We start from the raw sequence: 43640 nt of genomic DNA, 5'->3' as shown, positions 1-43640 counted from the left end.
AGGGATTTTAAGTCCCTTGCGTCTACCAATTCCGCCACGTCCGCGCCGTTGATTTTCATAGTGTTTTTGCCTTTCCGCTGCAAATGTTTTGCAACAAATCCCTCGTGTTTTGCAAATCGATGTTCACGGCTTGTCCTTGAGCCGGCCGAATGCGCGGACGATTGAAACCTCGTCCTCGACATGGCGCGTGTAGTGCGTGCCCATCCGGGGTGACTTATCGCCAATAAGGCGCGCGACCTCATCGTCGCTGGCGCCCATGCGCTTCCACCAGGCGGCGTAGGAAACGCGCAGGCCATGAAGGGTAGTCCCGGCGCCGATCAGACCGTCCCGCTCGCGGTCGCGCAGCCAATGGCTCACGCGGGTCTGCATGTCCTTCTCGGATTCCCACGGCGAGCCATCGTCGCGGATAGCTATCAGCCCGTCCGCTCGGCGGATGTCTCGCGCTGCGAGGAAGGCTTGCAGCTCCGGCAGCACCGGCAGGAAGGTGGTTTTGCCGTTCTTGCGCCGCGTGTATTGGACAGCCTTCCCGGTCAGTGGGTGATCAAGGAACTGCTTGTCGGTGATCCCCACGATAGTCTGGCCAGCCAGCCCCGCATAACGGGCGACCATGCAGGGTATCAGCACCTCCATCGGGGCGTTATCGCGCACGAACTGCCATTCCGGCGCGAACCATTCTCGATTGGAATTAGGGTCGGCAGCGTGCGCCTTATCCATACCCAGGCACGGATTAAAAGGCATCTTGCCGCGCTTCACGGCCTGCCGGAACATCGATGATAGTGCGGCGATCATCTGATCGGCGAACCGCGGCCACTTCTTGTTGGCGCACTTGTCGCGGACGTCATAGAGCTCGGGCTGGGTTATATCCTTCAGAATGGCGTCAAACTCGGGGCGCAGATACTCGAACGCCTCCAAGTAATCCTGCCGCGTGGCCGCCGACAGCTTCGGCCATTTCGGATAACCAGCGGCGATCTTGCCCGGGGCCGGCAGGCATTCTTTGAGGGGCCTGTCAATGTCGCTGTTCGTATACCAGTTAACGAAGCCGCCGAGCGTCTCAATCGGGAACTCGGAGGCCAGCCGCTTGAGCAGTCGCGGCCGGTTGTATGTCTGCAATAGCTCGGGCTCGGCGAGCTTTTTTAGAAGGTCCTTGCGGGAGCCTTCAAAGCCCTTCACGAGCGGTTCGCCGCCGCCTCGCGGATAGACGTACCAGCGTCCCCGCGCCTTGACGATGTTAAGCCCGTCCAGAGGCACTTTTACCACCATCAATCTTCTCCCCAAACCGCCGCACTGGCGCCGGGGATGGTTCCTCAATAACCGGGACAAGGGAAGTGGGATCGACTGGCTTATCTGCAACAATCAGGGTGCCGTCCGGCCGCACCCCGACCACGAAACGACCGGCGAGCTCGACGCCCCTGATGGCGCGGGCCAGGGAGGCGACGGTAAACGGCAATGGCTTCGTCACTCCCGCGCCTCCGTCTCGGTGGGGTGAACGGCCTTGCCACATCCGCAATATCCAGCCTTGACGCAGGCTTTGGCCGAATTGTTTCCGATCACAACCGGATAGGGGCAATACCAGCGATGCCAGATGAGCGGCCAAATATCGCCGATCCAGTCGCCGCGCCAGCACAGCCTATATCCGAAGTCTTCCCAGCAGTCCTTGATCCGCCACAGAACGCCGCTCACTTCTCACCTCCCGCGTTTGCCGGGGAGAGGGGCGGTTCGTCTGCTTTGACGAATTCCATGGCGTCGAGGGCGACCATGTAGACCCTGACGCGGTAATCCTGGTGGGTCACATCAAGGCGTTCATATCCGTCGATGACGAATTGAAGCGCGTCCTTTGCCCTCTCCAACTTCGTCCCCGTATCACCCAGCAGCTTGGCCATGGCGCGGTGGTTGTCGTTCATGGTGGCGAGGTCGGCGCGGAGGCGAGTGATCTCGACGGCGGCTTCTTCGCGCAAGGCGTAAATGTCTTCGTTGATGGTTGAGCTGCGGCGCAACCGCTCCACAATGTCAGCCATGATCCGCCTCCGTCGAAGAGGTGAGGGCGCGAACCTTCTCAGCGAGGTTTCGGATCGTGTTGCGAGCCTGCTCAACATGCGCCCGGCCGGGACGCCATTCCGGCTTGTCGAGCTGTGCGCTCAATCCATCGGCGTGACGAAGTGCGGCGGCGATGTAAGGCTCTAAAGCCACCGCCGCCTTCCCCTCCTCCTGGTGGGGCAGAGCGTGAGAGAGGGCTGTGCGGGCTTTCTTCAGTGCGCGGAGAACGGTTACATGGCAGGGGCCGGCTACGAACTCGCCGCCAACCGGGTCGCCGTCTTCTCCAAGCCGTGCGCGCCATGAGGCTGACGCCGAAGTCATCAACGCGCCGTAGCCAATGCGGTCGCCCAGAGCCGCTACTTCGTCGCCGTGGTCGGGATCAACGCGCGCCGGTCGCTCAACCATCGCCAAGACCGACACGCACTCCTCCAGCGCCCCCCGCAACGCGGCCGTGTCGGGTGCGGGGGAAGTGGGGGCGGATCGCGTGGCTGACTTCTCGACAATTTCCAACCCCTCCGCATCAAGAGCGTCATAGATTGACTGCGGAGATGCGTCGGTGAGCCGCCATATGACGTTGTTGGCCTTCGCCTGAGCCATGCTGTAAGGCCACCCCCTCGGACCCGCCCGCTTCGTCGGTTCTTGGGCAGGATCGCACGCCTCCGGCCCCTCCCCATCCGCTACGGACAGGGAGGCCGGGGCGGGATGGGCGGCAGGCGCTCCGCATCGCACGGAGGTCTCTGGTGCACCAGCGCCTGACTGCTCGGCCACACCTGCCAATTCCTCGATTGCCCTATCAACAAGATCACGCGTGTACCGAGGCATATCAAGAAATGCATCCTGATTGCCGACGCTCACTAAGGCATCCATGACGATGGAGCTTGGCGCATCTTGGGCACGATCGAGCGCCACCGCCCCGCCATCCGTGTGGCCGAGGGTAGCCTCTTCGGACAGCACAAAGCGGGCCATATCGGCGTAATCCGTTGTGTCCCAAATCGCCCCGATGCCGCCGCACTCGCGGCATCCAGCGCCAAGCTTGCAGCCGAACACCTCGCTATGTGGGTAATGGCCGCTGCTGTAGCCGTCTTCGCCTTCATGGCAGCCGGAGCATGTCACCCACATGCCATCGCCTTCGGCCAGCTGCTCCTTGATGCTCGACGATACCAGGCCCCAGATATCCTCTCTCCCGACTAGCGGCGAGCGTGAGGAGAGGCGAGCCCAATTGACGACGATGAAATCATCAAGCGCCTGCTGGTCGGTAGCATTCGCATATTCAGGCCGGCGCTTTTGCGCTGCGATTATATCGCGGGACGACATGCGGCAATGAACTGGTTCAGGGCCTTCACCGAACGGCTCAACCCACTCGTACTCCAACTCCCTGGACTCCGCGCCTACCTCTATAGGGGAAGATTGTTTCACCGCGCCAGTGTGCTCAGTAGCGTCTTTCATCGGTCACCGCCCTCTGCCGATGACGCGGCTGCGCGCTTCTTGATGCCCGGCTCATGGCGCGCAACGATCATATCGACCTTCACGCATCCCTCGTTCCATTCGAGGCCGCCAACAAGCACATTCGTCTTAACCCCCATTTCCTTGCCAACGGCAGCTAACAGCTTCTCCATGTTCGTGATAGAATCGCCAACGGTCCTTGCCGACAGCAACTCGCCGGGGTTCGGATGAATGGTGAAGGACATGCGCGATTGGCTCATAAGCTGTGTCGTCATTTCGACGCCAAGCCGTTCGCCGCAATGCGGGCAGTTCAGGTTATCCGGTATCGTCGTCATGCCGAAGCATCCTCTAATGTCTGATGACCGATGATTGTTGCTGCGCATTCACTGGCGCGGTGATCCACGTTCATTCTCTGGCTGCTCAAAACACCCGCACCGATCCAGGATGTGCATCAGGATGCGGAGCGGCAGCCAAAGCAGAATGACAATCGCGCCGTGATACCAGCGTATGTTTCCGCTTGCGCTGACCGGAAGGCCGATGCGCGTGCCTGTGGGCCAAAGATTGCTCATGACCGCACCATCCATGGCCACGCCACCAGCACCCCGAGCGCCAGCAACCACCCCGGAGAGCCCATGAATCCTCCACGAAGGACGTAGAGAGCCGGGAGAACGCCGGGCAGGAGATAGAGGGCGAGGGCGGCTAGCCAGATCATGGTTTCACCTGCTGGACTCGAATGGACTTCTTCAGGCGCTTGGCGAACATGTGGACTTCCTTGCGGTCGCCATACTTCGCCGTGATCAGCCCCTCTCTGTTGTCCGAGTAGAACAGTTCGCGCGCTGCATGAACGGCGTCCTCGAAATAGTCGGGATCGCACTCGATGATGAATCGTCCGATCATGTCCGGCTCCTGGCTGATGCGAGAGCGGCGAGCGACCGCCTATAACCACGGCGTATGCAGTTCTCTCTATGGGAGACCGCCTCTAAATGATCCGGGTTCACGCAAATGCGATTGTTGCAGAGGTGGTCTACATCCATGTCCCCGGCAATCGGTCCCTTGAAGACGATATAAGACGCCCGATGGCCGCTCATCCGCGGTGCCGTCCTCAGGCGGATCGCGGGATATCCAGCATTCGCTAGTGACCCGGTCCACAACCAGCAGCCACTATTGGGCTCCGGAATGCACCGATCGAGGATATAGTCCGCATTTAATGTTAGTGCAGGATTGGCGATCTGGCGCGCCTTAGTTGTCCGTAGAAGTGCTTTGATGCGCAAACATCCGCAAGAGCGAGTATTTCCGCGCCGAAGCGCATTTGCCGACACCGTGATCGAGCCACCACAATCACAATCGGCGATCCACCTTGACCTGCCGAGCGCGTTATTTGTTGCTCGACCCCTAACAGTCAAATAACCGAATCTCTCTCCGATAAGATCGGGAACATTGTGTGAGACGCGGCTCATTGTCCGCTCTCCAGTTCGCAAACCCTGGCTTTCAGTTGCTCGATATCGAACCATGCGTTGCATGCTCGGACTATGAGTTCTGCGTTGGCTTCTGACTGCGGTCCCGTAGACATGAAGCACACGCGCATGTCCGGATTCTCTTCCAGCACGATGTGGATGTTCCACTCCATGCCTGGACGATGGTCAGGCTCCAGAGCCCACGGCCCCGGCGAGCTCTCTGGCTTCCGCTCGGTGGTGGTCATGCGGACCTCCGCTGCTCGTGCCGCAATCTTCGCCTGATCTCTTCATGCTCGTTCTCCGCCTCGAAGCGCAGCACCTGCTTGAGGTCAGAAATTTCGATGCCTTCGAGGAGGTATCGATCGATCAGAACGGCAAGCTCGTCCTCGAATTGATGGTGAATAGGCTTTTCTTTGCGCCAATTAGCGGTCATAAAGCTGCTCCTCGTCCATGTTCGCGGCATCGCCGTCGAGATATGCTTCGATGTCTTCGTCAGTCTTGCCGATGTCCTTCATCTGGGCGCGGAACTGCGCCAAGCTGATTTCCTTGTTGTGAAGCCAGAACAGAAGATCGAAAACCTCAGGCTGCTTGCGCTTCGTCATCTCTTCCTCTCTCCGATCGTGTGCGAGACGCATTAGCGAGCTCTAACGGACGGGCTCTTTTGATGGACTCTTGTCGCGCGCTTCCTGATAGGTGCCAGCGAGGTCCCACCGCTGACTGCGATTAAGTCGAATTGGGCCCTTGAAGCTGTAGTCCAGAGTTCCATCGGACAGAATCACTGTGCCCCACGGCGTTCTCTGATCAGTCATCGTCGCTCTCATCGTCGTATTCCTTGTTTCAATATTTCGGCGCATAACAATTCACCCCAACCCCGACACGCCACAGGCGAGCGCTAGAGACGTCCCTTAATTATTAGCGGCGCGATCTCCGCAATGACGCGGTTGTTGATGTCGCTTACGTAGCGAGATTTGCGGCTCGCATGCCATGGCAGCGGGGTATGCCCCGGCGCCGCTTCGATCTCCCGGGCGGGATCTGCGCTGGTGGTCATATGAACAACTCCGTTTCGCCAGCCTCAATGCGAGCGATTGTTTCGCGAAGCTGTTCAGACTTCCATGCGGCGGTGCGCTCAGCAGAAAGACTCTGATCTAATCGATACCGAGCCACTTCAAGCATCTTCGCCTTACTGCGGACGGCGCCTTTGCGTAGATAGAAATTTCCGCGCGTCGAATTGGAATGATTAAGGTCTACGATGTCGGCGTCATCGAAATAGTCGGCCATATGCTCGTTGGCCGGCTTCAGGTCGGCGAAATTGCCAACGAACTCGAGATCGAGCGCTCTGATGGCGTCGCCGCTAAACCAGCGGCCGTCTATGCAACCAAGCCCCCAATAGGTATCGCGCAGCAATCCATTGGTGAAAACGGCGATCCGTGAGCAGCAGTGATAGCCGCTGTACACGCCATGGGACGCATTCGGATTGCGATAGCTCCAGCGGAAAATATCGCCTTCGCGCATGGCATCGATCTTCAAATCTGCATCCATTGTCTGTCCTCTCTCCGATCGTGTGCGAGACGCATTAGCGGTGCTAGACGCGCCACCATCTGCTGAATATCGCGCCGGGAATGACGCAAAGCCCCAGCCAACGAACGTCTCCACTCACCAGTGCGCCGCCCAATCCGAAGCTGAAGGCAGCCAACAGCAGGAGGAGGTAGAAGGTGCGAGCGTTCATGTGCGCTCCCTCGGTGCGTGCACGATGTCGCCATTGCAGAGCGCTAGGATGTGCTCAAGGTCCCAATCATCGGCCGCCGTGATCTTGCGACCAGAGAGGTAGCAAACGCCGTTGTGCCGGTTGAAGACGCGAAGCCGGACATAATCCGGCACCTTCGCATCATCGGTCTTGCCAATCCATTCTTGCGTTGATCTCACAGCCGCATCTCCGCGCGCTTCGTCGCGTTGTAGCTAGACCATTCCTGGAACTTCATTCGGATGTATTCGCAGCGGACCTTTGCGAGGTTCGCGGCCTCACGAGCGCGAACCATCTTCTTGACGAAATCCAACCACTCCTCAGACGATTTGACCGAGCGCTCAGCATGGGAAACGGGAACATCGCCGAGCCTGGTCATCATCTGGGACAAAACGGCCGACTTGGTTTCCTCGAGAAGGTTCGCGGCGGAATCCTTCTCAACCCAATCCTTCGCAGCGAGGCGAAATTGTTCTGAGATCGGCTGGTTGGTGTGTGCGTTCATGTCAGTTCCTAGAACGGGATCGAGTCGTCCATCGTCTCAGCGCTGCTGGCGTCAGCCTGCTTTCCTTCCTTCGGCTTGGCAGGGAAGAGCGTCAGCCATGCCTGACCCTCGCTATTGCCGATCGGCAAAGCATCGAGGACAACGCTAATGCGATCATCCTTGACAAAGGCGGCGCCGATCTTGGTGGATCGGAATTTGCCGTCCTTGTCCTTGCGGCTCGAAACTACGTCGTAACGGTTCGTCATCAGGCTGCCTTTCGGTTGGTTAGCTCTACGCGCTTGTTCATGACGGCCTGCTTCAGGGCGTCCACTTGGTGTTGTTCAAGCTGGTGCTTGCGACGCAATTCCTTCTGCTGATCAGACCCCCACCAGGCGAGGAGGCTTTCGGCATCGTCGAACTGAGCGATTGCTTCGCGGCAATCGACCATGTAGTTCACGCGCGCCATGAAATCCTCGGGCATAACTGATTGCTTCTGAGGCTCGGCGGGTGCCTTGGGCGCGGGTTTGACCGGCGGCGCGGCGAGTGCCTTCAGGCCGGCAAGCACCTTTTCAAGCCGGGGATATTCGCTATCCACGATCTTGAATGATCGGCCCATTGGTTCGATCGCAACCCATGTAGCCGGGACATCGTACAGGTAACGACCAATGCCGAACCGCACAGCGCAACGCTTAAAGGCGTCACTTAGCGCACCTTTCTCGGCTTCCACGTCGCTATCGCCAGCGCCATCAGCCTTCCAGATCCACTCAAAGCCTTCGCCTTCTCGGCACACACGAATGCCGATCGCGCAAACCGTCTTGCCATTGGCGTGAGGGTAGGAGCACTGCCAGTTTTCCGGCCCGCACACTTCGTCCAGACGGTCCATGACATCGCGGGCGTCAATGTAGCCGAACGCAAGGCCCTTCTTTTTATCCGCAGTCGTGCTGCCGACGCGCCATGAAATCTTGTTCGGCGGGAATGGTGCTTTCAGCTTGTCGAAAATGCTCATAGCTTCCTCTCGTAGGTCGCACTCACGCCGGGCGGCAGATCGCCATGGAGCTTGCGGTAATCGCGGGCAGCGCTCAGAATGGCATCGCGGATCTTGTCGTTGGGGCCGATCGCCTTGAGCGCGAGGTTGTAACTATCGAGATGAAGCGTCTCGACATCGCGGAGACCGGCAGCCTTGGCGAACCCGCCGCCAATCTTGACGCGTGTGTCGCGCTCAGCACGGGCGGCGAAGCGGGACTGGCGCTCGAACTCCTCAAAGGCAGCGTCCGCCTGTTGAGTGACTTCGGCAACGTCCACCACTTCACCAGCCTTGGCGTTGGCTAGCGCTTCCTGCTCCCGGGCCTCGGCCTCTCGGGCAATCCGCTCTGCCTCTTCTTGAGCGCGGCGGGCCTCTTCAGCCTCACGCTGCCTCCGTTGTTCCTCGCGAAGCATGAAGGCGGCGACGCGGGACTTGAGTTCGAGAACAATCTTGTCGAACCGGCCGGGCTTCTTGGAGTCCGTGTTGTGAACCGCCTTGTATTCGGCATTGATCGCCGAAACCTGTTCGTTGAGCGGGCGAACCTTGCTGTCGCGCTCCTTCTCCACGTCCTCAAGAGCGAACTTGGCGCGGTCGAGGAACGGCTTTGCGGCGCGGGCATCTTCCTCGGTCTCGATCGTCGGATGATCCGAAAGCCAGCCGTTGATCTCGTCAATGACGCTCTGGGCGTACTCGATGGGACCGGGCGGGTTGTTGGAGCCTATGACCTGCAGGGCGACGTTAGCCATGCTTACCTCCCACTTCGTCGATGATGCGGGAAAGGACATCCCGGACGAGCTCGATCTCCTCCAGGCACTTAGGGCGCCCGATCACGGTGCGGCCCTCCGTGTCTCGGCTCAGATCGCGAAGCGTCTTGGTTGCCGAGTAGAGGCCGACAAGTCGCTGCTCTACAGCGACTTCAACGGTGTTCATTGGGTCAGACATCACAATCCTCCCGTGCCATCTCGAAATCGACTTTGTTCATCATCAGTTGAAAGCGAGCGTCTTCGATCCGCTCCATGCGCTCTGCGGGCGGAAGCGCCCAGAGCGCTTGCCAAGCCTGCAGAAGCTCGTCGGCAAGCTCCTGGGAGGACATCGCCGTTACTCCGCCATCTCGATCGCGCGGCGGCGGTCATTCGCCCACGCAGCGGCATCAGCCTTGGAGTAGGGGGTGCGGCAGGAGTCCATTTGCATCTGAGCAGCAGCAATGAACTCGGCAGTCACATCCTTGTCCGTTCCGACTTCGATGATGCTCGAGACGCTGCACCGCTCGCCGGTCAGGATGTTGCCCCACTCGCCGCGGGCCAGATCGCGAATGGTTTCCTCGCGGCCCATGTCATTCAGATCGCGCTCGGCGACGTAAGGCTCCTTAGTTCCGCAGATGACGATGTAGATGCTTGCCATTGCTCTCATCCCCTGATTGGATGAAAAAAGCATACTTCAGGAAATTTGAATTAGCAACACATAAAAACAAGAAATTTGAAATTAGGGCCTGTAGGGGCGGGAACCATACAATTCGAGGAGGTGATGGCCACCCGCGACAAAGCGGCGCGGGATTGCCTAAGAAATAGCCTCCGGGTTTCCTATTTTACCCGAAGCAACACGGCTCGATTGGCCCGAAGCTACGTGGGTACCATGACAGAGCTGAAGCTTTACTATCCTCAATCTCATATCCCGCCTGGCAGGCTCCGGGAAAAGCTAGATGTTTCCCGAATGTATGTCGCGCTCACCCGCGAGATGCTCGACATGGCCTTCCCGGACAGAAGAGATGTGGATCTGGAAACTCTGGTTGTGTTGTTGTGTGTATTTATTGGCGATGCGGAGGGCCGTATTACTACTGCGGCAAAGCTCGCCGCACACAGCGGACAGCCGCGACCGAGTGTAGATCGCCGATTGAAACTACTGTTAAAACTCAAGAAGGTTGAAAGGGTTGGCCGGAATTATCGGCTCGCCCAGGGCGCCGCAACGCCAGACGAGCGGGGCCGTTTGGCTAGAATTTTAGACAGATACCTTCACAAATAGCGTCCATTTTGGACACTTTATAACTTGCAATCACAGTGTGGCGGCCCCGATTGTGATCGCCGGGGTTGAGAAGGGATATTGCCAGGATGTGCTTGGTATGTTCTACTTCGGAAAATCCGAAACGGGGCAGGTAAGAAATGAAATACGCCGAGCATCGCCGTCACGCCATCCAAATCGCTTCAGCTCTCCCTGAGTCCCCGGAAGACGCACTGATTGTTTTGGAGTTGGCCCGCCGGTTGGTGGTGGAGTTCCTTGGAGGCAGTCAGCGACCAGATCCAGTATTGGAGTGCGAGGGGGAGCGCCTACGTGGAACGGTGGTGTCGCTTTCCTCCGCCAGCAAGGGCGCGAGTTTCTGAAGCGTAAAGCCTGTTAGCGCGTCCTCGTCGCCATCCATCAAATAGCTGCGGCTTATCCAGGGCATCTTCGCAACGATGATATCCTGGAGCATGCGCGAGATCGGCAGACCATTCTCTACGTTCGACAGCCGGGTTACGGTAATTCCAAGAAACTCCGCGAAAGCCTTCGGCGTCGGGTAAGCCGACGCGCGCCGAATGGCCCGCATCCTTATGGCAGTAGGGGCAAATCTGCCCGCTTTGTTTGTTCCTGTCATGGAACGGGACATTGCCCTAAATTCAAGTTTTTTCGAAACAAAGCTTTTTGGCGCTTGCTAATTCAAAAAATTTGACGTAATCTAGGCTCTATCATGAGCCTCAAAGCACTCCAGACAGTAGCTGATGTATTCGAAGCCCTCGGCGGCAATGGCGGCCTTGAGAGCATCACAGGCAGTAAACCCAGCACGATTTCGATGTGGAAGAAGGCCGGGAAATTCCCGTCGAAGACGTATGTCACGATGACTGCTGCGCTCCACGCGAACGGCAAGACGGCCCCGGCATCCCTCTGGGGCATGAAGACGAAAGGGCGCGGGGCATGATGAACTTCATCGCATTCGTCGCCGGCATTGAAACCATTGTGTTCGGCTTCTTCATGGTCGTTGGATTCATTGCTCTGCGCAATGAGCGCCGCGCCGCAGATAAGCGCCCGTCCGCTCAGATCCTCAGGTTCGTAAAATGAATAGCCGCCGAGCCGTCCCTGTGGGGGCAATACAAGGCAACGACTCGGCGGCTGACGGCAGACGCAATACTTCTGCCGGTCTAGACCCCGTTCAGTTAGCCGCTCGTGTCTCCTCCCTTCACGATGTTCGGCTCGACTCTCGCGGCTTCGGCCGCGAGCTTTTTATCCCGCTCCGTCAAACGTCGGAGCCGTTCGTTGACGAGCGCGAGCTGGGCTCTCACTGCCTCTTCCTCGCGCTTCTGTGCTTGCCGGTGCTCTGTGTACTCGCGGTCTACTTCCTCTATCAGGCGCTGGTTTCGTAGTCGGTTGAGTATCAGCGCGGCTTGAAAGCCGATCGTTGAGAAAGCCATTTTGTCCCACATGTAGAAGGTGTTGCGTCATGAGAATCTTGTGCGGGAAAAACGTTGGGAGTGCTCCCAATTTTCATGGGAGGAACGGAAATGTCTGATGCTGCTTTGATGTTGCGTGAACTCTCGGAACCCTGGGCTTCGGGAGAGAGAATTAAGAGCGTTCTCGACAGAACGTCGAAACTTTGTCGGCTTACCTACTGGCGCACTTATGACATTTGGTACCGGAAAGCGCGCCGGATCGAGCCTCACGAGATCGACCAGATTGCAGAAGCACTGGCGATCAAGAAGGAGAAGGCGGCCCGGAATGAATTACACGACCTCAAACTCCGGCTCGCCCGGCTCGAGGCCTCCCTTAATGCGGGGGACACGCACTTCAATAGCTCGGCGATTGATCGCACTCGCGAACTGGCTGACCGACGTGGCGGTCTGGATCGCGCCATGGCTCGACGATAACGACAACGACGGCATCACTCACGACTGAAAGAAGAGGGCAGGGAAATGGATACAGCATGGTCAGCCAACGAGGACGCAATTCTTCTCGAGTTGCGGGGGCAGGGGCGATCCTATCTTGAGATCGGCGAGAAGCTGAGCCGATCTCTGAAGTCTTGCGAAAGGCGCTGGTATCGCGTGACCAGGCCGCGGGATCGCAAGTACATCCCGCTGACGGAGAAGCCGGAAGATTTGCGCGATGCCTCGCCGAAGCAGAATGCCAAGGCGACAAACAAGCTCTTGGTGCTGCTCCGCGAACATCACGATTTCAACATCCAGGTGCCGAAGAACTGGAAGCCGAAACCGGCCAAGCCCGTCATGGAAGAAATGCCGAAGCCGCCGCCAGCGCTCTCTGCGGCCTTCCAGAAGTGGCTGGACAAGTTCGAGCCGATGCCAGAGCCGAGCTATCCGCCAGTTCAATCGATCAAGAAGCGCGTCGCCGAGCATTTTGGAATTTCGGTGCTGGACCTGGATTCAGCGCGCCGGCACGCAAAGGTCTGTGTTCCGCGCCAGATCGCAATCTATCTTTCCAAGAACCTCACGCCGCGATCATACCCGGACATTGGCAGCAAGTTCGGCGGTAGGGATCACTGCACGGTAATACATGCGGTCCGCAAGATCGAGCGCCTGGTTAAGGAAGATTGGCGGGTTGCTTTCGATGTGGCTCATATCGAGGCGGCGCTGTCATGAAGCAGACGCCAATCCATGTGGTGGTCGCTCGCCTAAAGCGGCTGCCGCTGCGTCTTCAGATCGAGCATCTGCGGGCGCTCATCTCTCTTGAAAGGCCCTACAGCGTTCGCAGGAACGAACTGGAAAGCCTTTTGCGGGGGAAGGTGACGAAGCAGCTCCGCAAGGAGTGCGCGGCTTGACCGTCATCACCCTTCCATTCCCGGTTAGCGTTAATGGCCTGTTCGCCGATGGCAAGACGCGCCGCCATAAGTCACAACGTTACTGCGATTGGCTGATTGATGCCGGCTATGCTCTCAATTTGCAGCGTCCACCAAAGATCAAGGGCCAAGTGATCCTGCATTACCTTCTGCAGGAGGGCATCGACAACCGCCGCAGGGATCTGGGGAATTACGAGAAATGTGTCACCGACCTTTTGGTGTCTCACGGCGTCATCGAAGCCGACGACGGAAGAATAGTTCGGGAAATAACCCTCCGGTGGTCGAGGGCAGGGCAGGGAATTCAGATCACCATCATTTCAGTTCAGGAGGAGGATTTTGTTCCGCGTACCTCGATAGCATCATAGGGGAGAGCGATGAACGACCACAACGGCCAGCTCAGATCGATTGTTGAGCGCATTGAAAACGTAAACGAACAGATCAAGGGCCTGACCGATGATCGCGGCGATATCTTCGCCGAGGCGAAGGGCAATGGCTTCGACGTGAAGGCGCTCCGTACCATCATCCGTCTGCGGGCGATGAGCCCTGACGACAGGGCCGCTCAGGAAGCCATTCTAGACACGTACAAGCAAGCGTTGGGAATGCTGGCTTGAAAACTCCGAAGCAGCCTTGGATGAAGTTTTACCCGGCCGATTGGCGCGCGGACGCGATGCTGCGTCTGTGCTCGATCGGCGCCCGCGGCCTATGGGCTGAGATGATGTGCATTATGCATGATGCCGAGCCGTATGGGTCTCTGCTCGTCAATGGCCGGAGGATTGACAAAAAGCAGCTCGCCGGCCTTGCCGGGATATCTGAGAAGGAATGCACGGCTCTGTTGCTCGAGCTTGAGGGCAATGGCGTGTTCAGCCGGGATGAGGATGGCACGATCTATTCGAGGCGTATGCGACGCGACCACGAGAAGGCGGTCAAGGATAAGGAAAACGGTAAGGGCGGCGGCAACCCAAGGCTTAAGGGGGGGGTTAACCCCCCGGATAAGGGGGGCGATAAAGCCCAGAAGCCAGAAGCCATATTCCAAAATAAAGATTCAGAAGCTAACGCTTCTGGCGCTGACGCGCCCCGCGACGTTCGATCCGAATTGTTCGGTTGGGGCCTCGAAACCCTTGAACGGCTTTCCGGCCGCGGGAACAACGCTTGTCGTTCGTTTGTCGGCAAGTGCCTCAAGGCCGCGGATGACGACGCTGGCGTAGTGCTTGGCCTGATCGAGGAGGCTGACAGAAACCGCGTGGTTGACCCGTGCGCGTGGATTGCGGCGCGGCTGAAGGGAACGGGGCCGCCGGCCGCCCGCCCACGAACAGCCCATCAACGCGAGCGCGAAATCGGACGGGAAATCCTCAATGACTTCGATCAATTTATCAGCAGCAGAAGCGGCGAGGAAGATCCTCGGGTTCTACGACACAATTCCGGCAATGGACCCGAAAGCCTTCGCGGCGGGGCTGGTGGAAATCTTATCGAACTATCCCCAAGCCGTGCTGGAAAGAGCGGTTAGCCCGTCGCGTGGGCTGGCCGGCGCGGTTTCATATCCGAACCTGGCAAAGTTCAAGGAGCACTTGGACGCATGGCGGGATGAATATTACCTCGACCAGGACCGGATCGAGCGAGCGAACCGGAAGCGCTTGCCGGAACCGGAGCCAGATCCAGAGATGGAGGCGAGGATCGCCAAGGGGCTGCGGGAGTTGGCCGATCAATTGCGGCGCGGCATCGGGCCGTCAACTGTGTAGTTGCGTTGCGTCTTAGCATCACTCATTCGAGGAATGAATCAGATGGAAAGCATTACCGACCGCCTAATGGCGAAGGCCGATGTTGACGAGCGTACTGGGTGCTGGAATTGGACTGGTGGCAGCAACGGCCACGGATACGGCAGGGCGTGGGCGAATGGCCGCATGGTGTCGGCTCACCGCCTTTCCTTCGAGCTTCACTGCGGCCAAATCCCAGACGGCTTGCACGTGCTCCATAGCTGCGACAATCGAGCATGCATTAATCCGGCCCACTTATTTCTTGGTACGCACGCTGAGAACATAGCGGATAGGAACGCGAAGGGGAGGCAGGCGCGAGGCTCTGCGAATGGCAGGGCGAAGATCACCGAGGCTGATGTGATCGCGATCCGTGCAGCGACCGGAGTTGTTCAACGAGAGTTGGCGACGCAGTACGGCATTTGCCGGCAGAAAATCTCGGACATCCGAGCCGGGAAGCGGTGGTCTTGAGGGCGCATTTCTAAAGTTTATCGGGATCTGAGGGGCAAGCATGACTGATCAATCTCACTGGGCTGTCTGCCGAACGTTCTCCAGCCGGGTTCACTGGGTACGGCCGGAGATCGAGAAGACCAACCACGGGACGTTCCTGCCGACCTATGCGCGGGTGTGGGCATCGGATGGCAAGCTATCCTGCCGAGAGCGGGCACTGATGCCTGGCTATCTGTTCTTCATGACCGACCCGGACGGTTGGGGCGATGTTGCGAACGTCGAGGGCGTGCATGCCGTTCTGGCGAACAACGGTCGGGCTAGCAGGGTTACCGACGAGGAGATGCGGCGGTTAGTGCTGGGGCACATCCTGCGCGACTATGACGAGATCAACCTCGATGGGCTCGAGCGTGCGCCGCGGGAGCAGAAGCGGCGCCGGAGGACTCGGACCAAGCCGAGCAAGCGGGCGAGGGCGGCGGCATGAGCGAGGCGGATCTTCAGCGGCGCATTGAGCTTGAAAGGGCTGATGCCGCGCGTAGGGCGCTCGAGGAGGCGGCCAAAAGGGTTGAGACCCTGGAAGGGGGCAGCACCTATCAGAAAGCCTACAAGGCCGCCGCAGCGACTCTCAGGCGATTGAAGGCCGCACTGTGAACCCGAGGTGCACTTTGCGTTCATGCAAATCAGATGGAGGGATGGCATGTGGGGAACAACAGCGACGTGGGTTCATCCCTTCCCGCTGGGCCTGCCAAAATCGGTTCAGGCCAGAGGGCTTTCTATGCCCAAATTCCAATTCACATTTGGCCCGACGTGCCCGAGCACGTTCCTGACGAGGTGAGAGGGGCCGATAAATCTGACTGCGGCGTGGTAGAGAAGTCGCATACACGCGGTCCTTGGCACCATACGCCAAGCCAACTCGGAAATTCCAATAGCCGAGCAATGGGGTTGGGAATCCGGATGTAGCGCCCGGACAGTCAGACACCACGAAAACATGGCCAGCCCCTCTGCCGAAAGGTACGGGTTGGTCTTCAATCGGGCGGCGCGTGTGCGACGACGCTTCACACATCCCCTGCCGCGTTTATCGCGAGAGCGTCACTTCCCGGTGCCGCCCGATACCTGTTTATAGCGAAGTTAGTGCCGACTAGCGAGTTTCACCTAACTTCACTCAAGAGTGACAGATGATCAAGCGCGCCAAGCACTGGCTTTCGATCTACCGCAAACGTGGAGCGGCCAGATTGCCGTTTGGGGTTTGGCTCAAGTGGACCTTGACGGGGCGATGCTGATGACCGCTGACGTGATCTACGGCGTCGATTTCCAGGAGAAGACTTGGAACGCAGCCGTTCAGCGGCACAATGCGTCGGTTCTTGACCGCCTGCAAGGCGTGCCGGCAAACGTAGGCCCAGCAAATCCGAAAGAGCCCGGATGTCCATTCGTCGCAGACTATGCGCCTTCCGAATACTGCGCGCCGGAGAGGGATGGGGCGTGATGCTGTCGATCAGTCATTGGGGCCTGTTCCCCATCCAAGAGCGCCCGTATTCATCGGCCTGGTATCAGCGGTATCGCGATGGGAGCGCTTGGGAGATCAACTTCGGATGAGTGACGAAACAATCTGGCAGCGGCTCAAGTTCGGGCCGGAATTGCCCTAAGTGTCAAAACATTAACAATCCAAATGGCTAACCCAAGCTCTCGAGGACAGCAGCGCGACAAACCGTTCCGAGACGCGCTGAGAATGGAATTAGCGGCTCTGGATCAGAACGATTTCAGGTCGTTGCGCGGACTTGCTCGCAAACTTTTACAATCAGCGGCGGATGGCGAGAACAGCCTTGCTGCCATCAAAGAGGTGGCTGACCGACTGGATGGCAAGCCAGCTCAGGCAGTGGAGATGTCGGGCGGCCTAGCCATTTCGCACGAGGAAGCACTCGATGAGCTTGACGAGCCGGGAACGGACGATCAGGCGCCGACTGAGGGATAATTTCTCCCACTACGCCTCGAAGTGCCTGAAGATCAGGACCAAGGCCGGCAAGATCGAACCGCTGGTTCTTAACCAGGCGCAGCTTTACCTGCATGGTCGCTTAGAGGCGCAACGGCAGCGAACCGGGAAGGTTAGGGCGCTCGTCCTCAAGGGGCGGCAACAGGGCATCTCGACGTATATCGGCGGGCGCTACTACTGGCGCGCAACGCATACAAGGGGTGTTCGGGTTTTCATCCTGACGCATGAGCAGGACGCGACAAACAACCTGTTCGGAATGGTCGATCGCTACCATTCGCACTGCCCGGATCTGGTAAGGCCCGCGACTGGCGCAGCGAATGCGAAGGAGTTGAGTTTCGAGGGCCTTGAGAGCGGCTACGCGGTCGGCACAGCGGGCGCAAAGGCTGTGGGGCGGTCTCAGACCGTTCAGCTTTTCCACGGCTCTGAGGTGGCTTTCTGGCCCAATGCGAAGACGCACTTCGCGGGCGTTGTCCAGGCGATCCCGGACTTGCCGGGAACGGAAATCGTTCTGGAGTCTACGGCGAACGGCGTAGGCGGCGAGTTTCACGAGCGCTGGCAGCAGGCAGAGGCCGGGATTGGGGATTATGAGGCGATCTTCATCCCGTGGTTTTGGCAGGATGAGTACCGCCGCGAAGTGCCCCCGGGCTTTGTGCTGGACGAAGCGGAGCAGGCTTATGCTGACGCCCACAAACTCAGTCTCGAGCAGATGGCCTGGCGCAGGGCCAAGATTGCGGAGCTAAAGGATGAACTCCTGTTCAAGCAGGAATATCCGGCGACGGCTGATGAAGCCTTCCAGCTTACGGGCCATGATAGCTTCATCAAGTCCGAGCGAGTTCTTGCAGCTCGTAAGTTCAGTTGCGAAGGAATCGGACCGCTCGTGCTTGGCGTCGATCCGGCGCGCTTTGGAGACGATCGCTTTTCCATCGCCTGGCGCCGCGGTCGGCAAGTCTCGAAGATAGAGAACAAGACCAAGATCGACACGGTTGCGGGCGCCAACTGGGTCAAGCAGATCATTGACGCCGACAAGCCGGCAAAGGCGTTCGTTGACGTTGGCGGAATTGGCGCTGGCGTTGTGGATATCCTGCACAGTTGGGGCGAGCCGTACCTGTCTATCGTGGTTCCGATCAACTTCGGATCAGAGCCGCAGGAGCCTGTCATTCTTCTGCCGGACGGCACCAAGGCTGCAGGCCCGCGGAATCGGCGCGCTGAAATGTGGAGCCGATCGAAAGACTGGCTTGATGAGCCGGGCGGGGTGGACATCCCCGACTTGGACAGTTTGCAGGCTGACGCCTGCGGTCCTGGCTACTCCTACGACACGAACCAAAGGCTGCTGCTTGAGAGCAAAGAACACATGCGAGCCCGCGGAGTGCGGTCGCCAGATGATTGGGATGCTGTTGTGCTGACATTTGCTGAACCTGTCTTCGAGGCTGTGCAGCGCACTGCGCGCCCGCGTCGTCATGGTAGCTGGTTGGGCGCCTGATGGCTGACAGCGACGACAAGGACGACGCGAAGCCCAAATCGGATTGGGAAGCCGTCCACGAAGAGGCCTTGAAGGAGTACGAGCGCGACTACGAGCGCGAGCGGAACAACATCGACGAGGCTTACGAGGATCTACGTTTCCGCCGCGGTCGGTTAGAAGATCAGTGGGATGCACAAGCACGGGAGGCCAGAAAAGGGCGCCCGATGCATGTCGTCAATAAGCTCCCGCAGTTCATCCGGCAGGTGACGGGCGATATGCGGCAATCACGGCCTGGCATCAAGGTTGTCCCGGTCGATAGCGGCGCGGACATCAAGACGGCTGAGGTTCGGGCCGGCATGATCCGCTATGTCGAGAACCGATCAAAGGCCAAGCATGTTTACACCACTGGCGCTGACAGTCAGGTGACGTGCGGCATAGGCCATTGGGCTGTCACGACCGAATACGCGCACGCCGGGACGTTCAACCAGGAAATCCGCATTGTTGGCATAGAGGACGGCGTGTCCGTGCTCTGGGATGCTGACGCGATCCTGCCGACCAAATCGGACGCCGATCACTGCTTTGTCCCGACCGATATGACGCGGGCGAAGTTCGAGAGGCAATGGCCAAACGCGAAGGCTGACGGGTTTGATACCGCGATCTACGGCATCACGACGGGATGCTTCGATAGCTGGGCCACGGACGATTTCATCCGTGTTCAGCAGTATTGGAAGAAGAAGCCGATTAAGCGCACGCTGGCGCTGATGCCTGATGGCACTATTGACGATCTGACCGAACAGGTCGCGGATTTGCCGAAGGAGGTGCTGCGCGAGGCCTTCAGCTGGCTTGAGACCCAGCGTGGCGCCCGAGTCGAGCAGCGGGACAGCTATCGCATCTGCCGATACTTGCTCACGATGTCTGAAGTCCTCGAAGAGGCCGATTGGCCGGGCATGCATATCCCGGTTATCCCGGTCATCGGCGAGGAGGTGAGGGTCGGCCGCGACGTTTACCGGCATGGCATCGTCCGCTATGCCCGCGATCTTCAGCGTATGGAGAACTACTACGCCTCGGCTGAGACTGAGGTGATTGCGCTGCAGCCCAAGGCGCCTTGGCTCGGCACCAAGAAGCAGTTCCAGGATCACTACGACCTCTGGGAAGTGGCTAACACCGAGAACCTTCCGTTCTTGGAGTACACGCCAGACGAGCGCGCTCCTGGTCCGCCCCAGCGTGTTGCGCCTCCGGTAGCCTCTCAGGCTATCATCGAAGGCAAGGCGCGCAATTCGGAGGACATGAAGGCCGTCATCGGCATCTATGATGCCTCGCTTGGTGCCAAGTCGAACGAGACCAGCGGAATTGCGATTGCTCGCCGTGATGCGCAGGGAGATACCGGAACTTACGTCTATCACGACAATTTCGCGCTTGCGATCGAGCGCACGGCTGAGATTGTCAACGACCTATTCCCGAAGATTTACGACACACAGCGCACGGTCCAGATCCTCGGCGACGACGGCAAGCCGGATATCGTCGATATCAACAAGCCGCAGATCGTGAACGGCGTCGAGCAAGTCCTGCACGACATGACTTCCGGCGCCTATGACGTCGTGATGGAGAGTGGGCCGAACTACGCGACCAAGCGCGAGCTGGCGCAGGACGCAATGACCGAGTTCATCCGCGCGTTCCCGCCCGCGGCGCCTGTCATGGGCGATCTGTACGCCAAGAGCATGGATTGGCCGAACGCTGAGGAGATCGGCGAACGGCTTGAGGAACTATTGCCGCCTCCGATCAAGGCCAAGCTGCAGGCTGACCGGCAGAAGCGCGAGCAGGCTTCAGGACAGCCGCCGTCGCCTGAGCAATTGAAGGAAGAGGCCGACAAGGAACAAGCGCAGCAGCTCGCCCAGCAAGCCCAGGCGCTGCAGATGGCTGAAGCGCAGGCCAAGGTGAGAGAAGCAGAAGCCCGCGCTGTCAAGGCAGAGGCGGACGCCAAGAAGGCCATGGCCGATGCGGCGCGGTCCGAAATCGAGGCAGAGAAGGCCAAGGTAGGTCTTGCGCAGACGCATATGGATAACCTGCGCGATGTTGAGCGGCATGGTGCTGAAATGGCCCGCGATGCTCAGGAGCACGCACAGGACACCGCGCACAAGCAGGACAAGCACGAGGCTGAGTTGGTCATCCTGGGAGTTAACACCCAGCGTGCGGGCGAGAAGCACGACGAGACCATGAAACAGATGCGAGCGCCCAAGCCGGAGCCGGCTGGCGCTGAGTAACAAGTCTGGCGCAGCCGCGCTGGGCATTCCACGGCCGTTCTTCGGAGCGGCCTTTTTCATGAGTGAACAATGAGCGACGAACAGACGGCGGAAACGCTGGCTACCGAACAGACTGCCACTGAAACTCCCGTCAATGACGGAATTATCGACCTTGATGCTGCCGAAGAGGTCAAGGAAGAGACTGAAGAGACCAAGGAAGAGGGTAAAACCGAAGACGCTGGCGAGAAAGAAGCCGGCGACGAGGATAAGCCCAAGAAGCTGAGCGGCGCGCAGCGGGCCAAGATCCGCGAGCAGCGTTTGCTCTCTGAACTGCAAGCGCGAGAGCGCGAAATAGAAGAACTGAAGCGTTCAGCGCCGGCCGCAAAGGCCAGCGAAGACGAACAACCGCCGAAAGAAGAGGACTTCAACGGGGACTGGTTCGCGTATCAGCAAGCGCTGACGGCGTTCAACGCCGGCAAGGCTGTTCGCGATGAAATCCGCAAGGATCGAGAGACCCGAGAAGCCTCCGAACGCGAAACGAAGCATGCGGCTCTTTGGCGAGAACGGTCTCTCGCCCATCAGGAGCGCGAAGAGGATGCCCGCGAGGTCATTACCGACTACGACGAGGCTCTGGCCGCCGCAAAGGTGCCGGTTAGCCCGGAAGTCGGCCGCGAAATCCTCTCATCCGACAAGAGCGCATTGCTCGCTTACTACCTCGCAAAGAACCCCGACAAGCTTACCGCACTCAACAGCATGAGCGGACGCGAGCTGGCCCGAGAGATGGGACGGCTGGAAGCCACTGTGAAGATGCCGGAAGCGAAGAAAGCAACATCCGCTCCCGCTCCGTTAGGCCGCCCCAAGGGTGGTGCGAGCCCATCATCCCCTGAAGCTGATCTTCAGGCGTGGCTCAAGAAGAAATACGGCTAAGTACGCGGGAGCCATTCCACAAGGAATAGGTTTCAATGGCTAACACTACCCTTACCGCTTCGATCGTGGCCAAGGCTGCGGTCGCTATTCTCGAGAACGAACTTGTCATGGCTGGCGCGGTTTACCGCGGCTACGAAGGCGAGTTCGACAAGAAGATCAACGGCTATGAAGTTGGTGACACCATCACCATCCGCAAGCCGACTGACTTCACCGTCCGCCAACAGATTTCCAACTCCGGGTTGGTGCAGGACGTGACCGAAGGCAAAACCAGCCTGCAGATCAACAAGGTGGCTGGCGTTGACTTCAAGTTCACCTCGCAGCAGTTGACCCTGAACATCGGCGATCTGTCTGAGCGCGTGATCCGCCCCGCAATGGTGCAGGTTGCTAACCAGATCGACATTGACGTGATGTCCCTCTACACGGACATTCCGCAGTGGGTCACCACGACTGCCCCGCCCATTTCCACTACGGTGATCGACTCCTTTGCGAAGTTTGCCAAGGGCACGACGAACCTCGACCAGCGTTCGGTTCCCCAGGGTGACCGCTCTGGCGTTCTGGCGCCGGCGGACTACTGGGCCATGGCCGGTTCGCAGACGTCGCTGTTCAACAACTCGATCAACGGCAAGTCCTACCGTCAGGGCCAGATCGGGATGGTCGGCAATGTTGACACCTACATGTCGCAGAATGCGCCGGCCTTCACCACTGGGCCGGGTGGCGGCACACCGCTTGTCAACGGCGCCAACCAGAATACCACCTATGACACGACTGGCGCCAACACCCAGTCGCTGATTACGGACGGCTGGACGGCGGCAGCAGCGGCTCGCGTCGTCAAGGGTGACTCGTTCACCATTGCCGGCGTATTCGATGTCAACCCGGTCACCAAGGCGACGCTGCCGTTTCTCAAGCAGTTCGTCGTGGTGAGCAACGGTTCTTCGGACGCATCGGGCAATCTGACGATGACGATCGCTCCGCAGATCATCACCTCCGGTGCCTTCAAGAACTGTTCGGCGGCTCCGGCGGACAATGCTGCACTGACCTTTAACGTCGGTGTCGCGGCGAACACCACTGTCACCAACAACCTTCTGTTCCATAAGAACGCTTTTGCGCTCGCAATGGTCCCGATGGTGAAGCCCCCGGGCGCGGTGGACGTGTCGCGCCAGAGCAAGAACGGCATCAGCGTTCGCGTCATCCCGTACTATGACGGCGTGAACGACGTTAGCACCTGGCGTCTTGACTGCATCTACGGTGTCAAGACGATCGATCCGCGCCTTGCGGTCCGCGTCTCCGGCTAAACGACTTGGGGCGGCTCTTAATTGGGCCGCCCCTTTCTTGATGGAGCGGAGAAGCCATGACCTCCCGCACTGCTGAACAGCTCATCAACGAGGTTGCCGCGCTCCTCGGTAAGTATGTGCCGGGCGAGGCGTTGGGCGCTGTCGAGCACGACACGATTGATAGCTGCATCGATCAGGTGCTCGAGGAAGTGTCAGGGGTCGTCTACGTCGGCGATCGAGACGATATCCCGCTGAAGTATTTCGAGACCTTGGCGCGGCTCATTGCGGTGCATGCTGCGTCGAAGTTCTCGAATGCGCCGCTAGATTTGACGGCTGTTAACGCACATGAGGACCGCTTGCGGTATCTCTCCGCTCCGTCGAGGACGAGGCGCACGCTTGCCATCGATCCTGCGCTTAGGCCTTATTGGCGCGGCTACTTTAACGGCTATCGCTGATGGTCGCGGTCCCATTCCCGCTTCTGTCAGCTCCGGGCAAGCATCCGCAGGCGGCAGGCGGAAGGCTGATCAACTGCTATCCTGAGAAGCTAGCTGCAACGGCTGGGAAGGAATACGCCTACTGGCGGGCGCCGGGGCTTAAGAGCTGGGGCGCAACGGGCGTGACGAACTTCCGCGGGCGACTGCTCGTCGGCTCGACGCTCTACGCCGTCGTCGGGAACAGGGTGTTCAGCTTCACCTCTGCTGGGGGGGCTGGCACGCAGTTGACGGGCACGGTGAGCGGAACTGTTCCTGTGTTCATGGCGCGGGATAACGCGACGACTCCGAACATCGTGATCGTGTCTCCTGGTGACGGCGCTCAGATCATTTCGGCCGGTGCGGTGACCTCATATCCTGGCACGACCGTAGGCCAACCCAACAGCGTGAAGTACCACAAGGGCGTGTTCAACTTCACTTATGGTGACGGCACGATCCGAAACTCGGACGTTAACGCGCTGAACATCAATTCACTCAGCCAAGCCGCTGCGGAAAGCAAACCGGACACGCTCTATTGCTCGATGCCGCTCGGCAACGGCCAGATCCTTCAGGTTGGCTCGGCTTCGATGGAGGTTTGGGGTGGCCAGAACGACACGGGATACTTCTTCTCCTACATCGCGACGATCGCCCGCGGTGTGGTCGGGCCTTATGCCATTGCCGGCGACGAGGACGGCTGGGGCAAGGGCATCTTCCTTGTCGGGGACGATTATCGTGTCTCTCGGCTCGACGGCTATACGCCTGTTCCGATTTCGACGCCTGAACTTGAGAAGTTGATCAGGCTGGAAGCAGACAAATCCGCGATCACGGTTTCGGTGCATGCGGTCGGCTCCGGCTTTGTTGCTGTGCAGGGCGCTAATTGGTGCTGGGTGTTCGATACCACGATCAACACATGGTTTGAGCGTCAGAGCTATCTTCGCCAGGACTGGCGCGGGCTGTTCCCGGTGCAGGCGTTCGGCAAATGGCTCTGCGGCGATAAGCTGACGGGCAATCTGCTCGAGATCGACGCCGAGACCCAGGACGAGGTTGGCAACCCGCTTCGTATGCGGATCGAGACCGGCCCGATGGGCGCGTTCCCGTCGCCTGTGCGGGTCAATGGGATCGAGCTCTACTGCACCAAGGGCGTCGGCATTGCGACGGGGAATGACCCTGTGCAGACCGATCCATCTGTTGAGATTTCGGTTTCCCGCAATGGCGGGATGAATTGGAGCAATCCGCGGGCGATCAAGGTTGGCCGGCAAGCTTTGACTGACCAGCGGGTGCGATCGGCGATCTGGGGTCAAGCGGAAGTGCAGGGCGTGCGCTGGCGCTTTGATGAGACGAGCAACGTGCCCTTCGCGTTCATGGGTGCCGACATGCAAGTTGACGGGTTGCGATGACGGTTGAGATCCCGGGCTACGACGTTCCGATCATGATCGGAAACGCGATCAATCCGGATTGGTACGAAAAGCTAAAGCTGATTGCGGGCGCGGTTGGCGGCGGGGCTGCATCGAGTGCGGGACTTATCCCGCAGAACAGCCAGACCGGCGACTACACTTGCGTTCTATCGGATGCCGGGAAGCACATCTATCTGGCCAGCGGCAGCCACACATTCACCATCCCGGCGAACAGCAGCGTTGCATATGAGATCGGGACGACGATCACCTTCGTTAATACGGCGCTTGCGGGAAATGTGCTGACGATTGCCTGCGGCGATACCATGATTCTGATGAATGGCGCCGCGTCGCCTTCCTTCGGGAATAGGACTCTTGCGAATTTCGGTTTAGCGACTGCCTTGAAGGTCGGGACCGTAGCTTGGGTGATCTCAGGTGTGGGCCTTACCTGATGCCTGTCCAGGCGCTGATTCTAACCTATCACAACCCCGACGGTGGGCCGGTGGTGGTGCCTGGCTCGGTTTCCTTCACCACGCCGGGGACATTCAGTTTCACTGTTCCGCTCTACAACACGCTGACGGCTGATGTCCCTGGTGCGGGTGGTGGAGGCTGCGGCACGGACCAATACGGTTTCGGCAATTCTGAATTCAGGGCAACCCAAGGACAGAACGGCGGCGCGAGCAGTTTCGGCAGCGTTACCGGCAACGGTGGGCAGGGCGGTCAATTCACTGGGCTTGATAACGGCATCGGCGCGGATGGCGCTGCAGGTACAGCATCAGGTGGCGACACCAATACGACGGGCGGCGGCGCGGCAGGCGGCCTTCATTCGATCGTTACCACGGGCAACGGCGGGAACGGTGGCCGCGCGGTCAAGACATACGCCGCGGGGCAACTCGCAGTAGGCGGCACGGTGACCGTCGTTGTCGGCGCGGGCGGCGCCGGGGGCGAAGGGAATGGACCTCATGGCAACCCGGGAGCCAACGGCTCTGTATCCGTCAGTTGGGCTTAAAGGAATCAATCAATGGCCAGCTTTCTAGATACGTTGTTCGGCGGCGGCGCCGAGAAAGACGCGGCGAACGCAAATCGCGGGCTTTACCAGAACTATTTTGGCTATGGTCAGGATTTCCTCGGTCAAGGCTATCAGACCGGGCAGCAGAACCTCAACAGCGCAACTGATCTCTACAAGAACCTGGCCGGCCAGTACGGAAAGGGGACTTCTCTTTACCTGGATGCGCTTGGTATCAACGGCGCAGACGCGGCCAAGAACGCGCAATCCGCCTTCACGACGAGCCCGGGCTATCAGCAGGGCATTGACGCCGGTCTTGATGCGATCAATCGTCGTCGCGCGGCTGCGGGCATGGCGAACAGCGGCAATGCTGATCTCGATGCGCTGAACTTCGCGCAGAACAACCAGAACCAGCAATACAATAACTGGCTGTCGGCGCTTTCCGGCGTGAACCAGAACAACATCACGGCGACGCAAGGACAAGCCGCGGGCTATGGCAGCTTGGCTGATCTCGCGAGCCAGTATGCGCAGAACCAAACCGGGCTGCTCGGCAATTACACCTCCGGCATGACCTCGGCGAACAATCTCGAGGCCGCAGGCAAGGCAGCCGGCGCCAAGAACCTGCTGGGCGCGGGGCTGTCGCTCGCGTCGCTGGCTGCTGGTGGCGGCTTTGGTGGCCTTGGCTCAGCCCTCAAGAGCGGCACGTCAGCGCTCGGTCTTGGCAATCTCTTCATGGGCGGCGGCTCGCCCTCGGGATATTGATAGATGGCGGTAGCTCCTCTCCAGATCCAGCCAGTCCAGGCGTTCTCGGGCGGGATTGACTTCTCGCCCTTGGCCCAGCTCGGACAGGTCTACCAGCGCTCGCAGGCTGAGAATGCAGTGAAAGAGGCGTTGGGCAGCGGGCTCGATGCGAGCAATCCGCAGAGCCTGGCTGCGTTGGCTACGCGCGTTTTGCCTTACAACAGCACACTGGGCCTGTCGCTTGCTCAACTGGCGAGCACCGCGGCGAACACGCAGTATCAGCGCGGCCGGGATGCGGTTGCTGATGCTCGAGCTGATCGGGAATTTGGTTTCCGGCAAACCGAGGCGCAGCGCGCGCAGAGCAATGCCGATCGAGCGTTCAACAAGGACAAGTTCACTATCAAGGAAATCACCGATCCGAACACTGGGCAGACGACGCTTGTTCGCGTGAACACGGACGGGGCAGAGGGTCCGATCAGCACGGGCGCGCCGACGTCTGCGGGACCAAATAACCCCTATTACGCCGGTCAGACGTTCAAGAATAACGAACAAATGAAGTCTGCTGGGTTCGCTGATCGCCTATCCGAGTCTGAAGGAATATTCAGCGGAGTTGATGGGAAGCCGGGGCTCACAAATGCGAATACCCCGACGCAATACGCTATCGAAAAGGCGCCGATTGGCGACTATGCGAGAAACTACCTTCATTCCAAGGAGTATCTGCAACTAGATCAGGCAAAGAGAAACTTCCTGAACGCAAAGCTTCGCCAAGAGAGCGGCGCGGCTATCTCGCCATCTGAATTTGAGAGCGGCGACAAGCAATACTTCCCGCTTCCGAATGATCCTCCTGAAGTGGTCGCGCAAAAGGCCGCGAACCGGCGCACGGTCATTGAAGGCATGGCGCGCGATGCCGGCGCCGGCTACCGGCCAAAGTACGTTTTCGACGCAAATGGCAAGCTCGCGCCATATCAGAAGCAGACGGAGACTACATCGAAGCCCGCCGTCTCGGCGCCCGCGGCGGCGATTGCAGCCCTGAAGAAAGACCCGCGCCTGTCGGCGCAGTTCGATGCCAAATACGGCAGCGGTGCCGCTAAATCCGCCCTTGGCGGTGGTGGGGAAGAATAATTGGCCAATTTCTTCGACCAGTTCGATAGCGCGGCCTCTGCGCCAGCCTCTTCGCCGTATGCTGACGCGATCTCGTCTATTGAGAGCGGCGGCAACTATCGCGCTGTTGGTCCTGACACCGGCAGCATGGGCCGCGCGCTCGGCAAGTATCAGGTCATGAGCGAAAACGTTCGCCCGTGGTCGAAGGAAGTCCTTGGGCGCGAGGTTTCGCCGCAGGAATTTATCCAAAACCCTCAGCTTCAGGACGCCATCTTTAACGGCAAGTTCGGTCAGTACGTCGATAAATACGGTCCGGACGGCGCCGCTCGGGCTTGGTTTGCTGGCGAGAAGGGGATGAAGAACCCGAACGCTCGGGATGCGTTCGGGACGACTGTTGCGGAGTACAGCCGGCGCTTCAACAAAGCGCTTGGCCCTCAAGATGCTGTCGCTGCGGTCAATCAGTTTGCCCCGGAGGCGCCGCAAGCAATGGCCTTTGCTGCGCAGCCAAACATGAGCCCGGCAGCACCGCAGGCGGCGAACTTCTTCGATCAGTTCGACGAGCAGCCTGCGGCTCCTGCCGAAGCGCGGCCGGCTACTTCTCCCTCTGGCGCTCGCCGGGTTTACATCACTCCTGAAGCCCCACAGGCCGCGCCTGATGCGCCCGCTGGTGCGCCACCTCCTGGTGTCCCCGCTGATCGTGGCGCGCTGGACGCTGCCGCTCGTGGCGCTGCACAGGGCTTCACGGCCAACTTTGGCGATGAAATCCGTGGTCTCGTCGAAGCGTCGGGCGTCAACCCGAACGATCCTGCCAGCCTCTCGGCGCTGATCAGCGGTGCGCTCAAGTATTGGACCGGCGACCCCGAAGCCAAGAAGCGCTATGACGCTGCGGTGGCACGGGAGCGGGCAGCGAACCAGGCGGCTGAGGAACAGCATCCGATTGCCAACACGGTTGGGACCATTGGGGGCGCCCTTGTGCTGCCCGTAGGGGCGGGTGCTGGCGCGTCTACGCTGGCGGGTCGCATGGCGGCAGGCGCCGGTACTGGCGCGGTCCTGGGCGGCGCCGCTGGCGCTGGCGAGGGCCAAGGGGCGGTCGATAGGATTTCCCGCGCTGCCGTGGGCGCTGGCGCTGGCGGCCTTCTGGGAGGCGCTGCGCCGGCCGCTATCGAGGGCGTGGTGCGCGGTGCTCGAGCCGTTGCAACTCCGATCGCCAACACTGTCCGCGGCATTCGCAATCCTGACAGCGAGGCGGCGCGTCGTGTCGTGACTGCGATCGAACGCGATCAGGCCATTGACCCGCAGGCGGCGCAACGTCTCACGCCTGGCGAGTTCGCGGCGAGCGTCCAAGGTGGCGGTCCTGCCGTCATCGGCGACCTCGGGGGCGAGACCACGCGGGCGCTTGCTCGGTCGGCCGCCAACACCTCGCCAGAGGGTAGGGCAGTCCTTAACCGGGCTATCAACGATCGATTTGAGGGCCAGTCTGGCCGCGTTACGGACTGGCTTCGCAACACGTTCCATTATCCAGACGCAGAAGCGCAATCTGAAGCGCTGCTTCAGGCCAGCCGGAACGTCAATCGGCCGGCTTATCAGCGCGCTTACCGCGATGGCGCCGCGGGGCTGTGGGACGATGGCCTAGACCAGCTTTCGCAGGCACCCGTTGTGCAGGATGCCATTCGTAAGGCGACCATCACGGGGGCAAACGACGCCGCTCGCCGTGGCTTCACGCCTGTCCGTAATCCCTTTGTGATGAACCGGCAGACGGGCCGAATGGAGCTCCGCACTGACGCTAACGGGACGGTGGCGCTGCCCAGCCTTCAGTTCTGGGATACGGTAAAGAAAAACCTCGATCAGGTAGGAACGCGGGATGCGCAGGATTTCTCGCGCGTTCTGCGAGACCATCTTGACCAGCTTGTGCCGAGCTATGCACAGGCTCGCGCGGGGGCGGCTCACTTCTTCGGTGCTCGCGATGCCTTGGAGGCCGGCCAGAACTTCGTCGGCCGCAACATGAGCGCAGCGGAGGCGCGGCGGGCACTGGCCCAGATGTCCCCGACTGAGCGCCAGCTATTCCAAGATGGCTTCGTGTCTCGCTACGTGGAGACGTTGAACCAGATCGGCGACCGCCGTTCGGTACTCAACAAGATCGCGGAATCCCCCGCCGCCCGGGAAAAGCTCAACATCGCCCTTGGCCCACAGCGCGCGGCCGAACTCGAGGCCGGCTTGCGGGTCGAAGGCATCATGGATCTGGCCCGTAACGCCGTGCAGGGCAATTCGACCACAGCGCGGCAATTGGCTGAGCTTGGTCTTGCCGGCGGCGCCTATGGCTTTTCAGGCGGCGGGATCAATCCGTTTACTGATCCCGGAGCGGTCGTGAATGCTGCTCTCGTGTACGGGGCGGCGCGCGGACGCAATGCGATCAACGAGCGCCTTTCGCGCCGGGTGGCTGAAATGCTCGTCTCGAATGATCCGCGCACTATCACCCGCGGTATCCAGACGATTGCCCGCAATCAGAACCTCTTCAACTCGCTGCGGACCTTCGATCGGAGTTTCGCGCGTGTCGGCGGCGAGCAGTCTCCTGGCATTCCCGCCCTTCAAGCGGCAGGCGTAGGCCGCGCCGATGACCAGCCAAATGTTCAGGGGCCAAGGCCCTAGCATCAACGCCGCAACGCACCATAACAGCAGCCCCCATCGCGGGGCTTTTTTCATGGGTACGTCAATGCTCAAACGCTTCTTCCTGACCCTGGCTCTCGCGCTGGGAATTGCCTCGCCGGCAATGTCGGCGGGCACCATTTCCTTCTCATTATCGCAGCAGTTCGATTCCCTCGGCAAGCCGCTTTCGGAGTGCAAGCTCTACTTCTACCAGGCAGGCACGGTCGCAACGCCGCAAAACGCCTACCAAGACACCAATTTAACCATTCCGCAGCCCAACCCGATGACCTGCGATTCCGCGGGGCGTCTCGGGCAGTTCTTCCTTGCCGATGGCCAGATCAAGGTCCGCCTCACCAATGCGGCCGGCGTCGATCAGGTCGTTGCAGACAATATCCTGGTTATCGGCCCGAGCTCGGGCGGGGGCGGGGGTGGCTCCGTCGATCCGACGACGGTCCTTTCCACCGGGGACATGAAGGTCGTTTACGGCACCGGGACGCTTGCGGGCTTCGTCCGCGCCAACGGCCGCACGATTGGCTCGGCAACGAGTGGCGCTACTGAGCGCGCGAATGCCGATACGCAGGCTTTATTCGTCTATCTCTGCGCCAATGATCCAAACTTGGTCATGACGCCAGCCCGAAGCGGCAATTGCGCAAATGATTTCGCAGCAAATAAAGTCATAGCTACCCCCGACCTTCGTGGCCGTGTCATCGCTGGCCTTGACGATATGGGGAACACGGCCGCAGGGCGCTTGAGCTCGCCGGGCTTTGGCGCTGCGGCCACTACGCTTGGTCAGGTGAATAGCGGAAACAATGGGCAGACCGTTACGCTTACGCCAAGCCTGATCCCGACGATTACGTCAGTCGTTAGCGTCACTGGCAGCATTTCCGGCACGACCAGTTCGGTGTTTCAGGCTGGCGGCGCACCGCTAGCTTCGGGGCCAGGTACTGGTGTGGTCAATGCCCCGGCGAGCGTGTCCGGAACGTTTGCCGGCGGCGGCTCTGCCACATCAAACAACACAGGCGGCTCCTCCACCACCATCCCGAACGTTCAGCCGACGATGGTGATGTCAATCTTCATTAAGCTCTGAGGCGCGCCGATGTTTACTGGCCAAGTCGCCACCATTTCGAACCGCGCAACGTGGCTCAGCGATGTCGTCGAACTCGTGGATGAGGACGACGGCTCGACGATCGACCTGAGCAGCCCTGATTATACGGTTGCGATCGGGGTCTACATCAAGGACCACGACGGCTGCCGTCGCGAGATCGCAACGCTCGATAACGGTCAAGTCGTGATTGTTGGCCCTGGGTTTCAGTGGCAGTTCAACGAGAACGATGTGCACCAGTTCTGCGCGGGCACATATCCATGCGGCGTCAAAATCACCATTAACGGATTCATCACCGATCTGATCATCGGTGATGTCGCTATTCTTGAGGGCAACTGAATGTCTAACCGTCTTAAGCTGAAGGTCAGGACCAAACTTCCGGCTGCGCTGATCGGGCGTACAGGCATCGCAGTTGCCAAGGATGGACTGGCCTACAATCTGGATCTCGACTACTCGAGGCTTTCGCAGGCGTCGCAGTTCGATCCGGCGAATTCTCTATTTGCCATCTGGAACAAATTTACAGGCGAGTGGAATACGATATCGCCTGCGTCATTCTCGTCCGGTTCGTTTCAATCTATCACTGGTGCATCTGATACCATAGATGACGGCACGTCGCTGGCTGCCATTCAGCGCACGTCGCCCACCGCAACGGCCCTGACGTTGCCTCTCCTCGCAAATCAGGCCGGCAAGGCTCTGGTGATTGTTGATTGGTCATCGGCTGTAACCGATCACACAATCACGATCACGCCGTCGGGCAGCGGCACTACGATCATGCAGCAGGCGAACTGGACGATACATTCCAGCGCGGATCAACTTGCAGCAGTTATCCTCTATCCGTCCATCGAGCTAAACGGATGGGCTATCGCCCCATTGTCGGATGCGTCGGGCTCCGGTTTGATTACCGTTGCGACGCGCACGGCATTGAAGGCGCTCGATACCACGAAAGACACGATCGCCTATCTTGATGAGGCAGGCCGTCAAGGCTTGTTCGTCTGGCAGGCGGGCGACTATTCAGGACAGATAACCAACGACCCGAATGAAGGCGTCTATATCAAAGCTACCGCAGTTGCCGCGACCTCTGGCGCATGGGTGCGCGATGGCGCGTGGCAGGCCGATGGCGTTGATCCTCGTTGGTTCGGCGCAAAGTTCGACTGGAATGGCACGACCGGCACGGACGACAGCGCAGCCATTCAGGCGTGGGTTAACTTTCTGACTTTCTCGGGCGCGCCGGGTCAGGCGCCTGGGCTGAAGTGCAGACTTAACGCGCCCGTCAACATCAACGGCATCTTGACCATAAGGGGAAACCCGCTCAAGTCAGAGTTCCGGGTAACGCACAACGGCAAGGGCCTCAACATCACCTCGCAGTGTACCCTTGACGGTTTCCGTGTCATTGGCGATCTCGATGCGGCCAAGACGGCACAGTATCTCATTCACATCGAGGGACCAACCAACCTTGTCCATTTGAAGAACATCTCCCTCGATGGGGGTTACAGAAACCTCAACGTCAACGGCACCGTCTTCTATCTCTATCTGCACCGCATCACTTGGTACAACGCGGTGGACATACACTTCAACGCAGTCGGCGATTCATCGGCTGGGTTCGATGTTATTATGTCGGACTGTGAGCAGATCACGCCGAACGGCTCAACGTGTCGTTACGGTATGCTCTGGGACAAGCTCGGGTCAGCCATCGTTACGAATTTCAGGTCATCCCCGGCTAACTGCACGAGCGACTGTCTCAGAGTCATATCCCTGGCGACGCTATTTGGAGACGCTCGCTTCTCGCAATGCGTGTTTGAAGGTGGAAAGCGGAACCAGATCCGACTTGAAGGTAGCATTGGTACGGGCAACGCGATCAGGAGCTTCTTCTTCGAAAGCTGCTACGCAGTGGGAGCTAGCGCAAGTGACCCGGCTGTGTACCTTGGGTTCGTAAAGGACATGGATTTTGCGGGCGGCCAGTATGGCGGAAGTCAAGCCGCCTTCCAGGTGGTATCGGAGGCGCGGTCGGTTGTCATCACCAACTGCGTCAGCAAGGCGGCTGGGAAGTTCATTGACGCCGCAGCCGGAACTACCATTGACACGTTCGACGTGACGAGCTGTAACTACCGAGACGGCACAGCCGCTTTCCTTGATTTCAGCGCCGCCACAACAGCTCTTAATGTGACTATTACGGGCGGGAATCCTGGCACGGTTTCCAACCCTGTCCTTATGCCCTCTGGGCAGCAAGCCAATTGCCGCGTTCTTGGCAATCTCGCCGGCAAGAACCTGTACCACAGGACGGGCGTGTTTACATACGGCGGCGGCGGGTCCTCGTTCGCGATCCCCCACGGGCTGGCGACCACACCGGCTTTCTTCACGGTGCGCAACTCGTCGTATTTGGGCGAATTCCCGATCACCGGAACGTCGCCGCCTTCGACCATCCCGATATATATCCGCGAGGTCACTGCGAATTCGTCGGTCCTGAACGTACAACTCAACGGCGGCATCGCGGCCGGTTCCTACAACTTTGTGTGGGAAGCGAGGGTCTAGGTTTGTTGGCATCAGCCAACTTCTAGCACCCCTGCCGATATCTTTCATAGATCGCTAAGCGCGACCAGTAAGCCGATCTATCCATCCAAGGGTGCATGGATATGTGGTTTTCAGGGTCTAGCGCGGCTAGCGCTTTCGCGGGGTCTATGGCACACGCCGAGTAAATGGCCTCTTTGTATGGGTGGACATAGCTGCGCATCATCGCACTCAAGGTCCAGTTGTGTGAAAAGCCGAAAAAGACAAGAGCTGCCGTTAGCAACGCAAGCGCCGACTTATCAAAATAGACTATGATCGGTAAGAACACCGCAGGGATAACGAAATAGTAGGCAAGGCGGCTCGTCGTGTAAGTACATTCGTTGCTGATGCTACACCAGTCATGCAAGCGTTTGTTCGTGGATGGCGGCAGCATAACGCACAACCACGCGGCCAACAGCGCTAGACACACAATTGAGACTAGACGAACTCGCGGGCGGGTGCCGAGCGGCAATAGAAAGGCGCCAAGGGCGGCAACAAAAGCTAGACCGCTGGCGGCAACGAGCACCTTCCAGGATTCAAGAATGGCGCGAACGCCAAGGTGAGCGAAAATAGTTCCGTTCCAAGTGTGAAGCCAAAGGATCGACAGAACTGCGTGGATATCGCTAATGCCGTCCGGTTGGTTGCCGCCGTATACGGAAGGTGCGGCGAAGCGAAAAGTGTAAGGTATGAGCGCTACCGCCATTGTAGCAAAATCGGCCCACAACAACTTGCTACGAAGCATACCTCGCATATTGTCCGCGTTGCGGATCGAGTGTTCTACGATGAGCACACCTGCGGTGAAGAGAAGCGTATATTCACTCCCGACCGTGATTGCGACCATGAGCACAAGGCGAACGACGCCAACCGCCTTTTCGTATTCTCTTCCGATCAGGAAAATGCGGCAAAGTAGTATGACGAGGAATGGCAACGTTACTTGTAATGGGTACGCATTCGGGGGCGTGTGGCTGAACAAAAGTGGGCAGCATATCAAATAAGCAAGAGACAGCGGGGCGATGAGACGAGGCGCCCGCATCAACCGGCCGAGAAGGACGGCGAAGGCAACAAAACTTCCGAAAAACACAATCGAAAAAAACAGCCGTGCCGCTAAATAATCGCTGGCGAACGCTCCCGCCATATTCACCGGTACTGCAACGTAATGGCCGACTCGACCAGATGCGACGGCCATGCGACCTGTGTAGTCTAGAAAAGCCTGAACCGTATCGAGCGCGAAATAGTGCGCCTCAACATCATCTGCTGTCAGTCGGTAGCCAAACGAGAACAACACAGATTGAACCATGAAGATGAAAAGGCAACATGCAATTGCCAACATCCATCTTCGCTGCGTGACTGTGAATAATCGTAAGTGATCGAGCCGGTTTAACCGAGCTTCTACTTTAAGTGTCACTGAACTTCCGATTCCAATTTGCGGCGCGGACCATAACCGCCGCAACCGGCCGCAGCAAGAGCAAACGATCAAGTGCCCGTTAGCGTGCAAACGCTGCGCGGTATCTGACTACTTCCTCAACCAAAACGGGCAAGGAGCCCCATGCCAGACCTCAACGCCCTAACCCGGGCGAACGCTGACCGCTGGGCGAAAGCCAAGCTGACCCGTGATTTTACGGCAATAGCCAAGCGGCTGGTCGGGGCCAAAGCACGCTATCAGGCAGTAGAGGCCAAGACCGGCGTTCCGTGGTGGGTGATCGCGGTTATCCACATGCGGGAATCGTCGCAGGATTGGTCGGGTTCGCTCGCGCAGGGCGATCCCTGGAATCGGGTCTCGGTTCATGTCCCAGCCGGGCGCGGGCCGTTCAAGAGCTGGGAAGAGGCGGCGGTTGATGCGCTGGTGAACTGCCATCCGTATCTGGCGCGGGAGAAGGATTGGAGCATCGGGCCGGCGCTCACGAACCTCGAGCTGTACAACGGCGCTGGGTACGCCAACCGCGGCAAGCCCTCGCCGTACCTCTGGGCCGGCACTGATCAATACACGGCCGGGAAGTACGTCGCTGACGGCAAGTATGATCCGAACCACGTCGATCAGCAGCCGGGCTGCGCGGGTCTTCTGCTCGCGATGATCGCTCTAGATCCGTCCATCTCGTTCGGCGAGGCGAAACCGCCGCCTCAACCTGCTCCAACTCCCGTGCCTACCCCAGCCCCAGAGCCCTCAGCCTGGGGCGGTTTTCTTTCTGCCATCGTCTCGGCCATCTCGGCCATCTTCAAAAGGAAATAGCCAATGTTTGAATTTGCTCTCGGTTTCGCTGCTGGTGGCGCTCTCATCTGGTTCTGCAAGGACAAGGTTCTGCTCTGGTACAAGGGCGCCGAGGATCGTATCGGCCAACTTAACGACCAGATCGAGAAGCTGAAGGCCAAGATCTGATGCTCCCCATCGCCGCCCCAATCACGCGGATATTGCTGCGCTACGTCGTCGGAGCCTGGGTCGCAAAGGCCGGGCTCGCGATCGACGTGAACGACCCAAATATCTTCGAGGTCGCGAACTTCGTTGTCGCCGGCTTCATCGGGCTTCTGACTGAGGGCTGGTGGACGATGGCTCGCCGTAGAGGGTGGCATCAGTAATGTGGATGGCCATCCTGTCGTTCCTCGGCGGCCCTGTCATCAAGGGGCTGATCGACGCCTATAACGCGCATCTCAAGGCGACGACGGACGATAAGGCCATAGCGGCCGATCTCGCCGGCAAGGAGATCGCCGCGCAAACAGTTGAACTGCAGGAGCAAGGGCAAACCAAGCGCGCCCAGATCGGTCATCCATGGGAGCCGGAAAAGCTGTTCGGCTATCTCATGGTGATCTACTTCGGAAAGCTGACCCTATGGGACAAGGTGATAGGCAGCTTTGCTGGATACACGGCAAACATCTTCAACACAGATCCACTGACCGGCGAAGCCCTGACTTGGGCCGGGTGGATCATGGTCTTCTACGTTGGCAAGCGCGGTTTCGAGAACATCGCTCGCATCCTCAAACAGCGTTGAGTAAGCGGCCCGCCACGATGGCTGAAACATCGCAGCGAGCCTGACCCCATCGAAGCATCACCCTCGATAAGGCTGGAAATAGAAATGCCGACAAACAGTAAAGAAATCTCGAATGACTGAGGCAGAGGTCAAGGCAGTCGTCGAGACCACGCTCGCCACGATGCTCAATTCCTTTGGCCTTGAAGATGAAGACCGAAGGGAATTGCGCGCCGATTTTGCCCATCTCCGCAGATGGAGAAAGAGCGTAGAGCAAGCGCAATCATTCACATTCAAGACGGTCGTTACCGTGATCGCTACGGGCGTTATTGGGGCGGTTTGGGTCGGCATCAAAGCGGCTCTAGGGAAATAGGGGACCGAATGAACTCGGGGGCTCGCTGCAGCGATGCAGAATTTGAGGCACTTTTCCGACAACATGGAGCGGCAGAAACAGCGAGAATCTTGAAAGTAAATGTAAGGTCCGTCCAACGGCGCCGGGCCAACATCATACCTACCGCTCAGCCGCCTTCCAAGATCGAAGTTCATCACCCCGGCCGCGTTTCGCTTCAGATCAAGAACGGAACAGTTCTTATAGGCTCAGACTTCCACATCTGGCCTGGCGAAGCGTCAACCTGCCTTCGGGCCTTCAAGAAGTTCGCCGCCGACATCAAGCCATCCGCTGTCATCCTCAATGGCGATGTGATGGACTTCCCGCGGATCAGCCGACATCCCCAGAATTGGGAGAAGGCGCCAGATCCACAGGAAGAGATCGAGGCAGCGCAAGACCATCTCCATGACATCGTGATGGCCTGCAAGCGCGGCACTCACAAGGTCTGGACGCTGGGAAATCATGATGCCCGGTTCGAGTCCATGATCGCCAATCTCGCCCCTCAGTATCGCGGCATCAAGGGCGTCCACCTCTCGGATCACTTCGGAGCGTGGGACAAGGCCATGTCCTGCTTTATCAACGAAGGCATTGAGGGCGGCGCTACGATGGTCAAGCATCGCTTTAAGGGCGGGCAGGGTGCCACCCGGGCAAACGCTCTCAACGCTGGCGTCAGCATGGTAACGGGGCATCTCCATTCGCAGAACGTTCGACCACTTTCTGACTATCGTCCTTATGATCGTTATGGCGTCGATACTGGCTGCGTGGCTGACAAGGAACATCGCGCTTTCAGCTACACGGAGGATTCGCCGCTGGACTGGAGATCGGGGTTTGCGCTCCTGACGTATCGCGACGGCCGGCTGATGTACCCCGAGCTGATTACGAAGTGGGACGATCGGCACGTCCAATTCCGCGGGGAGCTGATCCGGGTATGAGCAGGACGGACTACTACCACGTTGAGGATGGGGAGTGGATCGTCGTCACCAAGCGTAAGCACAAATCCCAATGCTGCGACTGCGGGCTGGTTCACGTCCTCAATTTCCGTGTCAACGAACACGGACAAATCGAGGTGCAGAGCGCGCGAGATGCAAGGGCGACGGCTGCTGTGCGGCGCGCGTTCAAGTTCGAGAAGGACTAGGCGAGGTGAGGATACTTCGCCAGCGCAGCGGCCAGCCGAACCTTGAAGTCTGCAAAGCGCTCATCAAGCGGCTTGGGATTCGGATTCCAGTTCAGCATCCCGAGATAGTTCTGCTGAGTGAGGGGCACGTTCTGAGCCTTGGCGAGATTGGCGATTTGATACGCTTTAATCTCTTCCTCGCTCATCGCGCGGACGTCGTAAGCCGTACCCGGGAATCCGTAAAAGAACTCAAAATGGCGCATGTGTGAATCTCCAAAAACACCGTAATTTATAGGTGATTTGCGAGGTTTGTGATAGAGTGATTTGCAAGAACACGGTGAGAAATGAACGCAACAGACATCGCCACCAAGGCCGCTGAACTCATCGGCGGCGACCGTGCAGAGCAGCATGGTGATAAGCACAAGACCTTCGCGCGCATCGCGGCTTACTGGACGGTCTATCTGCAGAACCGGCCGAATCCCGAAGCGCCGATCAGCGCGGTTGACGTGGGCTTCATGATGGCTGACTTGAAGAAGGCGAGGGCGCAAGCGGGCTTGTTCAACATCGACGATTTTGTCGATCATATCGGATATATCGCCTGCGCAGGCGAGATCGCCACAAGGGAGACGAAGCGCTAGCTACTCTCATCCGCCCTCGGCACGCCGTATTGATCGGCTGACCCGGCTGGACGCAGGTCGCTCAGTTCGTGCTTGAATGCGACGCCCTCAGGGTCGTGTATGGCGAACCAGGCTTGGGCTTCGTCTTCAGAGTCGAATCTTTTGAAGATTTCGCCGTTGTCGTAGATCCAGACTGTTTTCCCGGTCATGGGATGATCCTGTAGCGCTTGACGGGCTTCCTACGCTTGGTGAACGTTTTGGGCTCGCCGTGGTTCAAAGCCCTCAGCATCCCGATCCGAGCCAAATTCGTATCTCCCCCACGCTCTGCAACCAGTATCAGAGCCTCACAGGCGGCCTGCCAGTGGGGGTTCTCCTGCTCTGACTTAGGTAGAGAGGCTATGTACTGACCGGCCTCTCTGAGGGTCTCTATCGGCTTCCTACCGGGCACGGGGATGGGGGACTGGAAGGCGGTGGACCATGGCATTAATTGCGACGCAAATTGCCCGGGAAAGAGGCGCCCCGATCAGAAGCGGGGCCAGGGACAACGTTACCAGACCGCAAGTCTACCGTCATCAGAGTGTGAGGCTCGGTAATGGCTATCGCCCATGCTGCGGCGCGCCCATCGAATCTGCAGCGAACAAAGGACACGTTGCGCAGCGTCGCGGGGTCTCCAATCATCTCGCAGTCGTTAAAGGCGCAGCTATCGTAGGATGAGTCGTCCTTTACCTCTACTCGATCTGACGCCCCAAACGTTCGGTTGAAGATCGTTCTGCTCATCCTATCCTCCGCTCTCGCCCCTGGTTTGCCGGGCTATTTAAGCCTTTAGGCAAACCTTAACCGCAGCATCTACCGCCTCCGCAACGAGACGCAGAGCCTCGCTGATGGCGGCGTCATTGTCGTTGTCCATTCGGAAAACCCTCTCTGCTTCGGCGCGAAGGCTTTCTTGAAGCGCAGTACAAAATTTCTCAATGTCTGTCATCCTATCCTCCGCTCTCGCCGACGCCCTTGGTTTGCCGAGGGGCGCGTCCAACCATTCTTTCTGCCGTGAGGTCGCCCCAGGTGGGCAATGACCGAACCTGGGGCGTATCGAGGGCGCTTGGCAAAGCCAGTGGGGCCGCTCGACTGCTTAGAACTTCCGGGCATCTATTGGGCGGGGACTGGCAGCGGCTCAATGCCACTATAGAAGCGGCGCCCGTTCTCATTTCTCACGCCCGCCTCGGTCCATAGGTCCATTCCTTCACCGCACGACTCGCACGTGTCGAAGTCGCCAAAGCTGCGCTTCCCGTCGAATGGTTTGATCAAGTTGCAGTTCGCGCAGACTGAAAATAGCTTCATCCCCTCATCCTCCTCGCGAATGTCTTCGCCTTCTCTAGCGCCTGTTTCCGCGTCATCTTGGTGCTCATTGAGATAGAGCGCCGGCCTGCGTTCTCATCCCAATAGAAGTAAACCGAATCCCGCCCATCAGCGAACCGCACCTCGAAGCTCCCCGTGTCCGGTATGCCTTCAGGAGAGTGGGGGATTATGCGGATGGGGTCGTCCTTGCTCATGGCTTAGGACTGAGCATATCTCTGTTTTGCTATCAGGTCGGCATTGAAGGCAGCGAACTTCATAGTATCGCAGACCGCTCCTGTGCTCGACTTGCTGCATGTGCAGCCGCCCGCGCCGTACACCGCTCGGCAGATGTGATAGGCCAGATCCTGTTCATAGGTCGGCTCCGGCACTTTCGGCTTACGCTTTCGACTGACAGCCATCTCTCTCACCCTCTCCCTAGCCTCTACCAGCACCACAGATTTGAACCGCGCCTCTGCATGCGCGGAGGCGGTCATCGGTCAGGCGGGGTCTGCCATAGTCTTGAGATCTGGCATTACAGCCTCAATCCGCCCAGCTTCCCCGAAGTGCCCTTTCTCGCGGAAGCCCTGCCACGCGTCGGCTAGGCCGCCTCGAAGCTCTGAGACGCGTCGAGAAAGGTTTTCCCGGTCGTGACGGAGAATGACAATCTCGGCTTTCACCTTCTCATTGACGTAGTGACCAGCCCCGCCGATTTCGATCACTTCCAAGCCGCGCGGGCCAAGGCGTTCACGAAGTTTCCGGTTTTCCTCCATTATCTCCTGTAATGTGGCTGGGGCGGGGGCGGCGTAGAGTGGCCTCGACGCCATCTGCTCGATTTCGTCGGCAAGCCGGTAAAGGTGCTCCCAATTGAACTCCTTTTGTCGGCCATATGGCCGTTCATTTTCGGCCAAATAGCGCAGAGCCCTAGGAACGGTTTCGTTGCAGCCGTTCGGCCACTTCACTTCTTTCCCCTCATCATCCGGCCTTGATAGGGAAGCCGGGGCTGACGCGGGGGCACGCTTATTCCATTCCTCTGCGTCCCTCTCATCGAAAATCTGGTGGACGCTTATCGGGCAATCACCAAGCTCGCTGCGGTGCGCCCACCACGTTCCATGATGGTCGTCATGCTCGACTAGCTTTTCACCACAGAAGGGGCATGGAAGGAGTTCACGCATGGCGCACAAAACCCGTTCCGTTGCATTCGTCGCAGCGGCTGTCGGTAACACCGCGCGCATAGTCTGGGGCCGGGCCCGGCCCGACATAGCTCATCGGGTAGGTATTGCGAACGACGATCCATCCTGAGCCGTCGCAGCGGTCGCACTTCGGCTCAAGAGCGGGGCCACAGTTCATGTGGCATGGCCCCTGTTCACAATCGAAACATTCGCGCATTGTCTGCCTCCTATGAAATCATAGATTTGGCTGGGATGGTCACTCGAACGTGACAGGAAGCGGGTGCTTTCGGTAGTGCTCGCGCACCTGCTTGCGGGTGGCGTCACGCACCTGCTCGGAAGTCGGGTCGGTTGGTGACCAATGACAACCCTCGCCACACGGTTTGCTGTGCCAACTCTTACAGTACCCGCACAGTCGCAGTTCTTCGCTCATTGCCTCATCCTTCCTATCGCGCGCCTGATTGTCGTTCTCCACTTGCTGACGAACCGTACATACGATATATTCGCGCAGTCGTCAATATCGTACATACGAAAAAGTGAGATGGGACGCAAAAAACTTTGGACCGAGCGGCTAACTGTTCCTCTCAACGAGGAGACGGTAGAGCGCATGGATTCCCTCCTAGCCAAGGACGAGGTCCGCCTCGACCTCATCCGCACCGCAATCGAACGCGAACTAAAACGCCGGGAGCGTCAAACTCAGAAACCGGGGTGACCGATCGGTGCTGCTACTCAGTATCGGGTGAGGTGATTCCAAGGTCCATGAGCCGACGCGGGTGAGGCGGGGCATTACTGTCCCGACCTCTGGCGCAGAATCGTGTTCACGGCGTTGACTATCTGCCCTTGAGAAAGGCGCCCTTCGCCAGCGACCAGACGGATGTCGCTCATCGTGATCGGAGCGGTTATCACGTGGCGGTCACTCTCCACGGCCTTTCGGATGAACTCGTGGGCGAAATATTGCTCGCCGACTAGACGCCCGTTCCACATCCTGTTCGACGAGAACGATAGTTGATCGACGATATCGGTAGCGATCTGCTCGGCGCTTTTCATCTCCCCATCTCCTCCTGCTATTCGTGAGCCCAAGCCTCACCCCAATCGTACAGTGTGGCGGCCATGCCGGCGGGCGTTTCAGGATGGCGGTTGAACTCCGGTTCCTGGTTCATCTCGACCAGCTCTTTCGCGATCTCCAAGAGGGGGCCGTAAGGCATCTCCGAGAGCATCTTCGCCAAGTCTTTCTTCGTCGGTGCAGTCATTTGAATCTCCAATCAGGTGGCGCGGCTCAGGGCCGGGGTTCTTCGATGTCGTCGCGGGTGAGGGTCTCGGCCGTCAGAAGCGGCGCTTCGCCACGTAGGCGCGGCAGACCTCATCAAAGTTCGCCAATCCCCATTCGTTTATCGCCACGTTCACGCAGACGCAGACGAGCCGGGTGTTCCCGGTTTCGTAGCCGCCCTCGTTGTCTAGGCGATCGAGGGACGGGGCCATGGGCCGGCGCATCCACTTGGAATCGACAGCCTTGTCCCGGTAGTCGAAGGGAAGTCCGGTTACTTGACAGCGGTCAGTCGCGTCCCGAAGCATATCGGCGATGGTGGCGGCGGACAGCGTATAGGGGCGCCCCCTATGCCTTGCGCGGGCAATCGTGACCCTATGAAGAGTCTTTGCCGCGTCCATGCGCCATCCGTCCATCTTCGCGTTAGCGAGATGGATGTGGCTTTCAATCGCCGCCCTGATGGCGGAATCAAACTCGTTATCAGAGCCAACAAATCCACGAACTAGCGGAATGTCGGTGCCGCGGATGTAAGCGTATCGTCGCCCCCTCGCGCGCACCTTGTTTACTGGAATTTTGAAGCCTGAACTGTTTTGCAAACAGGGTGGGTTTACAGCCAACTCATCGGGTTTCGATGGGCTGCTTGCAAAACATGAGTGTAATGATTTCAATGGCTTATTGGGATATATAAGGGATTTTAAGTCCCTTGCGTCTACCAATTCCGCCACGTCCGCG

At 59.0% G+C, this 43640-nt stretch carries 70 protein-coding genes; 37 read left to right on the top strand and 33 right to left on the bottom strand.

Going from position 1 to position 43640, the window contains the following annotated elements; translation table 11 throughout:
- Positions 1-123: 123 nt before the first annotated feature.
- The 22 genes from AC5ZGW_RS36245 to AC5ZGW_RS36140 all read right to left on the bottom strand — a co-directional run bounded on the left by AC5ZGW_RS36245 (position 124) and on the right by AC5ZGW_RS36140 (position 9578).
- A complete protein-coding gene (locus AC5ZGW_RS36245) occupies positions 124-1260 on the bottom strand; it encodes a tyrosine-type recombinase/integrase (protein WP_130229322.1) in 1137 nt (378 codons plus the stop codon).
- Between the two features lie 195 nt (positions 1261-1455).
- The gene (locus AC5ZGW_RS36240; RefSeq protein WP_130229321.1) at positions 1456-1680 is read right to left on the bottom strand and encodes a hypothetical protein; all 225 of its coding nucleotides are present in this window, start codon (positions 1678-1680) and stop codon (positions 1456-1458) included.
- Complete coding sequence (locus AC5ZGW_RS36235; protein ID WP_130229320.1) at positions 1677-2015, bottom strand: hypothetical protein; 339 nt, start codon at positions 2013-2015, stop codon at positions 1677-1679. Before AC5ZGW_RS36235 ends, AC5ZGW_RS36240 begins: the two co-directional genes overlap by 4 nt.
- On the bottom strand, positions 2008-3480 hold the full coding sequence (locus tag AC5ZGW_RS36230) for a hypothetical protein (protein ID WP_130229319.1): 1473 nt from the start codon (positions 3478-3480) through the stop codon (positions 2008-2010). The genes AC5ZGW_RS36235 and AC5ZGW_RS36230 overlap by 8 nt, the downstream gene beginning before the upstream one ends.
- Positions 3477-3722: a hypothetical protein gene (locus AC5ZGW_RS36225; protein WP_130229318.1), complete on the bottom strand. Its 246-nt coding sequence runs from the start codon at positions 3720-3722 to the stop codon at positions 3477-3479. Before AC5ZGW_RS36225 ends, AC5ZGW_RS36230 begins: the two co-directional genes overlap by 4 nt.
- A gap of 320 nt (positions 3723-4042) precedes the next feature.
- Positions 4043-4189 carry a hypothetical protein gene (locus AC5ZGW_RS36220; protein WP_165435522.1) on the bottom strand — a complete coding sequence of 49 codons (147 nt, stop codon included), beginning with the start codon at positions 4187-4189 and terminating at the stop codon, positions 4043-4045.
- A complete protein-coding gene (locus tag AC5ZGW_RS36215) occupies positions 4186-4374 on the bottom strand; it encodes a hypothetical protein (RefSeq protein WP_130229317.1) in 189 nt (62 codons plus the stop codon). The genes AC5ZGW_RS36220 and AC5ZGW_RS36215 overlap by 4 nt, the downstream gene beginning before the upstream one ends.
- Positions 4371-4565, bottom strand: a complete 195-nt coding sequence (locus tag AC5ZGW_RS36210; RefSeq protein ID WP_130229316.1) for an HNH endonuclease signature motif containing protein — start codon at positions 4563-4565, stop codon at positions 4371-4373. The genes AC5ZGW_RS36215 and AC5ZGW_RS36210 overlap by 4 nt, the downstream gene beginning before the upstream one ends.
- A gap of 365 nt (positions 4566-4930) precedes the next feature.
- Complete coding sequence (locus tag AC5ZGW_RS36205) at positions 4931-5176, bottom strand: hypothetical protein (protein ID WP_130229315.1); 246 nt, start codon at positions 5174-5176, stop codon at positions 4931-4933.
- On the bottom strand, positions 5173-5364 hold the full coding sequence (locus AC5ZGW_RS36200) for a hypothetical protein (protein WP_130229314.1): 192 nt from the start codon (positions 5362-5364) through the stop codon (positions 5173-5175). Before AC5ZGW_RS36200 ends, AC5ZGW_RS36205 begins: the two co-directional genes overlap by 4 nt.
- Positions 5354-5533, bottom strand: a complete 180-nt coding sequence (locus AC5ZGW_RS36195; protein WP_130229313.1) for a hypothetical protein — start codon at positions 5531-5533, stop codon at positions 5354-5356. Before AC5ZGW_RS36195 ends, AC5ZGW_RS36200 begins: the two co-directional genes overlap by 11 nt.
- Before the next feature lie 290 nt (positions 5534-5823).
- Positions 5824-5979 carry a hypothetical protein gene (locus AC5ZGW_RS36190; RefSeq protein ID WP_165435521.1) on the bottom strand — a complete coding sequence of 52 codons (156 nt, stop codon included), beginning with the start codon at positions 5977-5979 and terminating at the stop codon, positions 5824-5826.
- Positions 5976-6470, bottom strand: coding sequence for a hypothetical protein (locus AC5ZGW_RS36185; RefSeq protein ID WP_130229312.1), 495 nt, complete (start codon positions 6468-6470; stop codon positions 5976-5978). Before AC5ZGW_RS36185 ends, AC5ZGW_RS36190 begins: the two co-directional genes overlap by 4 nt.
- 43 nt (positions 6471-6513) lie before the next feature.
- Entirely contained in the window at positions 6514-6657 is a 144-nt protein-coding gene (locus AC5ZGW_RS36180; RefSeq protein ID WP_165435520.1) for a hypothetical protein, read from the bottom strand.
- Positions 6654-6854: a hypothetical protein gene (locus AC5ZGW_RS36175; protein WP_130229311.1), complete on the bottom strand. Its 201-nt coding sequence runs from the start codon at positions 6852-6854 to the stop codon at positions 6654-6656. The genes AC5ZGW_RS36180 and AC5ZGW_RS36175 overlap by 4 nt, the downstream gene beginning before the upstream one ends.
- Positions 6851-7174 carry a hypothetical protein gene (locus AC5ZGW_RS36170; protein WP_130229310.1) on the bottom strand — a complete coding sequence of 108 codons (324 nt, stop codon included), beginning with the start codon at positions 7172-7174 and terminating at the stop codon, positions 6851-6853. Before AC5ZGW_RS36170 ends, AC5ZGW_RS36175 begins: the two co-directional genes overlap by 4 nt.
- Before the next feature lie 8 nt (positions 7175-7182).
- Positions 7183-7419: a hypothetical protein gene (locus tag AC5ZGW_RS36165; protein ID WP_130229309.1), complete on the bottom strand. Its 237-nt coding sequence runs from the start codon at positions 7417-7419 to the stop codon at positions 7183-7185.
- Positions 7419-8159: a Rad52/Rad22 family DNA repair protein gene (locus tag AC5ZGW_RS36160; RefSeq protein ID WP_130229308.1), complete on the bottom strand. Its 741-nt coding sequence runs from the start codon at positions 8157-8159 to the stop codon at positions 7419-7421. Before AC5ZGW_RS36160 ends, AC5ZGW_RS36165 begins: the two co-directional genes overlap by 1 nt.
- Entirely contained in the window at positions 8156-8923 is a 768-nt protein-coding gene (locus tag AC5ZGW_RS36155; RefSeq protein ID WP_130229307.1) for a hypothetical protein, read from the bottom strand. Before AC5ZGW_RS36155 ends, AC5ZGW_RS36160 begins: the two co-directional genes overlap by 4 nt.
- The gene (locus tag AC5ZGW_RS36150; protein ID WP_130229306.1) at positions 8916-9119 is read right to left on the bottom strand and encodes a hypothetical protein; all 204 of its coding nucleotides are present in this window, start codon (positions 9117-9119) and stop codon (positions 8916-8918) included. Before AC5ZGW_RS36150 ends, AC5ZGW_RS36155 begins: the two co-directional genes overlap by 8 nt.
- Positions 9112-9270 carry a hypothetical protein gene (locus tag AC5ZGW_RS36145; RefSeq protein ID WP_165435519.1) on the bottom strand — a complete coding sequence of 53 codons (159 nt, stop codon included), beginning with the start codon at positions 9268-9270 and terminating at the stop codon, positions 9112-9114. Before AC5ZGW_RS36145 ends, AC5ZGW_RS36150 begins: the two co-directional genes overlap by 8 nt.
- A 5-nt stretch (positions 9271-9275) precedes the next feature.
- On the bottom strand, positions 9276-9578 hold the full coding sequence (locus AC5ZGW_RS36140; RefSeq protein ID WP_130229305.1) for a hypothetical protein: 303 nt from the start codon (positions 9576-9578) through the stop codon (positions 9276-9278).
- Between the two features lie 231 nt (positions 9579-9809).
- Here AC5ZGW_RS36140 and AC5ZGW_RS36135 point away from each other — a divergent pair, with 231 nt between their 5' ends.
- The 3 genes from AC5ZGW_RS36135 (at position 9810) to AC5ZGW_RS36125 (ending at position 11267) form a co-directional block, all read left to right on the top strand.
- The gene (locus tag AC5ZGW_RS36135) at positions 9810-10196 is read left to right on the top strand and encodes a hypothetical protein (protein WP_130229304.1); all 387 of its coding nucleotides are present in this window, start codon (positions 9810-9812) and stop codon (positions 10194-10196) included.
- A gap of 703 nt (positions 10197-10899) precedes the next feature.
- A complete protein-coding gene (locus AC5ZGW_RS36130; RefSeq protein ID WP_130229303.1) occupies positions 10900-11127 on the top strand; it encodes a hypothetical protein in 228 nt (75 codons plus the stop codon).
- On the top strand, positions 11124-11267 hold the full coding sequence (locus AC5ZGW_RS36125) for a hypothetical protein (protein WP_165435518.1): 144 nt from the start codon (positions 11124-11126) through the stop codon (positions 11265-11267). Before AC5ZGW_RS36130 ends, AC5ZGW_RS36125 begins: the two co-directional genes overlap by 4 nt.
- Positions 11268-11362: 95 nt before the next feature.
- On the opposite strand, the gene AC5ZGW_RS36120 is transcribed toward AC5ZGW_RS36125, so the two are convergent.
- A complete protein-coding gene (locus tag AC5ZGW_RS36120) occupies positions 11363-11617 on the bottom strand; it encodes a hypothetical protein (protein WP_130229302.1) in 255 nt (84 codons plus the stop codon).
- Between the two features lie 90 nt (positions 11618-11707).
- Here AC5ZGW_RS36120 and AC5ZGW_RS36115 point away from each other — a divergent pair, with 90 nt between their 5' ends.
- The 5 genes from AC5ZGW_RS36115 to AC5ZGW_RS36095 are packed head-to-tail and all read left to right on the top strand — an operon-like array spanning position 11708 to position 13604.
- Positions 11708-12070, top strand: coding sequence for a hypothetical protein (locus AC5ZGW_RS36115; protein WP_130229301.1), 363 nt, complete (start codon positions 11708-11710; stop codon positions 12068-12070).
- 45 nt (positions 12071-12115) lie between these two features.
- Positions 12116-12796, top strand: a complete 681-nt coding sequence (locus tag AC5ZGW_RS36110) for a helix-turn-helix domain-containing protein (protein ID WP_130229300.1) — start codon at positions 12116-12118, stop codon at positions 12794-12796.
- Positions 12793-12975 carry a hypothetical protein gene (locus tag AC5ZGW_RS36105; RefSeq protein ID WP_130229299.1) on the top strand — a complete coding sequence of 61 codons (183 nt, stop codon included), beginning with the start codon at positions 12793-12795 and terminating at the stop codon, positions 12973-12975. Before AC5ZGW_RS36110 ends, AC5ZGW_RS36105 begins: the two co-directional genes overlap by 4 nt.
- Positions 12972-13358 carry a RusA family crossover junction endodeoxyribonuclease gene (locus AC5ZGW_RS36100; RefSeq protein WP_165435517.1) on the top strand — a complete coding sequence of 129 codons (387 nt, stop codon included), beginning with the start codon at positions 12972-12974 and terminating at the stop codon, positions 13356-13358. Before AC5ZGW_RS36105 ends, AC5ZGW_RS36100 begins: the two co-directional genes overlap by 4 nt.
- 9 nt (positions 13359-13367) lie before the next feature.
- Positions 13368-13604 carry a DUF2312 domain-containing protein gene (locus AC5ZGW_RS36095; RefSeq protein WP_130229297.1) on the top strand — a complete coding sequence of 79 codons (237 nt, stop codon included), beginning with the start codon at positions 13368-13370 and terminating at the stop codon, positions 13602-13604.
- A gap of 431 nt (positions 13605-14035) precedes the next feature.
- On the opposite strand, the gene AC5ZGW_RS36090 is transcribed toward AC5ZGW_RS36095, so the two are convergent.
- On the bottom strand, positions 14036-14359 hold the full coding sequence (locus tag AC5ZGW_RS36090) for a hypothetical protein (protein ID WP_165435516.1): 324 nt from the start codon (positions 14357-14359) through the stop codon (positions 14036-14038).
- On the opposite strand from AC5ZGW_RS36090, the gene AC5ZGW_RS36085 reads away from it, so the two are divergent.
- From AC5ZGW_RS36085 to AC5ZGW_RS35990, 20 genes are all read left to right on the top strand, one after another.
- The gene (locus AC5ZGW_RS36085; protein WP_165435515.1) at positions 14346-14729 is read left to right on the top strand and encodes a hypothetical protein; all 384 of its coding nucleotides are present in this window, start codon (positions 14346-14348) and stop codon (positions 14727-14729) included. The genes AC5ZGW_RS36090 and AC5ZGW_RS36085 overlap by 14 nt on opposite strands.
- Before the next feature lie 33 nt (positions 14730-14762).
- Positions 14763-15212, top strand: a complete 450-nt coding sequence (locus AC5ZGW_RS36080) for an HNH endonuclease signature motif containing protein (protein WP_130229295.1) — start codon at positions 14763-14765, stop codon at positions 15210-15212.
- Positions 15213-15252: 40 nt separating this feature from the next.
- Positions 15253-15672: a transcription termination/antitermination protein NusG gene (gene nusG, locus AC5ZGW_RS36075; protein ID WP_130229294.1), complete on the top strand. Its 420-nt coding sequence runs from the start codon at positions 15253-15255 to the stop codon at positions 15670-15672.
- The gene (locus AC5ZGW_RS36070; protein ID WP_165435513.1) at positions 15669-15839 is read left to right on the top strand and encodes a hypothetical protein; all 171 of its coding nucleotides are present in this window, start codon (positions 15669-15671) and stop codon (positions 15837-15839) included. Before nusG ends, AC5ZGW_RS36070 begins: the two co-directional genes overlap by 4 nt.
- 628 nt (positions 15840-16467) lie before the next feature.
- On the top strand, positions 16468-16671 hold the full coding sequence (locus AC5ZGW_RS36065; protein WP_496114041.1) for a hypothetical protein: 204 nt from the start codon (positions 16468-16470) through the stop codon (positions 16669-16671).
- A gap of 243 nt (positions 16672-16914) precedes the next feature.
- The gene (locus AC5ZGW_RS36060) at positions 16915-17157 is read left to right on the top strand and encodes a hypothetical protein (protein WP_165435512.1); all 243 of its coding nucleotides are present in this window, start codon (positions 16915-16917) and stop codon (positions 17155-17157) included.
- Positions 17108-18655, top strand: a complete 1548-nt coding sequence (locus AC5ZGW_RS36055; RefSeq protein WP_245475027.1) for a terminase large subunit — start codon at positions 17108-17110, stop codon at positions 18653-18655. The genes AC5ZGW_RS36060 and AC5ZGW_RS36055 overlap by 50 nt, the downstream gene beginning before the upstream one ends.
- A complete protein-coding gene (locus AC5ZGW_RS36050) occupies positions 18655-20895 on the top strand; it encodes a portal protein (protein WP_496114040.1) in 2241 nt (746 codons plus the stop codon). Before AC5ZGW_RS36055 ends, AC5ZGW_RS36050 begins: the two co-directional genes overlap by 1 nt.
- A gap of 69 nt (positions 20896-20964) precedes the next feature.
- Positions 20965-21801: a hypothetical protein gene (locus AC5ZGW_RS36045; RefSeq protein WP_130228872.1), complete on the top strand. Its 837-nt coding sequence runs from the start codon at positions 20965-20967 to the stop codon at positions 21799-21801.
- Between the two features lie 35 nt (positions 21802-21836).
- Positions 21837-23093: a P22 phage major capsid protein family protein gene (locus AC5ZGW_RS36040; RefSeq protein WP_130228873.1), complete on the top strand. Its 1257-nt coding sequence runs from the start codon at positions 21837-21839 to the stop codon at positions 23091-23093.
- 56 nt (positions 23094-23149) lie between these two features.
- Complete coding sequence (locus AC5ZGW_RS36035) at positions 23150-23527, top strand: hypothetical protein (protein WP_130228874.1); 378 nt, start codon at positions 23150-23152, stop codon at positions 23525-23527.
- On the top strand, positions 23527-24939 hold the full coding sequence (locus AC5ZGW_RS36030) for a packaged DNA stabilization protein (protein WP_130228875.1): 1413 nt from the start codon (positions 23527-23529) through the stop codon (positions 24937-24939). The genes AC5ZGW_RS36035 and AC5ZGW_RS36030 overlap by 1 nt, the downstream gene beginning before the upstream one ends.
- Positions 24940-24971: 32 nt before the next feature.
- Positions 24972-25385 carry a hypothetical protein gene (locus AC5ZGW_RS36025; protein WP_130228876.1) on the top strand — a complete coding sequence of 138 codons (414 nt, stop codon included), beginning with the start codon at positions 24972-24974 and terminating at the stop codon, positions 25383-25385.
- A complete protein-coding gene (locus AC5ZGW_RS36020) occupies positions 25385-25942 on the top strand; it encodes a hypothetical protein (protein WP_130228877.1) in 558 nt (185 codons plus the stop codon). Before AC5ZGW_RS36025 ends, AC5ZGW_RS36020 begins: the two co-directional genes overlap by 1 nt.
- A gap of 12 nt (positions 25943-25954) precedes the next feature.
- On the top strand, positions 25955-26701 hold the full coding sequence (locus AC5ZGW_RS36015) for a hypothetical protein (RefSeq protein WP_130228878.1): 747 nt from the start codon (positions 25955-25957) through the stop codon (positions 26699-26701).
- Between the two features lie 3 nt (positions 26702-26704).
- Positions 26705-27802 (top strand): hypothetical protein, encoded by a 1098-nt coding sequence (locus tag AC5ZGW_RS36010; RefSeq protein ID WP_130228879.1) that lies wholly within the window; start codon positions 26705-26707, stop codon positions 27800-27802.
- 126 nt (positions 27803-27928) lie between these two features.
- Positions 27929-30427, top strand: a complete 2499-nt coding sequence (locus AC5ZGW_RS36005) for a hypothetical protein (protein ID WP_130228880.1) — start codon at positions 27929-27931, stop codon at positions 30425-30427.
- Between the two features lie 52 nt (positions 30428-30479).
- On the top strand, positions 30480-31511 hold the full coding sequence (locus AC5ZGW_RS36000) for a hypothetical protein (RefSeq protein WP_130228881.1): 1032 nt from the start codon (positions 30480-30482) through the stop codon (positions 31509-31511).
- 75 nt (positions 31512-31586) lie between these two features.
- A complete protein-coding gene (locus AC5ZGW_RS35995; protein ID WP_130228882.1) occupies positions 31587-31865 on the top strand; it encodes a hypothetical protein in 279 nt (92 codons plus the stop codon).
- A complete protein-coding gene (locus tag AC5ZGW_RS35990) occupies positions 31866-34055 on the top strand; it encodes a hypothetical protein (protein WP_207231110.1) in 2190 nt (729 codons plus the stop codon). It begins immediately after the preceding gene.
- 22 nt (positions 34056-34077) lie between these two features.
- Here the strand turns inward: AC5ZGW_RS35990 and AC5ZGW_RS35985 are convergent, their stop codons facing one another.
- Positions 34078-35400: a hypothetical protein gene (locus tag AC5ZGW_RS35985; protein ID WP_130228883.1), complete on the bottom strand. Its 1323-nt coding sequence runs from the start codon at positions 35398-35400 to the stop codon at positions 34078-34080.
- A gap of 216 nt (positions 35401-35616) precedes the next feature.
- On the opposite strand from AC5ZGW_RS35985, the gene AC5ZGW_RS35980 reads away from it, so the two are divergent.
- From AC5ZGW_RS35980 to AC5ZGW_RS35950, 7 genes are all read left to right on the top strand, one after another.
- On the top strand, positions 35617-36297 hold the full coding sequence (locus AC5ZGW_RS35980; RefSeq protein ID WP_130228884.1) for a hypothetical protein: 681 nt from the start codon (positions 35617-35619) through the stop codon (positions 36295-36297).
- 3 nt (positions 36298-36300) lie between these two features.
- Complete coding sequence (locus AC5ZGW_RS35975; RefSeq protein WP_165435468.1) at positions 36301-36444, top strand: hypothetical protein; 144 nt, start codon at positions 36301-36303, stop codon at positions 36442-36444.
- Positions 36444-36641 (top strand): hypothetical protein, encoded by a 198-nt coding sequence (locus tag AC5ZGW_RS35970; RefSeq protein ID WP_130228885.1) that lies wholly within the window; start codon positions 36444-36446, stop codon positions 36639-36641. The genes AC5ZGW_RS35975 and AC5ZGW_RS35970 overlap by 1 nt, the downstream gene beginning before the upstream one ends.
- A 5-nt stretch (positions 36642-36646) precedes the next feature.
- Positions 36647-37051 carry a hypothetical protein gene (locus tag AC5ZGW_RS35965; protein ID WP_245474982.1) on the top strand — a complete coding sequence of 135 codons (405 nt, stop codon included), beginning with the start codon at positions 36647-36649 and terminating at the stop codon, positions 37049-37051.
- A 112-nt stretch (positions 37052-37163) separates the two neighbouring features.
- Positions 37164-37400, top strand: coding sequence for a hypothetical protein (locus AC5ZGW_RS35960; protein WP_130228887.1), 237 nt, complete (start codon positions 37164-37166; stop codon positions 37398-37400).
- Between the two features lie 8 nt (positions 37401-37408).
- Entirely contained in the window at positions 37409-38347 is a 939-nt protein-coding gene (locus tag AC5ZGW_RS35955) for a metallophosphoesterase (RefSeq protein WP_165435469.1), read from the top strand.
- Positions 38344-38550 (top strand): hypothetical protein, encoded by a 207-nt coding sequence (locus AC5ZGW_RS35950; RefSeq protein ID WP_130228889.1) that lies wholly within the window; start codon positions 38344-38346, stop codon positions 38548-38550. The genes AC5ZGW_RS35955 and AC5ZGW_RS35950 overlap by 4 nt, the downstream gene beginning before the upstream one ends.
- On the opposite strand, the gene AC5ZGW_RS35945 is transcribed toward AC5ZGW_RS35950, so the two are convergent.
- Positions 38547-38792 carry a hypothetical protein gene (locus tag AC5ZGW_RS35945; protein WP_130228890.1) on the bottom strand — a complete coding sequence of 82 codons (246 nt, stop codon included), beginning with the start codon at positions 38790-38792 and terminating at the stop codon, positions 38547-38549. The genes AC5ZGW_RS35950 and AC5ZGW_RS35945 overlap by 4 nt on opposite strands.
- An 81-nt stretch (positions 38793-38873) precedes the next feature.
- Here AC5ZGW_RS35945 and AC5ZGW_RS35940 point away from each other — a divergent pair, with 81 nt between their 5' ends.
- On the top strand, positions 38874-39167 hold the full coding sequence (locus AC5ZGW_RS35940) for a DUF6378 domain-containing protein (protein ID WP_130228891.1): 294 nt from the start codon (positions 38874-38876) through the stop codon (positions 39165-39167).
- Here AC5ZGW_RS35940 and AC5ZGW_RS35935 read toward each other — a convergent pair.
- The 4 genes from AC5ZGW_RS35935 to AC5ZGW_RS35920 form a co-directional block, all read right to left on the bottom strand.
- Complete coding sequence (locus AC5ZGW_RS35935) at positions 39164-39355, bottom strand: hypothetical protein (protein ID WP_130228892.1); 192 nt, start codon at positions 39353-39355, stop codon at positions 39164-39166. The genes AC5ZGW_RS35940 and AC5ZGW_RS35935 overlap by 4 nt on opposite strands.
- Positions 39356-39960: 605 nt before the next feature.
- Positions 39961-40125 (bottom strand): hypothetical protein, encoded by a 165-nt coding sequence (locus AC5ZGW_RS35930; protein ID WP_165435470.1) that lies wholly within the window; start codon positions 40123-40125, stop codon positions 39961-39963.
- Between the two features lie 352 nt (positions 40126-40477).
- Positions 40478-40693: a hypothetical protein gene (locus tag AC5ZGW_RS35925; RefSeq protein ID WP_130228894.1), complete on the bottom strand. Its 216-nt coding sequence runs from the start codon at positions 40691-40693 to the stop codon at positions 40478-40480.
- 282 nt (positions 40694-40975) lie between these two features.
- Positions 40976-41650, bottom strand: coding sequence for a Lar family restriction alleviation protein (locus tag AC5ZGW_RS35920; protein ID WP_130228895.1), 675 nt, complete (start codon positions 41648-41650; stop codon positions 40976-40978).
- A 535-nt stretch (positions 41651-42185) separates the two neighbouring features.
- Here AC5ZGW_RS35920 and AC5ZGW_RS35915 point away from each other — a divergent pair.
- A complete protein-coding gene (locus tag AC5ZGW_RS35915; protein WP_165435471.1) occupies positions 42186-42356 on the top strand; it encodes a YlcI/YnfO family protein in 171 nt (56 codons plus the stop codon).
- A 74-nt stretch (positions 42357-42430) separates the two neighbouring features.
- Here AC5ZGW_RS35915 and AC5ZGW_RS35910 read toward each other — a convergent pair whose 3' ends face one another.
- From AC5ZGW_RS35910 to AC5ZGW_RS35900, 3 genes are all read right to left on the bottom strand, one after another.
- Positions 42431-42691, bottom strand: a complete 261-nt coding sequence (locus tag AC5ZGW_RS35910) for a hypothetical protein (RefSeq protein ID WP_130228896.1) — start codon at positions 42689-42691, stop codon at positions 42431-42433.
- 17 nt (positions 42692-42708) lie between these two features.
- Positions 42709-42894, bottom strand: coding sequence for a hypothetical protein (locus AC5ZGW_RS35905; RefSeq protein ID WP_130228897.1), 186 nt, complete (start codon positions 42892-42894; stop codon positions 42709-42711).
- Positions 42895-42967: 73 nt separating this feature from the next.
- Positions 42968-43640 (bottom strand): hypothetical protein (locus tag AC5ZGW_RS35900; protein ID WP_496114039.1); only part of this gene is annotated, 673 nt, incomplete at its 5' end.

It is taken from the genome of Bradyrhizobium sp. Crot121, from assembly GCF_059512385.1.
The sequence above is the reverse complement of the archived record's forward strand: the minus strand, read 5'-3'. Positions and strand labels throughout refer to the sequence as shown.

Bases quoted from the DNA above. Each gene is read 5' to 3' on its own strand.
- AC5ZGW_RS36070 (WP_165435513.1), top strand. From the start codon at position 15,669: ATGAGCGAGGCGGATCTTCAGCGGCGCATTGAGCTTGAAAGGGCTGAT.
- AC5ZGW_RS36140 (WP_130229305.1), bottom strand. From the start codon at position 9,578: ATGGCAAGCATCTACATCGTCATCTGCGGAACTAAGGAGCCTTACGTC.
- nusG (WP_130229294.1), top strand. From the start codon at position 15,253: ATGACTGATCAATCTCACTGGGCTGTCTGCCGAACGTTCTCCAGCCGG.
- AC5ZGW_RS35920 (WP_130228895.1), bottom strand. From the start codon at position 41,650: ATGCGTGAACTCCTTCCATGCCCCTTCTGTGGTGAAAAGCTAGTCGAG.
- AC5ZGW_RS35975 (WP_165435468.1), top strand. From the start codon at position 36,301: ATGTTTGAATTTGCTCTCGGTTTCGCTGCTGGTGGCGCTCTCATCTGG.
- AC5ZGW_RS36120 (WP_130229302.1), bottom strand. From the start codon at position 11,617: ATGGCTTTCTCAACGATCGGCTTTCAAGCCGCGCTGATACTCAACCGA.
- AC5ZGW_RS36105 (WP_130229299.1), top strand. From the start codon at position 12,793: ATGAAGCAGACGCCAATCCATGTGGTGGTCGCTCGCCTAAAGCGGCTG.
- AC5ZGW_RS36195 (WP_130229313.1), bottom strand. From the start codon at position 5,533: ATGACGAAGCGCAAGCAGCCTGAGGTTTTCGATCTTCTGTTCTGGCTT.
- AC5ZGW_RS35940 (WP_130228891.1), top strand. From the start codon at position 38,874: ATGAACGCAACAGACATCGCCACCAAGGCCGCTGAACTCATCGGCGGC.
- AC5ZGW_RS36245 (WP_130229322.1), bottom strand. From the start codon at position 1,260: ATGGTGGTAAAAGTGCCTCTGGACGGGCTTAACATCGTCAAGGCGCGG.
- AC5ZGW_RS35915 (WP_165435471.1), top strand. From the start codon at position 42,186: ATGGGACGCAAAAAACTTTGGACCGAGCGGCTAACTGTTCCTCTCAAC.
- AC5ZGW_RS36085 (WP_165435515.1), top strand. From the start codon at position 14,346: ATGACTTCGATCAATTTATCAGCAGCAGAAGCGGCGAGGAAGATCCTC.
- AC5ZGW_RS36055 (WP_245475027.1), top strand. From the start codon at position 17,108: ATGAGCTTGACGAGCCGGGAACGGACGATCAGGCGCCGACTGAGGGAT.
- AC5ZGW_RS35960 (WP_130228887.1), top strand. From the start codon at position 37,164: ATGACTGAGGCAGAGGTCAAGGCAGTCGTCGAGACCACGCTCGCCACG.
- AC5ZGW_RS36210 (WP_130229316.1), bottom strand. From the start codon at position 4,565: ATGAGCGGCCATCGGGCGTCTTATATCGTCTTCAAGGGACCGATTGCC.
- AC5ZGW_RS36080 (WP_130229295.1), top strand. From the start codon at position 14,763: ATGAATCAGATGGAAAGCATTACCGACCGCCTAATGGCGAAGGCCGAT.
- AC5ZGW_RS35980 (WP_130228884.1), top strand. From the start codon at position 35,617: ATGCCAGACCTCAACGCCCTAACCCGGGCGAACGCTGACCGCTGGGCG.
- AC5ZGW_RS35970 (WP_130228885.1), top strand. From the start codon at position 36,444: ATGCTCCCCATCGCCGCCCCAATCACGCGGATATTGCTGCGCTACGTC.
- AC5ZGW_RS36230 (WP_130229319.1), bottom strand. From the start codon at position 3,480: ATGAAAGACGCTACTGAGCACACTGGCGCGGTGAAACAATCTTCCCCT.
- AC5ZGW_RS35945 (WP_130228890.1), bottom strand. From the start codon at position 38,792: ATGCGCCATTTTGAGTTCTTTTACGGATTCCCGGGTACGGCTTACGAC.
- AC5ZGW_RS36025 (WP_130228876.1), top strand. From the start codon at position 24,972: ATGATCGGAAACGCGATCAATCCGGATTGGTACGAAAAGCTAAAGCTG.
- AC5ZGW_RS35925 (WP_130228894.1), bottom strand. From the start codon at position 40,693: ATGAGCAAGGACGACCCCATCCGCATAATCCCCCACTCTCCTGAAGGC.
- AC5ZGW_RS36205 (WP_130229315.1), bottom strand. From the start codon at position 5,176: ATGACCACCACCGAGCGGAAGCCAGAGAGCTCGCCGGGGCCGTGGGCT.
- AC5ZGW_RS36110 (WP_130229300.1), top strand. From the start codon at position 12,116: ATGGATACAGCATGGTCAGCCAACGAGGACGCAATTCTTCTCGAGTTG.
- AC5ZGW_RS36060 (WP_165435512.1), top strand. From the start codon at position 16,915: ATGGAATTAGCGGCTCTGGATCAGAACGATTTCAGGTCGTTGCGCGGA.
- AC5ZGW_RS36225 (WP_130229318.1), bottom strand. From the start codon at position 3,722: ATGTCCTTCACCATTCATCCGAACCCCGGCGAGTTGCTGTCGGCAAGG.
- AC5ZGW_RS36160 (WP_130229308.1), bottom strand. From the start codon at position 8,159: ATGAGCATTTTCGACAAGCTGAAAGCACCATTCCCGCCGAACAAGATT.
- AC5ZGW_RS36220 (WP_165435522.1), bottom strand. From the start codon at position 4,189: ATGATCTGGCTAGCCGCCCTCGCCCTCTATCTCCTGCCCGGCGTTCTC.
- AC5ZGW_RS35990 (WP_207231110.1), top strand. From the start codon at position 31,866: ATGTCTAACCGTCTTAAGCTGAAGGTCAGGACCAAACTTCCGGCTGCG.
- AC5ZGW_RS36155 (WP_130229307.1), bottom strand. From the start codon at position 8,923: ATGGCTAACGTCGCCCTGCAGGTCATAGGCTCCAACAACCCGCCCGGT.
- AC5ZGW_RS35910 (WP_130228896.1), bottom strand. From the start codon at position 42,691: ATGAAAAGCGCCGAGCAGATCGCTACCGATATCGTCGATCAACTATCG.
- AC5ZGW_RS36170 (WP_130229310.1), bottom strand. From the start codon at position 7,174: ATGAACGCACACACCAACCAGCCGATCTCAGAACAATTTCGCCTCGCT.
- AC5ZGW_RS36130 (WP_130229303.1), top strand. From the start codon at position 10,900: ATGAGCCTCAAAGCACTCCAGACAGTAGCTGATGTATTCGAAGCCCTC.
- AC5ZGW_RS36020 (WP_130228877.1), top strand. From the start codon at position 25,385: ATGCCTGTCCAGGCGCTGATTCTAACCTATCACAACCCCGACGGTGGG.
- AC5ZGW_RS35950 (WP_130228889.1), top strand. From the start codon at position 38,344: ATGAGCAGGACGGACTACTACCACGTTGAGGATGGGGAGTGGATCGTC.
- AC5ZGW_RS36000 (WP_130228881.1), top strand. From the start codon at position 30,480: ATGGGTACGTCAATGCTCAAACGCTTCTTCCTGACCCTGGCTCTCGCG.
- AC5ZGW_RS35965 (WP_245474982.1), top strand. From the start codon at position 36,647: ATGGCCATCCTGTCGTTCCTCGGCGGCCCTGTCATCAAGGGGCTGATC.
- AC5ZGW_RS36185 (WP_130229312.1), bottom strand. From the start codon at position 6,470: ATGGATGCAGATTTGAAGATCGATGCCATGCGCGAAGGCGATATTTTC.
- AC5ZGW_RS36135 (WP_130229304.1), top strand. From the start codon at position 9,810: ATGACAGAGCTGAAGCTTTACTATCCTCAATCTCATATCCCGCCTGGC.
- AC5ZGW_RS36050 (WP_496114040.1), top strand. From the start codon at position 18,655: ATGGCTGACAGCGACGACAAGGACGACGCGAAGCCCAAATCGGATTGG.
- AC5ZGW_RS36005 (WP_130228880.1), top strand. From the start codon at position 27,929: ATGGGCCGCGCGCTCGGCAAGTATCAGGTCATGAGCGAAAACGTTCGC.
- AC5ZGW_RS36010 (WP_130228879.1), top strand. From the start codon at position 26,705: ATGGCGGTAGCTCCTCTCCAGATCCAGCCAGTCCAGGCGTTCTCGGGC.
- AC5ZGW_RS36235 (WP_130229320.1), bottom strand. From the start codon at position 2,015: ATGGCTGACATTGTGGAGCGGTTGCGCCGCAGCTCAACCATCAACGAA.
- AC5ZGW_RS36115 (WP_130229301.1), top strand. From the start codon at position 11,708: ATGTCTGATGCTGCTTTGATGTTGCGTGAACTCTCGGAACCCTGGGCT.
- AC5ZGW_RS36215 (WP_130229317.1), bottom strand. From the start codon at position 4,374: ATGATCGGACGATTCATCATCGAGTGCGATCCCGACTATTTCGAGGAC.
- AC5ZGW_RS36125 (WP_165435518.1), top strand. From the start codon at position 11,124: ATGATGAACTTCATCGCATTCGTCGCCGGCATTGAAACCATTGTGTTC.
- AC5ZGW_RS36065 (WP_496114041.1), top strand. From the start codon at position 16,468: ATGACCGCTGACGTGATCTACGGCGTCGATTTCCAGGAGAAGACTTGG.
- AC5ZGW_RS35935 (WP_130228892.1), bottom strand. From the start codon at position 39,355: ATGACCGGGAAAACAGTCTGGATCTACGACAACGGCGAAATCTTCAAA.
- AC5ZGW_RS36190 (WP_165435521.1), bottom strand. From the start codon at position 5,979: ATGACCACCAGCGCAGATCCCGCCCGGGAGATCGAAGCGGCGCCGGGG.
- AC5ZGW_RS35985 (WP_130228883.1), bottom strand. From the start codon at position 35,400: ATGTTGGCAATTGCATGTTGCCTTTTCATCTTCATGGTTCAATCTGTG.
- AC5ZGW_RS35955 (WP_165435469.1), top strand. From the start codon at position 37,409: ATGAACTCGGGGGCTCGCTGCAGCGATGCAGAATTTGAGGCACTTTTC.
- AC5ZGW_RS36095 (WP_130229297.1), top strand. From the start codon at position 13,368: ATGAACGACCACAACGGCCAGCTCAGATCGATTGTTGAGCGCATTGAA.
- AC5ZGW_RS36040 (WP_130228873.1), top strand. From the start codon at position 21,837: ATGGCTAACACTACCCTTACCGCTTCGATCGTGGCCAAGGCTGCGGTC.
- AC5ZGW_RS36180 (WP_165435520.1), bottom strand. From the start codon at position 6,657: ATGAACGCTCGCACCTTCTACCTCCTCCTGCTGTTGGCTGCCTTCAGC.
- AC5ZGW_RS36045 (WP_130228872.1), top strand. From the start codon at position 20,965: ATGAGCGACGAACAGACGGCGGAAACGCTGGCTACCGAACAGACTGCC.
- AC5ZGW_RS36165 (WP_130229309.1), bottom strand. From the start codon at position 7,419: ATGACGAACCGTTACGACGTAGTTTCGAGCCGCAAGGACAAGGACGGC.
- AC5ZGW_RS35905 (WP_130228897.1), bottom strand. From the start codon at position 42,894: ATGACTGCACCGACGAAGAAAGACTTGGCGAAGATGCTCTCGGAGATG.
- AC5ZGW_RS36015 (WP_130228878.1), top strand. From the start codon at position 25,955: ATGGCCAGCTTTCTAGATACGTTGTTCGGCGGCGGCGCCGAGAAAGAC.
- AC5ZGW_RS36200 (WP_130229314.1), bottom strand. From the start codon at position 5,364: ATGACCGCTAATTGGCGCAAAGAAAAGCCTATTCACCATCAATTCGAG.
- AC5ZGW_RS36145 (WP_165435519.1), bottom strand. From the start codon at position 9,270: ATGTCCTCCCAGGAGCTTGCCGACGAGCTTCTGCAGGCTTGGCAAGCG.
- AC5ZGW_RS36035 (WP_130228874.1), top strand. From the start codon at position 23,150: ATGACCTCCCGCACTGCTGAACAGCTCATCAACGAGGTTGCCGCGCTC.
- AC5ZGW_RS35930 (WP_165435470.1), bottom strand. From the start codon at position 40,125: ATGACAGACATTGAGAAATTTTGTACTGCGCTTCAAGAAAGCCTTCGC.
- AC5ZGW_RS36030 (WP_130228875.1), top strand. From the start codon at position 23,527: ATGGTCGCGGTCCCATTCCCGCTTCTGTCAGCTCCGGGCAAGCATCCG.
- AC5ZGW_RS36150 (WP_130229306.1), bottom strand. From the start codon at position 9,119: ATGTCTGACCCAATGAACACCGTTGAAGTCGCTGTAGAGCAGCGACTT.